Origin of the sequence: Pontibacillus salicampi, assembly GCF_042434395.1 — a bacterium.
GTDB classification, from domain to species: Bacteria; Bacillota; Bacilli; order Bacillales; family BH030062; genus Pontibacillus; species Pontibacillus salicampi.
Window position 1 is genome coordinate 57,672 of record NZ_JBHLTP010000002.1, and the last position, 56,603, is coordinate 114,274.

Annotated in this window: 64 protein-coding genes and 2 pseudogenes (2 of these 66 cut by a window edge); 41 read left to right on the forward strand and 25 right to left on the reverse strand. The window is 39.3% G+C overall.

Annotation, left to right across the window (positions count from 1 at the left end):
- Positions 1-619: the 3' portion of a DctP family TRAP transporter solute-binding subunit gene (locus ACFFGV_RS01065; protein ID WP_377344702.1), read on the forward strand. The gene continues 437 nt to the left of window position 1, outside the view; 619 of the gene's 1,056 nt are visible here — the last part of the coding sequence; its start codon lies off the left edge, out of view; its stop codon occupies positions 617-619.
- Between the two features lie 309 nt (positions 620-928).
- Here the strand turns inward: ACFFGV_RS01065 and ACFFGV_RS01070 are convergent, their stop codons facing one another.
- From ACFFGV_RS01070 to ACFFGV_RS01085, 4 genes are all read right to left on the reverse strand, one after another.
- Complete coding sequence (locus tag ACFFGV_RS01070) at positions 929-1,546, reverse strand: DedA family protein (RefSeq protein WP_377344704.1); 618 nt, start codon at positions 1,544-1,546, stop codon at positions 929-931.
- Positions 1,547-2,026: 480 nt separating this feature from the next.
- Positions 2,027-2,182 carry a hypothetical protein gene (locus tag ACFFGV_RS01075; protein ID WP_377344705.1) on the reverse strand — a complete coding sequence of 52 codons (156 nt, stop codon included), beginning with the start codon at positions 2,180-2,182 and terminating at the stop codon, positions 2,027-2,029.
- Positions 2,183-2,201: 19 nt separating this feature from the next.
- A complete protein-coding gene (locus ACFFGV_RS01080; protein WP_377344706.1) occupies positions 2,202-2,537 on the reverse strand; it encodes a hypothetical protein in 336 nt (111 codons plus the stop codon).
- A gap of 226 nt (positions 2,538-2,763) precedes the next feature.
- Positions 2,764-3,513 (reverse strand): SDR family NAD(P)-dependent oxidoreductase, encoded by a 750-nt coding sequence (locus tag ACFFGV_RS01085; RefSeq protein ID WP_377344707.1) that lies wholly within the window; start codon positions 3,511-3,513, stop codon positions 2,764-2,766.
- A gap of 168 nt (positions 3,514-3,681) precedes the next feature.
- Here ACFFGV_RS01085 and ACFFGV_RS01090 point away from each other — a divergent pair, with 168 nt between their 5' ends.
- The 9 genes from ACFFGV_RS01090 to ACFFGV_RS01130 all read left to right on the forward strand — a co-directional run bounded on the left by ACFFGV_RS01090 (position 3,682) and on the right by ACFFGV_RS01130 (position 12,439).
- Complete coding sequence (locus ACFFGV_RS01090; RefSeq protein WP_377344708.1) at positions 3,682-4,230, forward strand: HD domain-containing protein; 549 nt, start codon at positions 3,682-3,684, stop codon at positions 4,228-4,230.
- A 382-nt stretch (positions 4,231-4,612) separates the two neighbouring features.
- A complete protein-coding gene (locus ACFFGV_RS01095; protein ID WP_377344710.1) occupies positions 4,613-4,747 on the forward strand; it encodes a hypothetical protein in 135 nt (44 codons plus the stop codon).
- Positions 4,748-4,858: 111 nt separating this feature from the next.
- The gene (locus ACFFGV_RS01100) at positions 4,859-4,996 is read left to right on the forward strand and encodes a hypothetical protein (RefSeq protein WP_377344712.1); all 138 of its coding nucleotides are present in this window, start codon (positions 4,859-4,861) and stop codon (positions 4,994-4,996) included.
- A gap of 128 nt (positions 4,997-5,124) precedes the next feature.
- Positions 5,125-6,417 (forward strand): molybdopterin molybdotransferase MoeA, encoded by a 1,293-nt coding sequence (locus tag ACFFGV_RS01105; RefSeq protein WP_377344714.1) that lies wholly within the window; start codon positions 5,125-5,127, stop codon positions 6,415-6,417.
- Between the two features lie 2 nt (positions 6,418-6,419).
- Positions 6,420-7,445, forward strand: a complete 1,026-nt coding sequence (gene moaA / locus ACFFGV_RS01110) for a GTP 3',8-cyclase MoaA (protein ID WP_377344715.1) — start codon at positions 6,420-6,422, stop codon at positions 7,443-7,445.
- 83 nt (positions 7,446-7,528) lie between these two features.
- The gene (locus ACFFGV_RS01115; protein WP_377344716.1) at positions 7,529-7,954 is read left to right on the forward strand and encodes a YwpF family protein; all 426 of its coding nucleotides are present in this window, start codon (positions 7,529-7,531) and stop codon (positions 7,952-7,954) included.
- Between the two features lie 14 nt (positions 7,955-7,968).
- Entirely contained in the window at positions 7,969-8,754 is a 786-nt protein-coding gene (locus ACFFGV_RS01120) for an arylamine N-acetyltransferase family protein (RefSeq protein ID WP_377344717.1), read from the forward strand.
- Between the two features lie 305 nt (positions 8,755-9,059).
- Complete coding sequence (locus tag ACFFGV_RS01125) at positions 9,060-10,427, forward strand: TrkH family potassium uptake protein (RefSeq protein ID WP_377344718.1); 1,368 nt, start codon at positions 9,060-9,062, stop codon at positions 10,425-10,427.
- Between the two features lie 35 nt (positions 10,428-10,462).
- Positions 10,463-12,439: an EAL domain-containing protein gene (locus ACFFGV_RS01130; protein WP_377344719.1), complete on the forward strand. Its 1,977-nt coding sequence runs from the start codon at positions 10,463-10,465 to the stop codon at positions 12,437-12,439.
- A 136-nt stretch (positions 12,440-12,575) separates the two neighbouring features.
- Here ACFFGV_RS01130 and ACFFGV_RS01135 read toward each other — a convergent pair.
- A pseudogene (locus ACFFGV_RS01135) lies at positions 12,576-12,659 on the reverse strand (YjcZ family sporulation protein); the annotation flags it as partial.
- A gap of 292 nt (positions 12,660-12,951) precedes the next feature.
- Between ACFFGV_RS01135 and ACFFGV_RS01140 the strand changes: the two are divergent.
- From ACFFGV_RS01140 to ACFFGV_RS01150, 3 genes are read left to right on the forward strand one after another with little or no spacing between them, the layout of a single operon-like run.
- Positions 12,952-14,481 (forward strand): phytoene desaturase family protein, encoded by a 1,530-nt coding sequence (locus ACFFGV_RS01140; RefSeq protein WP_377344720.1) that lies wholly within the window; start codon positions 12,952-12,954, stop codon positions 14,479-14,481.
- A complete protein-coding gene (locus ACFFGV_RS01145) occupies positions 14,478-15,953 on the forward strand; it encodes a phytoene desaturase family protein (protein ID WP_377344721.1) in 1,476 nt (491 codons plus the stop codon). The genes ACFFGV_RS01140 and ACFFGV_RS01145 overlap by 4 nt, the downstream gene beginning before the upstream one ends.
- 11 nt (positions 15,954-15,964) lie before the next feature.
- Complete coding sequence (locus ACFFGV_RS01150) at positions 15,965-16,813, forward strand: phytoene/squalene synthase family protein (RefSeq protein WP_377344722.1); 849 nt, start codon at positions 15,965-15,967, stop codon at positions 16,811-16,813.
- A 63-nt stretch (positions 16,814-16,876) separates the two neighbouring features.
- Here ACFFGV_RS01150 and ACFFGV_RS01155 read toward each other — a convergent pair whose 3' ends face one another.
- The 4 genes from ACFFGV_RS01155 to ACFFGV_RS01170 are packed head-to-tail and all read right to left on the reverse strand — an operon-like array spanning position 16,877 to position 20,884.
- The gene (locus ACFFGV_RS01155; protein ID WP_377344723.1) at positions 16,877-18,346 is read right to left on the reverse strand and encodes a phytoene desaturase family protein; all 1,470 of its coding nucleotides are present in this window, start codon (positions 18,344-18,346) and stop codon (positions 16,877-16,879) included.
- Positions 18,343-19,458, reverse strand: coding sequence for a glycosyltransferase family 2 protein (locus tag ACFFGV_RS01160; RefSeq protein WP_377344724.1), 1,116 nt, complete (start codon positions 19,456-19,458; stop codon positions 18,343-18,345). Before ACFFGV_RS01160 ends, ACFFGV_RS01155 begins: the two co-directional genes overlap by 4 nt.
- A 12-nt stretch (positions 19,459-19,470) precedes the next feature.
- Positions 19,471-20,130: a lysophospholipid acyltransferase family protein gene (locus tag ACFFGV_RS01165; RefSeq protein ID WP_377344725.1), complete on the reverse strand. Its 660-nt coding sequence runs from the start codon at positions 20,128-20,130 to the stop codon at positions 19,471-19,473.
- Positions 20,087-20,884: a carotenoid biosynthesis protein gene (locus tag ACFFGV_RS01170; RefSeq protein WP_377344726.1), complete on the reverse strand. Its 798-nt coding sequence runs from the start codon at positions 20,882-20,884 to the stop codon at positions 20,087-20,089. Before ACFFGV_RS01170 ends, ACFFGV_RS01165 begins: the two co-directional genes overlap by 44 nt.
- 119 nt (positions 20,885-21,003) lie before the next feature.
- Between ACFFGV_RS01170 and ACFFGV_RS01175 the strand changes: the two genes are divergently transcribed.
- Positions 21,004-21,528 (forward strand): hypothetical protein, encoded by a 525-nt coding sequence (locus tag ACFFGV_RS01175; RefSeq protein ID WP_377344728.1) that lies wholly within the window; start codon positions 21,004-21,006, stop codon positions 21,526-21,528.
- Here the strand turns inward: ACFFGV_RS01175 and ACFFGV_RS01180 are convergent.
- The 4 genes from ACFFGV_RS01180 to ACFFGV_RS01195 all read right to left on the reverse strand — a co-directional run bounded on the left by ACFFGV_RS01180 (position 21,521) and on the right by ACFFGV_RS01195 (position 25,595).
- Positions 21,521-22,270 carry a sulfite exporter TauE/SafE family protein gene (locus ACFFGV_RS01180; RefSeq protein ID WP_377344729.1) on the reverse strand — a complete coding sequence of 250 codons (750 nt, stop codon included), beginning with the start codon at positions 22,268-22,270 and terminating at the stop codon, positions 21,521-21,523. The genes ACFFGV_RS01175 and ACFFGV_RS01180 overlap by 8 nt on opposite strands.
- 163 nt (positions 22,271-22,433) lie before the next feature.
- Positions 22,434-22,955 (reverse strand): DoxX family protein, encoded by a 522-nt coding sequence (locus ACFFGV_RS01185; RefSeq protein WP_377344731.1) that lies wholly within the window; start codon positions 22,953-22,955, stop codon positions 22,434-22,436.
- A gap of 289 nt (positions 22,956-23,244) precedes the next feature.
- A complete protein-coding gene (locus tag ACFFGV_RS01190; RefSeq protein WP_377344732.1) occupies positions 23,245-24,420 on the reverse strand; it encodes a S1C family serine protease in 1,176 nt (391 codons plus the stop codon).
- 20 nt (positions 24,421-24,440) lie between these two features.
- The gene (locus tag ACFFGV_RS01195) at positions 24,441-25,595 is read right to left on the reverse strand and encodes a zinc ribbon domain-containing protein (RefSeq protein ID WP_377344733.1); all 1,155 of its coding nucleotides are present in this window, start codon (positions 25,593-25,595) and stop codon (positions 24,441-24,443) included.
- Between the two features lie 500 nt (positions 25,596-26,095).
- Between ACFFGV_RS01195 and ACFFGV_RS01200 the strand changes: the two genes are divergently transcribed.
- The 3 genes from ACFFGV_RS01200 to ACFFGV_RS01210 all read left to right on the forward strand — a co-directional run bounded on the left by ACFFGV_RS01200 (position 26,096) and on the right by ACFFGV_RS01210 (position 26,771).
- Entirely contained in the window at positions 26,096-26,314 is a 219-nt protein-coding gene (locus ACFFGV_RS01200; protein ID WP_377344734.1) for a DUF1659 domain-containing protein, read from the forward strand.
- Positions 26,315-26,347: 33 nt separating this feature from the next.
- Positions 26,348-26,563, forward strand: a complete 216-nt coding sequence (locus tag ACFFGV_RS01205; protein ID WP_377344736.1) for a DUF2922 domain-containing protein — start codon at positions 26,348-26,350, stop codon at positions 26,561-26,563.
- A gap of 61 nt (positions 26,564-26,624) precedes the next feature.
- Positions 26,625-26,771, forward strand: coding sequence for a YvrJ family protein (locus ACFFGV_RS01210; RefSeq protein WP_377344737.1), 147 nt, complete (start codon positions 26,625-26,627; stop codon positions 26,769-26,771).
- Positions 26,772-26,820: 49 nt separating this feature from the next.
- Here ACFFGV_RS01210 and lepB read toward each other — a convergent pair whose 3' ends face one another.
- The 3 genes from lepB to ACFFGV_RS01225 all read right to left on the reverse strand — a co-directional run bounded on the left by lepB (position 26,821) and on the right by ACFFGV_RS01225 (position 28,651).
- The gene (gene lepB, locus ACFFGV_RS01215; RefSeq protein WP_377344738.1) at positions 26,821-27,342 is read right to left on the reverse strand and encodes a signal peptidase I; all 522 of its coding nucleotides are present in this window, start codon (positions 27,340-27,342) and stop codon (positions 26,821-26,823) included.
- Between the two features lie 112 nt (positions 27,343-27,454).
- Complete coding sequence (locus ACFFGV_RS01220; protein WP_377344739.1) at positions 27,455-27,799, reverse strand: PilZ domain-containing protein; 345 nt, start codon at positions 27,797-27,799, stop codon at positions 27,455-27,457.
- Positions 27,800-27,841: 42 nt separating this feature from the next.
- Positions 27,842-28,651 (reverse strand): ATP-grasp domain-containing protein, encoded by an 810-nt coding sequence (locus tag ACFFGV_RS01225; protein WP_377344740.1) that lies wholly within the window; start codon positions 28,649-28,651, stop codon positions 27,842-27,844.
- A gap of 395 nt (positions 28,652-29,046) precedes the next feature.
- Between ACFFGV_RS01225 and ACFFGV_RS01230 the strand changes: the two genes are divergently transcribed.
- Both ACFFGV_RS01230 and ACFFGV_RS01235 read left to right on the forward strand, forming a co-directional pair.
- Entirely contained in the window at positions 29,047-29,235 is a 189-nt protein-coding gene (locus tag ACFFGV_RS01230; protein ID WP_377344741.1) for a Spo0E family sporulation regulatory protein-aspartic acid phosphatase, read from the forward strand.
- Positions 29,236-29,374: 139 nt separating this feature from the next.
- Positions 29,375-29,548 (forward strand): annotated as a pseudogene (locus tag ACFFGV_RS01235) (transposase); the annotation flags it as partial.
- 249 nt (positions 29,549-29,797) lie between these two features.
- Here the strand turns inward: ACFFGV_RS01235 and ACFFGV_RS01240 are convergent.
- On the reverse strand, positions 29,798-29,914 hold the full coding sequence (locus tag ACFFGV_RS01240; protein ID WP_377344742.1) for a DUF6254 family protein: 117 nt from the start codon (positions 29,912-29,914) through the stop codon (positions 29,798-29,800).
- A gap of 41 nt (positions 29,915-29,955) precedes the next feature.
- Complete coding sequence (locus ACFFGV_RS01245) at positions 29,956-31,119, reverse strand: aminotransferase A (protein WP_377344743.1); 1,164 nt, start codon at positions 31,117-31,119, stop codon at positions 29,956-29,958.
- Between the two features lie 102 nt (positions 31,120-31,221).
- On the opposite strand from ACFFGV_RS01245, the gene ACFFGV_RS01250 reads away from it, so the two are divergent.
- The 6 genes from ACFFGV_RS01250 (at position 31,222) to ACFFGV_RS01275 (ending at position 35,177) form a co-directional block, all read left to right on the forward strand.
- Positions 31,222-31,365 (forward strand): FbpB family small basic protein, encoded by a 144-nt coding sequence (locus ACFFGV_RS01250; RefSeq protein ID WP_377344744.1) that lies wholly within the window; start codon positions 31,222-31,224, stop codon positions 31,363-31,365.
- 351 nt (positions 31,366-31,716) lie between these two features.
- Positions 31,717-32,604, forward strand: a complete 888-nt coding sequence (locus ACFFGV_RS01255) for a patatin-like phospholipase family protein (RefSeq protein WP_377344745.1) — start codon at positions 31,717-31,719, stop codon at positions 32,602-32,604.
- 177 nt (positions 32,605-32,781) lie between these two features.
- The gene (locus ACFFGV_RS01260; protein ID WP_377344746.1) at positions 32,782-33,438 is read left to right on the forward strand and encodes a DNA alkylation repair protein; all 657 of its coding nucleotides are present in this window, start codon (positions 32,782-32,784) and stop codon (positions 33,436-33,438) included.
- Between the two features lie 69 nt (positions 33,439-33,507).
- On the forward strand, positions 33,508-33,900 hold the full coding sequence (locus ACFFGV_RS01265; protein ID WP_377344747.1) for a hypothetical protein: 393 nt from the start codon (positions 33,508-33,510) through the stop codon (positions 33,898-33,900).
- A gap of 41 nt (positions 33,901-33,941) precedes the next feature.
- A complete protein-coding gene (locus tag ACFFGV_RS01270; RefSeq protein WP_377344748.1) occupies positions 33,942-34,166 on the forward strand; it encodes a hypothetical protein in 225 nt (74 codons plus the stop codon).
- A 105-nt stretch (positions 34,167-34,271) separates the two neighbouring features.
- Positions 34,272-35,177, forward strand: a complete 906-nt coding sequence (locus tag ACFFGV_RS01275) for a chemotaxis protein (RefSeq protein ID WP_377344791.1) — start codon at positions 34,272-34,274, stop codon at positions 35,175-35,177.
- Between the two features lie 212 nt (positions 35,178-35,389).
- Here ACFFGV_RS01275 and ACFFGV_RS01280 read toward each other — a convergent pair whose 3' ends face one another.
- From ACFFGV_RS01280 to ACFFGV_RS01300, 5 genes are all read right to left on the reverse strand, one after another.
- Positions 35,390-35,590 (reverse strand): hypothetical protein, encoded by a 201-nt coding sequence (locus tag ACFFGV_RS01280; protein WP_377344749.1) that lies wholly within the window; start codon positions 35,588-35,590, stop codon positions 35,390-35,392.
- A gap of 68 nt (positions 35,591-35,658) precedes the next feature.
- Entirely contained in the window at positions 35,659-36,144 is a 486-nt protein-coding gene (locus ACFFGV_RS01285; RefSeq protein WP_377344751.1) for a YkyB family protein, read from the reverse strand.
- 117 nt (positions 36,145-36,261) lie between these two features.
- A complete protein-coding gene (locus ACFFGV_RS01290) occupies positions 36,262-36,870 on the reverse strand; it encodes an SCO family protein (RefSeq protein WP_377344752.1) in 609 nt (202 codons plus the stop codon).
- A 155-nt stretch (positions 36,871-37,025) separates the two neighbouring features.
- A complete protein-coding gene (locus ACFFGV_RS01295; protein WP_377344753.1) occupies positions 37,026-37,334 on the reverse strand; it encodes a hypothetical protein in 309 nt (102 codons plus the stop codon).
- Positions 37,335-37,421: 87 nt separating this feature from the next.
- Entirely contained in the window at positions 37,422-38,300 is an 879-nt protein-coding gene (locus ACFFGV_RS01300; protein WP_377344754.1) for a metallophosphoesterase, read from the reverse strand.
- 173 nt (positions 38,301-38,473) lie between these two features.
- Here ACFFGV_RS01300 and fadH point away from each other — a divergent pair, with 173 nt between their 5' ends.
- Positions 38,474-39,241 carry a 2,4-dienoyl-CoA reductase gene (fadH, locus tag ACFFGV_RS01305; RefSeq protein WP_377344755.1) on the forward strand — a complete coding sequence of 256 codons (768 nt, stop codon included), beginning with the start codon at positions 38,474-38,476 and terminating at the stop codon, positions 39,239-39,241.
- 76 nt (positions 39,242-39,317) lie between these two features.
- Here the strand turns inward: fadH and trhA are convergent, their stop codons facing one another.
- Positions 39,318-39,953, reverse strand: a complete 636-nt coding sequence (gene trhA / locus ACFFGV_RS01310; RefSeq protein WP_377344756.1) for a PAQR family membrane homeostasis protein TrhA — start codon at positions 39,951-39,953, stop codon at positions 39,318-39,320.
- 166 nt (positions 39,954-40,119) lie between these two features.
- Here trhA and ACFFGV_RS01315 point away from each other — a divergent pair, with 166 nt between their 5' ends.
- The 10 genes from ACFFGV_RS01315 (at position 40,120) to ACFFGV_RS01360 (ending at position 48,972) form a co-directional block, all read left to right on the forward strand.
- Positions 40,120-40,566, forward strand: a complete 447-nt coding sequence (locus tag ACFFGV_RS01315) for a hypothetical protein (RefSeq protein WP_377344758.1) — start codon at positions 40,120-40,122, stop codon at positions 40,564-40,566.
- Between the two features lie 176 nt (positions 40,567-40,742).
- Positions 40,743-41,459 (forward strand): response regulator transcription factor, encoded by a 717-nt coding sequence (locus ACFFGV_RS01320; RefSeq protein WP_377344759.1) that lies wholly within the window; start codon positions 40,743-40,745, stop codon positions 41,457-41,459.
- On the forward strand, positions 41,456-42,817 hold the full coding sequence (locus tag ACFFGV_RS01325; protein ID WP_377344760.1) for a sensor histidine kinase: 1,362 nt from the start codon (positions 41,456-41,458) through the stop codon (positions 42,815-42,817). Before ACFFGV_RS01320 ends, ACFFGV_RS01325 begins: the two co-directional genes overlap by 4 nt.
- Positions 42,818-42,832: 15 nt before the next feature.
- Positions 42,833-44,047, forward strand: a complete 1,215-nt coding sequence (locus ACFFGV_RS01330) for an EAL domain-containing protein (RefSeq protein WP_377344762.1) — start codon at positions 42,833-42,835, stop codon at positions 44,045-44,047.
- Between the two features lie 330 nt (positions 44,048-44,377).
- A complete protein-coding gene (locus tag ACFFGV_RS01335) occupies positions 44,378-44,509 on the forward strand; it encodes a hypothetical protein (RefSeq protein ID WP_377344763.1) in 132 nt (43 codons plus the stop codon).
- A gap of 210 nt (positions 44,510-44,719) precedes the next feature.
- Positions 44,720-45,166 carry a cyclic-di-AMP-binding protein CbpB gene (gene cbpB / locus ACFFGV_RS01340; protein WP_377344764.1) on the forward strand — a complete coding sequence of 149 codons (447 nt, stop codon included), beginning with the start codon at positions 44,720-44,722 and terminating at the stop codon, positions 45,164-45,166.
- 201 nt (positions 45,167-45,367) lie between these two features.
- Positions 45,368-46,087: a 2,3,4,5-tetrahydropyridine-2,6-dicarboxylate N-acetyltransferase gene (gene dapD / locus ACFFGV_RS01345; RefSeq protein ID WP_377344765.1), complete on the forward strand. Its 720-nt coding sequence runs from the start codon at positions 45,368-45,370 to the stop codon at positions 46,085-46,087.
- Between the two features lie 68 nt (positions 46,088-46,155).
- Positions 46,156-47,277 carry an N-acetyldiaminopimelate deacetylase gene (locus ACFFGV_RS01350; RefSeq protein ID WP_377344766.1) on the forward strand — a complete coding sequence of 374 codons (1,122 nt, stop codon included), beginning with the start codon at positions 46,156-46,158 and terminating at the stop codon, positions 47,275-47,277.
- An 80-nt stretch (positions 47,278-47,357) separates the two neighbouring features.
- Positions 47,358-47,606 carry a YkuS family protein gene (locus ACFFGV_RS01355; protein ID WP_377344767.1) on the forward strand — a complete coding sequence of 83 codons (249 nt, stop codon included), beginning with the start codon at positions 47,358-47,360 and terminating at the stop codon, positions 47,604-47,606.
- Positions 47,607-47,679: 73 nt separating this feature from the next.
- Positions 47,680-48,972, forward strand: a complete 1,293-nt coding sequence (locus ACFFGV_RS01360; protein ID WP_377344768.1) for a hemolysin family protein — start codon at positions 47,680-47,682, stop codon at positions 48,970-48,972.
- A 149-nt stretch (positions 48,973-49,121) separates the two neighbouring features.
- Here the strand turns inward: ACFFGV_RS01360 and ACFFGV_RS01365 are convergent, their stop codons facing one another.
- A complete protein-coding gene (locus tag ACFFGV_RS01365; protein ID WP_377344770.1) occupies positions 49,122-49,964 on the reverse strand; it encodes a mechanosensitive ion channel family protein in 843 nt (280 codons plus the stop codon).
- A gap of 724 nt (positions 49,965-50,688) precedes the next feature.
- Here ACFFGV_RS01365 and ACFFGV_RS01370 point away from each other — a divergent pair.
- The 5 genes from ACFFGV_RS01370 to qoxA form a co-directional block, all read left to right on the forward strand.
- On the forward strand, positions 50,689-51,231 hold the full coding sequence (locus ACFFGV_RS01370; protein WP_377344772.1) for a peroxiredoxin: 543 nt from the start codon (positions 50,689-50,691) through the stop codon (positions 51,229-51,231).
- Positions 51,232-51,323: 92 nt separating this feature from the next.
- Positions 51,324-51,773, forward strand: coding sequence for a TlpA family protein disulfide reductase (locus ACFFGV_RS01375; protein ID WP_377344774.1), 450 nt, complete (start codon positions 51,324-51,326; stop codon positions 51,771-51,773).
- 223 nt (positions 51,774-51,996) lie between these two features.
- Positions 51,997-53,754 (forward strand): ABC transporter ATP-binding protein, encoded by a 1,758-nt coding sequence (locus ACFFGV_RS01380; protein ID WP_377344776.1) that lies wholly within the window; start codon positions 51,997-51,999, stop codon positions 53,752-53,754.
- 13 nt (positions 53,755-53,767) lie between these two features.
- Positions 53,768-55,618, forward strand: a complete 1,851-nt coding sequence (locus tag ACFFGV_RS01385; RefSeq protein WP_377344777.1) for an ABC transporter ATP-binding protein — start codon at positions 53,768-53,770, stop codon at positions 55,616-55,618.
- A gap of 440 nt (positions 55,619-56,058) precedes the next feature.
- Positions 56,059-56,603: the 5' portion of a cytochrome aa3 quinol oxidase subunit II gene (gene qoxA / locus ACFFGV_RS01390; RefSeq protein ID WP_377344778.1), read on the forward strand. The gene runs 340 nt beyond the window's last position; the window shows 545 of its 885 coding nt (coding positions 1-545); its start codon is at positions 56,059-56,061; the stop codon falls past the right edge of the window.

A 56,603-nucleotide genomic window follows, 5' to 3' on the forward strand; every position in this document is an offset into this window, starting at 1 on the left:
AGGGATAAAGGTGCTCTCCTATTGGACGGAAGGCTTCATGCATTGGACTACCAATAGGAAAATAGAGCAGCCAAAGGATTTTCAGGATATTAAATTCAGGACGATGCCCTCCCCCTTAATTGTATCCTCTTACCAGGCTTATGGTGCCAACCCAACTCCAGTACCCTATGAACAAGTGTATAGCGGGCTGCAATTAAATATGATAGAAGGACAAACGAATCCAATTTTTGCTATAGAGCAAATGAAATTTTATGAAGTACAGGAGGTTCTTACCTTGTCTAGACACTCCTTATACACGACAACCACTTCAATAAATCCAGAGTTCTATCAGAGCTTGTCTACAGATCACAAACAGGTTGTAAACGAAACGATTGATGAAATGAAGGATAAATCATTTGAAATCCAGCGAAAGTTTAATAAGGAAGACCTTAATACTATCAAGGAGAACAGCTCTATTACCATTACGGAGCTCTCCGAACAGCAAAGAAAGAAATTCAGGGAAGCAAGTGAGATAGTAAAACAGCAATATGTTGACATGGTAGGAGGCAAAGCCAAAGAGATTTTAAAGCAATTAGAAGAGGATGTAAAAAAGGCTGAGCAGGGTGAACCTTTACGATAGAATAATCCATTTAAATTAAAGATTGAATTCCAAGCTTTCGGCAATGGAACAGGAAAAGAACTTAAAAAATGGCTCCCATTCTTTTGAAGGAATGGGAGCCATTTAGGTAATGCATTACTCTTTTTGTAATATACCCATACATAACAAGGTCATTTGCTTGTACGTTATCATATACGCCTATCGTGTTTACTTTCTGTTCTCCAAACAGTTATACAAGACTAAGAAATTATGTGAAGCTCTTATCAAAAGAGATTCCGTATCCTCTTCAAGCTGTGAACTAAGCTCCGTCCTGTTCCGCTGCTCTTATGGTTAAAGAGTCGGCTTTTCGGTGTTCGAATAGCTTTTAGGGGAAGGAGTTGTTTTTCTTCGTTTCTGAATTGCTTTAAACCCAATTATACAAAGTACAATAATCGCTATGCCGATGAATACATATTGTTGAAAACTAGAGAGCATCTGTTTCATCGATTGAAGGTTTCCCATTTTTCCTAATAGTAACATCGCATAAATCCACGGGAATATGCCGATAAATGTAATACTTCCAAAGCGAACGGGTTTCACATTACTTAATCCAGAGAAATATGAAATGTAGTTTCCTAGGCCAAGAGGCCGGGATAAAGCAATGGTCCACTCTCCACAACGTTTAAACCACCTTTCGGCCTTATCAATCTTATTTGTCTTAAACCAGTTCTTAACCTTATGATCAAGCTTACGTCCAATGTAATAAGGGATATAACTAAAGGCTGTGTACACTAGCCCTGCTAGAATAGCAATACCAAAGCTTGCCCAGGCGCTTGATTTTAAGACATATCCATATGCTAATACTACAATACCTCCTGGGAAAGGGAGGGAGGATGCTTCAATCGCAAGACTTATTAGTAATCCAAAGATTCCTAGTTCTTTTAAAAATGCAACGATGAAATCTAGCATGATTGCTCCTTTCCAAATTCCTTTCTTGAATTAGATTCTCTTACTGTTTTACCCTTCCCAACGATTTTGTAACAGTTAGATCCTTCCACTCACAATCTATCTTTGATTCCTTTTGCTGTTGATATCCATATAGCACTCTTACTTGCAGACACTTATAGGATAGGAAGGAGTAGTCTTTAGGACACTCGCTTTTTCTACTTGTTTACACCGGGGATTTGGAAGTGCTGCTAGATGTAGCGGGTTTAGCCAAGCCTTCTGCCTCCAGAATTGGAATTATTGGGAGAGCAGACCTGTATTTTTCTTGAGAATTCTTAAAGCAAATAAAACGAATGAAATACTTCTATATAATCTTTCATTCTATGTTGTCCTTATCATTACGAGCCTATTGTAGGAGGTTCTATAAGATACGGAAAAGAAGTATCTTATAGCTTTGCCCCCTTGGCTCAGGCTAAGGGGGCAATTTATATGAACATGATTCATTTAGAAGGATGGTAACACATACTGAATGAGGAACCACAGTATGCCAAAAAAGATAATCAGATAGGTAATATACTTTATGGCAGCTACCCCTACTTTACTTGTGTCCTGTTTCTTCTCTTTATGTTCAATTTCTACATCCTTGTCATCATAAGCCATTCTGATTACTCCTTTCTAATTAAGAAAATGAAGCGGAGGTGGGTATGGTTGCTTCCGCTTTTGTTACATGTGCCTCTTTCTTACTAGCTTGTATTTGTTTATCACAGAAGGATTGAATCTTCTGGTATGCATATTCCACGTTTTCGCCATTGATAATCATAAGAATAGGGAGATCTTGTTTATAATGAAAAAAGAAGCTGATTAAATGGGGTAATTGATGCCCCTCAACCATACGTTGATTCTGATAGAAATATACTTCGTAACTAGAGTGGATGATAAATCGATATATGTTCATCACTTCTTTAATAGATATCCTTTGGTGTAGTTGCAAATCATAGGACATGATGTGTTTCACTTGAGTTCACCTCGTACATAATTACTGCCTGATATAGTATGTATAATCAGTGCATCCGAGATAGGTATTCCCTTATACGAAGAGGGGGAAACATTATTTTTATAATGCTTTTTCTTAAGTGTGGTGTTCTGTGCAGAGGATAGAATGACCCTGTTGTTACAGGGATACATAAAAAAAGAACAAAACAAAGAAATTAGCCTTTTGTTTTGTTCTCCAAATAAAAATACTAGTGCTCGTATATCATTTTTCGGGTCATTCCGCCATCTACCGTAATATTTTCGCCAGTTAAGAACGAATTTTCCTTGTCTGTCAAATAAAAACAAGCCCTTACAACATCATCCGGGTGTCCTACTCGTTTGGAGGGATGCTGGTTATGGTCAATGTCACGTAATTTGTCATAGTCAACTGTTTGAATCCATCCTGGACTAATCGAGTTAACCCTGATTTGGTATTCACTCAATGAAATAGCTAATGAATGTGTTAAAGATAGCAGTCCACCCTTAGAGGCCGCATAAGCTTCTGATTCTGGTTCTGACATAACTGCTCTTGTGGATGCCATATTTACAATTCTCCCGTGGATACCTTCATTCTTCCATCGAATGGATAGTTGTTGAGAAAATAGAAAGGCACTTCTTAAATTAGTATGCAGGACATTGTCCCAGTACGAGGAAGTAACTTCGAAAATATTTTTGAAATGACTAACCCCGGCATTATTAATAAGAATAGTAGGTAAAATATGTTGTTCATCTAATGTGTAGAAAAGGCTATGTATATCATCAACATTACGTACGTCGCAATAAATAAATTGTACATTTTCCTCTGTTTCCATTAAATCTTGGACGAGCTTTTCACCATTACCGCTGTCATGGTCGGCAAGAATCACATGTGAACCTTTATCTGCATATGCTTGTGCTAAGGCTTTGCCAATTCCATTACTAGCACCTGTTATGAGGACAATGTCCTTTGAGAAATCCATGTTTCCCACTCCTTGTTCTAGTCTTATAGCTATACTACCTTACCATAGTACCTTATATAAAGTATTTATAAACCATTGCATTAAGAGGAAAGGTATATTGGCTGAAATAGAGGTTTGTACAAATTGGTCGGTTGTGATATTATTTTGAAAAACATCGGAGGGATGATCATGAGAAAAGTAACGCTAGTTGACTTATTTAAACATCATATAACTAGAAAGTATCTACATCGTTCTGGGATTCATCATGCCGTTACAGCAGCGTATTATGCCTTCGATTTGGCTCTGCAACGTAATGTTTCTGTTGATTTTGCTACCAAAGCAGCATTATTACATGATATTGGGCATTATGAATGGTATAACAATAATGGTGAATGGGATTACGATGAATATCGAGAAAACGATATTCATGCAATTAAAGGAGCGGAACGAGCTCACAAGCTGCTCATAAGGCTTGGTGAAAACCGTTCAGCTGCTAAGCATATAGCAGTCGCTGTGCTGCTTCATACAGATTCTTATCTTCCATTTCCCCTGAATGGAAAGCAAACAGCGTTACAGGAAGTAATTACACTGGCGGATAATAAAGATGAACAGCCTAAAGGAATGCATCATTATAAGCAGATGGAAATCAGTGAGGCTATTAAGCACTTGCATCAATTGGACCTTAAAGTAGATGCCGTGTTGGCAAAGCAAGAAAGCCCAAATGAGATGCCTGGCTAATTATTTTCAAAGAATTTTCACATTTATTGTTTACAATCAGGAATAAATTGCATATACTTTCCATGTACGAAAAAAATCTTAACGAGAAAGGAAGGTCAAACCATGTTGTATCTATCTACTGCTAAAACTCATCAATTTCATAAAGATGACCATTTGACCTTGCTTTATTGTCGTTGATTTTTGTAAGTGAAATAATGACAATAGTTGCTCCGCAGGCTCATGGTCTACGGTAGCATTGCTATGTCTACATACAATTTGTCTTGCATATGCACCGTAGGTTTATTCTTTAACCCTACGGTTTCCTTATGCATATGGCAGAGTAGAGTCACAGTAATGTACTGTGGCTTTTTTTGTATGTGAAAAACATAAGGAGGTGATACGAATGACATTTCAGTTATTTACTTTTACCGTTACGGTATCTAAGGACAAAAAGCATTGGCACACAACAGAAGTCAATCCGAATTCCCTGCAGGAACAACTGACAGACAGAAAAGCAACATTGCCATACGGCGGATAATACTAAAAAAGGAGGTTACTTAATATGTTGTTACACTTGATTTTCATGGATTGGCTCAATATGGAGAAAGATAGCGCGTAGCTGTAATCAAAAGAAGCGGAGGAATACTTTATGCAATTTCAATTATTAATGTTTACCATTCATATACGTAAAAGGACTAGTCGAGAAAGAGTGCATGCTAAGCTCCGACACCATTCCATTCAACAGAAGATGGAAGCAATGAAGGATCGTCGCAGTAGAATATGGTAAGAGGAAAGGGGCATTCCTGATCACAGGAAGCCCCATTTCCTTATAAAGGTGGAGTTACTGGCAATTATTTGATAGGGTTAATCTATCAGAATTTAGCGACGATTAGTTAGAAAGGGTAGAGATGATAAATGGAACCAAGACAACCAATTGCAATAGACAAAGCGATAGAGTTAGTAATGCAGCATGGAAAAGAACAGGGAAGGGAATTGGTTAGTTTACAAGAGTGTGATGATCGATACATAGCGGAAGATATTTATGCTAATCATCCTATTCCTCCTTTTCCTAAATCACCCTATGATGGGTTTGCGTTTCGCTCGGAGGATACAGCATCAGCCAATAGAGACAACCCAGTACGATTTACCGTTGTGGAGCATGTGCCTGCTGGGGCGACTGCTTCACGACCGATTGGAAAAGGTGAAGCAGTCAGAATAATGACTGGGGCTGCAATCCCTGAAGGAGCTGATTGTGTAGCGATGTTTGAAGTGTGCCATACGTATAACGAGGGTGACTTGGAATGGGTGGAATTGAAACGCCCGATACGGTCTATGGAAAATGTGATGGATAAGGGTTCAGAAACTGAAGAGGGGGCGCTGGTCATACGTAAAGGCACATACATGAACCCGGGTGTCAAGGCAGTTCTTGCTACGTTCGGATTCACTAAAGTACCAGTTACTAAAAAGCCTAAAATAGGCTTAATCACAACAGGTACAGAGCTGTTAGATGTAGAAGAAGATATGGTATATGGGAAAATCCGAAACTCCAATGGGCCTATGATTGCTGCTCAATGTAAAAGAGCAGGAGCGGACTTCATTCATTTTGGGAAGCTAATGGATGAATTAGAACCTAGCTATGAACGCATTCAACAAGCTCTTAAAGATGTAGATATACTAATTACTACAGGGGGCGTCTCTGTAGGTGATTTTGATTTAATGCCTGCGATTTATGAAAAGCTTGAGGCGAAGGTGCTATTTAACAAGGTAGCCATGCGCCCGGGCAGTGTTACCACAGTAGCAGTGTATGAAAACAAAATGTTATTTGGTCTATCAGGGAATCCGTCTGCTTGTTATGTTGGATTCGAGCTATTTGCCAGGCCAATTATTAGACAGGCTCTCGGAACTCCTGCTGTTTACCCTAAGAAAATCGAAGCCTATTTAGGTGAGGATTTCGAAAAACCCAATCCATTCACCAGATTTGTAAGAGGGAAGATGCGAATGAAGAATGGTTTTGTTTACGTTGAGCCAGTAGGTATGGATAAATCAGCTGTCGTTACCTCACTAAGTAAAGCAGATGTCTTTATTGTACTAAGAGGGGGGACAAGGGGGTATAAAAAGGGAGATATGGTAGAGGCATTATGGGTGGATACGCAAGAAGGCCAACGGAATACGTGGAACCATCATCTCAGCTCAGAAGAAGGAGGTTGAAGATGGAAGAGGAGAAAAAAACGGCTATTTATGATCAATTAGGGAGACCGCTAAGAGACCTGCGCATTTCTGTTATTGATAAATGTAATTTCAGATGTACTTATTGCATGCCTAAGGAAATTTTCGGTAAGGATTATCCCTTTTTAACAAGGGAGGAGCTTCTGAGCTTCAATGAAATTTATACTGTTGCAAAAGTTTTTGCCTCTCTTGGAGTGGAGAAGGTAAGGCTAACCGGAGGAGAACCATTGTTGCGTAATCATCTGGAAAGCCTGATTGCCTCTTTATTCAGTATTAATGGCATAAATGATATTGCTTTAACTACGAACGGTGTGCTACTGCCTAAATATGCGAGAGCGTTAAAAGAGGCCGGTCTAGATAGAATTAACCTAAGTTTAGACGCAATAGAGGACGAAGTGTTCCAATCCATCAATGATCGCGGTGTAACCGTATCACCGGTATTGAAAGGGATAGAAGCTGCTACGGAAGCAGGTCTTCAGATTAAGGTGAATATGGTTGTGAAACGAGGGATGAATGAGGATCAAATCATTCCTATGGCTCAATACTTCAAGCATAAGGGTCACGTTCTTCGATTTATAGAATTCATGGATGTTGGTAATGTGAACGGCTGGAATAGTAGTGCTGTTGTACCGAAAAGCGAAATAGTTGATATACTAAACGAACATGTGCCCCTAGAACCAATTGAACCGAATTATTATGGAGAAGTAGCTTCTCGCTTCCGCTATATGGACGGGGAAGGAGAGATAGGAATTATTTCGTCTGTAACTGATCATTTTTGTGATTCCTGTACCCGGGCTCGTCTTTCCGCTGATGGCTCTCTCTATCATTGTTTATTTGCATCACAAGGATATGATTTGAAATCTATGCTGCGCATGGGGATGGGGGAGGAAGAGCTCCGGATGGAAATAACAAGGCGTTGGAACCTTAGAGAAGATCAGTATTCAGCGGATCGTTCAACTGGCAAGGCTTTAAATCATTCAAAAGTTGAAATGTCATATATCGGCGGATAGGGTAAAGCTGCACCTATTGCATGCGAGCTTTTTTTTGTATCTAAAGAGTTATATACTTATGGTAGAAGGGATGTGGTTATAGGATGAAAACATTCAAGCTTATAAAGTTAAATGTATTAGAAGGACAAGATGATGAGTTTCAGAGGAAATCTATTCCCTTAATCGATGGTCTTATCATTAATCGGGAAGATGAAGAAAATAAATGGCTAATAGAAGCATATTTAGAAAGTCGATTTAAGGACTATTTTCAACCATACTTTGAAAGTGAACAAGACATTGTTCTACAGGCTAAAATCACAAAATCATCGAATAAACCGGCTATGTTCTTAGTGAAGGCTATAGACATTAATGATATAGGTGATGATTGTAATGTATTATTTATTGGAACTATTCTCGATTATCAGAAAGACCAAGCTGAGAGATTATTAAAGTCTTTATTAGATAAAGGTCTAGAAGGGGAAGAACTGCTTGCAGCCTTTAAAGATACAGTAGAAACGACTTCTACTTAAGGAGACTTGATAGATTGGACATTCCATTGTACCTGCAACGAATTGGGATAGACAGCATACCAACAGTATCCAGTAAAGCACTTTCCCAATTAACGAAAGCCCATTTATACAATATACCGTTTGAGAATATTGATGTGATGACAGGGAATTACATCGATTTAAGCGTGGCACGTTTTTATGACAAGATTGTAATCAGAAAAAGAGGAGGCTTTTGCTATGAGCTGAATGGTCTCTTTCATGAACTATTACGTCAGTTAGGCTATGAAATAATGCTGATTGCAGCTACTGTCTTGCAGAAGGATGGCAGTTGGGCGTATCCTAATAGTCATGCTGCAAATATTGTATATGTAGAGGGTGAAGCATATTTGGTAGATGTTGGTTTTGGGGATTCCTGCATAGAACCAGTACCTCTTAATGGAAAGATACTTCGTGATCAAAGCGGTACGTATCGTATCAAAGAGCAGGAGGGTCTATACTATTTAGAGAGGTATGAGAAGCGGTGGAGAACTCAATATTGTTTTTCACTGGTTCCAAGGCAGCTGGTGGAAATGAAGGAGGCAGCCCATTATAACCAAACTTCTCCTTCTTCCATTTTTACACAGGGATATATTCTCACCATTCGTACAATGAATGGCAGAATAACAATCACCGATACATCCATTACAATAACAAATCATCGTTCAAGAACGAAAAAAACCATCCACCATACGTCCGAATGGGTGGATTTTATTCAATATTATATGGGCATTCCTAATCAGGAGATGGCAGTCATTCAGCCTCACTTAATGGACGGGTCTTAGTTCCATTGTGAGGTTTTTTTCCGTAAGAATATACGCTCTTCTCTAAGGGCAGCACACTTTCATTATCTATTAATGGAAATTACTTTCTAAATAAGATTTACATAAGTAACAAGGCACTTTATAATACTTTGGGTATAGTAATTCTTAAAATATGTACATTTTGTTAATCATAATAAAGTATGACCCTAAATCCTTCAGAAAATCTCTACGTTTACCGATAGTAACAAAAACGAGTACAAATCGTGCAGTGCTGGTAGAGAATGATAGTTTAGAGAAGGGTATAAGTCATAAAAAGGAGAAGTTCTATGTGGATTAGACACCGCAGTTTTAGATGGCTCAATGACTTATCTCCAGTTCAACTGATTGTAATTTTTTATGGTTTTGCCATGCTGCTAGCTTGCATTTTGTTAGGACTGCCAGTTGCCCATAAAGAAGGGGTAGAGTTACCATTTATTGATTTATTGTTTACCGCAGTCAGTGCTGTTAGTGTAACGGGACTTACGGTAGTAAACGTAACGGAAACATTTAGTGTAACAGGTACTTTTCTTATCGCCTTTTTATTGCAATTTGGTGGGATTGGAATTATGACCCTGGGCACCTTTATATGGATTGTAATGGGTAAGAAAATAGGACTAAGGGAACGAAGGCTTATCATGACCGATCAGAACCAAACTCATTTCCAAGGTATGGTTCGAATGATGAAGCAGATTTTGTTAATGATCTTTACGATTGAAATATTAGGCTTTCTCATATTAGGCACCTATTACATGCAATATTTTGAAACTTGGCAAGAAGCTTATTATCAAGGTTTTTTTGCCTCCGTTAGTGCAACCACAAATGGCGGCTTTGATATTACAGGTCAGTCGTTAATTCCTTTTCAGAGGGACTACTTTGTACAGTTCATTCATATTGTGCTAATTATACTCGGAGCCATTGGGTTTCCAGTTCTGATAGAGGTAAGAGATTATTTGTTCTCCACAACAGAACAACGGAAATTCATGAGGTTCTCCCTGTTTACAAAATTAACCACGACAACATTCGTCCTTCTCATTGTGGGGGGAATGATCTTAATTATTTTATTGGAATTTAATCACTTTTTCGCAGGAAAGGCATGGCATGAAATACTTTTCTATTCCTTATTCCAATCTATTACAACCAGAAGTGCGGGACTGTCAACAATGGATGTTAGTGAGTTTACGGAACAGACAGAATTGCTAATGACGGCACTTATGTTTATTGGTGCTTCACCAAGTAGTGTGGGGGGAGGAATTCGTACCACTTCCTTTGCTCTTGTCATTATCTTTCTGTTAACGTACGCGAGAGGACAAAGGACGATTCGAATCTTTAAACGGGAAGTGCATGATGAAGACTTAATCAAGGCTGTCGTTGTATCCATCATGGGGGTAGTCACATACTTTACTGCCGTGACCGTAGTGGTGGCTGTAGAACCATTTGATGTTCTAGAGATAATGTTTGAAGTTGCCTCTGCCTTCGGTACTACTGGGTTATCGTTGGGTATCACACCGCATTTAACAACGTTCAGTAAAATTGTTCTCATTTTATTAATGTTTATTGGTCGGGTAGGCATCCTTTCCTTCCTGTTTACATTTAACAAAGAAAAGAAAAAAGGGAAAAATTATCATTACCCAACAGAAAGAATTATCATCGGCTAAAGAAAGATCTAGAGGATATGTAGGGGGAATACACAATGTCGCAACCAGCAAGTGGATTGACTCCTCTTCGTCACTATTGGTTATTAAAACACGTAAGTGATGCAGTTTTTTTCGTAGACGAGGACGGTAGGATAGTAGATAGAAATGTATCTGCTATCCGTTTGGCAGAAAAAAGCTTTACCAATTTTGAATATATTCATTCTTTCCTATCATATAACTCTTTCAACCAACTGAAAGCACATAACCAGAAGAAAAAATCATTAGATCTTCGAAATGGTAGGATGTTTCTTTACATCCAATGCTTGAAGCTAACGAACTCTAATATGGGAGCAGCCTATTGTGTGCTGCTCCAACAAGTCTCTAAATTAGAAAGAAGTCATGACGACATACATAATCTCTCAACTGTGAGTCAAGAAGCTGTCGTGCTTCATAATTATAGTCATATAGTAGAATGTGATGAAACCTTTGCCAGAATGTTTGGCTATTCTTTCGAAGAATTAAGACATATATCTTTATATGATTTAGTTTCCCCGAGACAGAAGCATTATTTAATGAAGAAATTATCAGAGACCCCTGATGCGCCGTATGAATTAGAAGGCGTCAAAAAGGATGGTTCTCCTCTATATGTGGAGATCATGGCTCAACCTTTTTCCTCTGAAACGGAAGCGATTAGGGCGGCTATTCTGAGAGATGTAACAGAAACTGTTCAACACAGAAAGCAAGTAGAGTTCTTAGCCTATTATGATAAGTTAACGGATCTGCCAAACCGAGCATATTTTATGCAAACTTTACAGCAGGCTATTATGGAAGCTTCTCATAACTGTCAACAATTAGCAGTCTATTTTATGGATATTGATTATTTTAAGCAAATTAATGACACTATGGGGTACGAATTTGGTGATAAACTTTTAGCTCTTTGCGCTGAACGTCTCCGATTTCTATTAGATGAATATACGTTTATTGCTAGAATGGGCGGAGATGAATTTCTTATTCTCCAAAGAAATATCCAATCTAAGCAAGAGGCTGAACGGTTTGCTAGAAAAATTATTGGCACGTTCAAAGATCCTGTATATATTGGAGATACCGAATTGTACACGACAGTAAGTATCGGGATAAGTTACTTTCCAGAGGATGGAAGAGATGAACAGGAACTTATTCAACATGCAGATTCTGCCATGAATGTTATTAAGAAAAATAACCGTAATAACTACAAAGTATTTGAGTCATCCATTTCGAAGGATTTTAAAGCTATGCTCAAGATGGAAACGGATCTGCGAAAAGCGCTGCAAGATAATCAGTTCGAGTTACATTATCAGCCGCAGAAGGACTTAATGTCCGGTAATTGTGTTGGGCTGGAAGCATTACTTCGCTGGAACCACCCTGATATGGGTTATGTTTCACCAGCAACCTTTATTCCCATCGCAGAAAAAACAAGCCTCATACTAGAAATAGGTCAATGGGTACTTAAGGAAGCGTGTCGTCAGAATAAAGAATGGCAATATCAGGGATACAGCCCTGTCGTTGTAGCTGTCAATTTATCTGCAAAGCAATTCCATCAACCAGATTTGGTGGAGCAAGTAGAAGCCATACTGGAAAAAACCAGGTTATCCCCGCGGTATCTGGAACTTGAAATTACGGAGAGTATGGCAATGTCTCATGAAGAAGACATTTTACAAACGTTATATGAGCTTCGAAACCTTGGTGTACATGTGTCAATTGATGATTTTGGAACAGGGTATTCCTCGCTCAAATATTTAAGTCGTTTTCCGGTAAGTAAATTAAAAATAGACAAAGCGTTTATTCATGATGCTCACAAACATAACGAGGCAATCGTGAAGTCAATTATAAACATGTCCCATTCCCTTAATATGAAGGTTATTGCTGAGGGAGTGGAAACAAGAGAGCAGTTTACCTTCTTAAAGCAGGAATTATGTGACGAAATGCAAGGTTTTTATTATCATAAGCCATTACCTGCTACCCATCTTGAACAGGTTCTTTCCAAATTGCATTGAAGGACTATGATGAAGAAAGTAACGTCCAGGATAAGGTAGTCTGGACGTTTTTTGTACAGTATTACTATTCCTCTTATGTAAGCCAGCTAATTAAGGGCTATAATTAGGAAGCCCTGCAGCTGGCTTTAAGCTTGCTTTAGCAATAAAAAGCTGCTCCTACAATGATGAGAAGAATGAATAGTACGACGATTAGTGCGAATCCCCCGTAGTATCCGCCAGTAGGGTAACAACAGCCGTAGCTGTAACCACCATATCCATAGCCCATTCCTTTCACCTCCTGATTCGTTTACACGATTACTATATGAAAGCATGACAAATGCGTATGGGTATTCACCTATTTTTCTAAAAAAAATCAGCTAAAGAACAATTGAAATAGTCTAAGGTATGGCTCAGTAAGAAAGAAGGCATTGCTGAGTCATACCTTTTTTGTTGAAAGTTAGTAAGAGGAGTAACAATGAGATATTTTACTAATGTATTTTTATTGAACTTATAGATGGGTGCGTGTATAATTAATGTATAACAAATGTACAACTACATGTACGGAGGTGAACGGTTTGAAGAAAGTAATAGTTATTGGTGCAGGACCAGGCGGTTTAGCTTCTGCCATGCTCCTTGCTGCAAAAGGATTTGAAGTCCACGTTTATGAGAAACAAGGAGCGGTGGGTGGCCGAAATGCCATGCTAGAGCTAGGGGATTATCGGTTTGACGTAGGACCGACATTTTTTAGTATGCCGCACATTTTAGAGGAGCTCTTTGAAGCCTCAAACCGTAACATGCACGATTATCTAAACCTGCAGGAATTAGATCCGATGTATGATCTTTTCTTTGAAGATAAACAGCTAACCATGTACCGTGACCCAGAAAAAATGACGTCCCAAATTTCAACACATTTTCCTGGCAATGAACAAGGCTATACACGTTTTATGAACGAGACTCGTAAACGAATGAACGCATTAATGCCTATGCTTCAAAACCGCCACCATCGACTGATAGATTATGTAAGACCACGAACGTTAAAGGCGTTACCTCATTTAGCATTAGGAAAATCATTATATGATGTGTTGTCAGATTATTTTGATGAAGAACAACTAAAGCTTGCCTTCACTTTTCAAGCAAAATATTTAGGAATGTCTCCTTGGGAGTGCCCTGGAGCGTTTTCTATTCTTTCCTTTATGGAACATGAGTATGGCGTTTTCCACCCTATCGGCGGTGTTAATCAAATTTCAAAAGCTATGGCTAAGGTAATAAAGGAGCATGGTGGCAGTATCCATTTAAACAGCCCCGTGAAGAAGCTGATTTTATCTGACCGCAAGGTAAATGGAATTGAACTGGAGAATGGGGATGAAGTAGTTGCAGATGATGTAGTCATCAATGCAGACTTTGCTCACGCTATGGAGCATCTCGTGGAAGAGCCAGTTTTAAAGAAATACTCTAAAGAGAAGATGGCAGAGAAGAAATATTCCTGTTCAACATTTATGATGTATCTCGGTGTTAATCAGAATATCAATCTGCCACATCACTCTATTATTTTCTCAAAGGATTATAAAGAGAATGTGGAGGAGATTACACAATCTTTTACTCTATCATCTGATCCATCGATATACATTCATAATGCTTCTGTTACTGATAAGTCTTTGGCTCCAGAAGGGAAATCCGCTCTCTATATATTGGCACCAGTACCTAATAATTTCTCTGAGGTGGATTGGGAAATAGAGAAGCTGGCATTTCGCGAATTAATTCTTCAGCAAATAAAAGAAAAAACAGGTATTAACCTGTCGGAAGATATCATTGAAGAAGAAAAAATATTGACACCTCGCGGATGGGAAGAGGATTATAATGTCTATAAAGGGGCTACCTTTAATCTCGGACATCAGCTCTCCCAAATGATGTACTTTAGACCACATAATCGCTTTAACGAATTAGATAACTGCTGGATTGTAGGTGGAGGAACCCATCCAGGAAGCGGACTGCCGACTATTTTAGAATCTGCACGAATAACTGCAGCGTGGCTTGCAGAAGGAGAGAAGGTGAAGGAAGCATGACATCAACCAAACACGTCGGGATGGTAGGTGGTGGAATTGGATCTTTAGTTTCCGCACTGTTACTATCAAAGGATTCCAATTACAAGATTACTATATTTGATAAGGGAGAAAGGATGGGTGGCCGGTTATCATTTGTTGAAAATGATGGTGATCGAATAGATCAGGGACCAACGATTATTTTATTGCCTGACATGCTCCTTTCTATATTAGAGGAAGGCGGTATTACAAAGGATAAGCTTCCAATAATCCAATGTGATCCTCTTTATACTGTAGATTATATGAATGGAAAACAGCTGACTAAATATCGTGATATGCAGAAGCAGCGTGAAGAAATTGAGCGGCTATTTCCTGGAGAAGGGGAAGGGTTTGACCGTTTTATTGCAGATATGAAATGGAGATATACATTAGGAGAAAAACAATTCCTCCAACAACATTTCGTCAATAAGAAGGATTTCTTCACTAGAAAAAATATGAAGGCGTTATTGAAGCTGAAAGCGTATCAACATGTGAAACGGTTAATGAAACAGTACTTTAAAAGCGAAGCATTGCAAAATATTTATGCCTTGCAAACGTTATATATTGGTGGGCACCCAGAAGCGTCTCCAGCATTATATTCTCTTGTTTCCTATAGTGAGCATGAGCACGGAATATGGTATTTAAAAGGTGGGTATGCAAGCCTAGTAGAAATTCTTACAGAAGAGCTGCAACAAAGAGGAGTAACGATTGTACCGCAGGCGAATGTAGAACGATTGACCATCCAAGATGGCAGCTGTGATGGGGTGATCGTAAACGGGAAGAAGGTGCCGTTCGACGACATAGTGTTAAATGGAGATTTTCCAATGATGGATCGTCTTGTTGCGGATGAATATAAATTGAATCGCTCCTACACTCCTTCCTCTGGATGCTTCTTATTATATATGGGATTAGATACAATTTATGAGCAGCCATCCATTCACCGCTTCTTTATGGGAGAAGATTTTGATGGGCATATGAAGGATGTGTTCCAGCACAAGCGTGTACCAGCATACCCATCCTTCTATACATTCCATCCATCTATAATAGACGATTCCCTGGCAGGAACGAGCGAAGGAGTTCTTTACACTCTCGTCCCAGTGCCTTCTGGGGAGGAGATAGATTGGTCTAACAAGGAAGACTATGCACAGTGGATTATCCAGCTCATGGAAGAAAGAGGATACCCTAATTTGCGTAACCATATTAACTGGATGAAAATTAAGACACCTAAAGAAGCACAGCAGGAGGGTCTTTTCGGTGGTGGTAGCTTTGGCATTGCCCCTACTTTATTTCAATCTGGTGTATTTAGACCACAGCTGAAACCTTATCAGATTGACCATGTATATGCGGTAGGTGCGTCAATCCACCCAGGTGGAGGAGTACCGATTGTCATGCAGGGAGCGAAGCTGCTAGCAGATTATCTTATGGAGCCATCTTATGCTATACTACAACATAAGTGAGGTGCTAAACGTTGAATAAAACCCAGTCTGCTTACTATTACTGTAAACAAATCATTGAAGCTCATTCCAAGACTTTTTCTAAAGCATTTGCCCTCTTGCCAAAGAAGCAAAAGCAAGCGGTCTGGGCTGTTTATGCCTTTTGCCGCGAAGTGGATGATATTGTAGATGAAGGAGAGAATCCTACTGTAGAATTAGCTCAGTTCGAAGAGAATTTCCGTATATTCTTAACAGGAACTATACCCTCTGAAAATCCGATGTGGATAGCCCTTAAAGATGTATTTGACCGATTTGATATGGATTCCGCTCCCTTTCAGGAAATGATTGAAGGACAACGACTGGATATAGATGCACATTATGTGAAGACAGAAAAGGAATTGTTAACGTATTGTTATTTGGTTGCCTCTACTGTAGGGCTCATGTTACTTCCGATTATTGCTCCAGGTAAGGAGAAGCAGTTGCAGGAAGGAGCTATCCATTTAGGTAAAGGCATGCAGCTAACTAATATTCTTAGAGATATTGGGGAAGACATAGAGCGAGAAAGAGTATATATCCCTGAAGAGATGATGGAACGTTATGGATATTCCTATACTGATTTGGTAAATCGGGAAATAAATAATGCTTTTATACGCTTGTGGGAAGATTTGGCTCAGCAAGCAGAATGGCATTATGAACAAGCCCTCGAAACGATTCATGAGTACCCACTATATTCAAGAACCCCAGTTCAAGGGGCAGCATACCTCTATCAAGCTATCCTAGAAGCTATTCGTGAAAATCAGTATCAAGTATTCCATGAAAGAAACTTTGTGAGCGATGAGCAAAAGAAAGTCATCTTAGGTAACATGAATGTTCTAAAAGCATAATAATCAACAAAACCCGTCTAGATTTTCTTGCTAGACGGGTTTTGTTATGGGGGATAGATTAGATTACTTATCTTTCTCAATGATGGAATGAGCTACATTTTTCCCGCTTAACACCACCATAGGGGATCCTCCGCCAGGGTGAGTGCTTGCTCCGACAAAATATAGGTTTTCTAGATCCTGTGATTTATTATAGGGTCTCCGAAAAGCGTCTACCTTACGATTAGAGGCCGGTCCATAAATGGAGCCTTTATAGGAACCAAATTGTTCTTCTATGTCTTCAGGAGTATATACCTGCTCTTCTACAACGTGTGGCTGAATATCCTGCCCGAATGCTTTTAACCGATCATAAACTCGCTGCTTGTATGCTTCCTTATCTAGTGTTATGCCATTGTCGGTAAGTGCAGGCGCATTTACTAGAATAAAGCAATTGTCCCCATCAGGTGATACAGGTGGATCTGTCTTAGAGGACGTACATACATAGATGGTTGGGGAGGATGGGTAATAACCATCAGAGAGCTGTTTAAACTCCTTTTCATAGTTCTTAGTAAAAAATACATGGTGATGATGTAAACCATCCATTTGCTTATTTAGCCCTGCCAGAATTACGAAGGCAGATATGGAAGGCTCATAGCTGTCTGCCCGTTTATTAGTGAAGTGGGGCCTTGCACTTTCCTCCACTAGTTCAGGGTATTGCTTCAGTAAATCACCATTCATGATGACTTCTTCCGCTTCAAGGGTAGTATTATTATGAAGTGTAACACCAGTGACTCGTTTATCCTTTATGACTAGCTTTGAAACAGGAGTATTAGGATACAGGTTAACGCCAAGCTTCTCAGCAGCAGCAGTTAATCCTTTAGCAATGTTCGTGTTACCACCTTTCACATAATACACGCCATCCACTAATTCTAAATAAGCAATCATAGCAAAGGTTGCTGGGGCCACATAAGGGTTTGAGCCAATATAAGTTGCATATCTGTCCAGAGCTTGAATGATTTTTGGGTTTTCAAAATACTGCTTCATAAAATCGTGCATGGAAATATTGGGCTTAACCTTCATAAGAGCGGAGGCGAGCTTTGGAGATAAATAATCCTGCCAAGACTCAAAGGTTCGATGTAGAAAGTGTTGCTCAGAATAGCTATAAAGCCTTGTAATCTGTTGAATAAATTGCTTGTAACTGTTCGCTCCTTTTGGATCTAATCGCTTAAGCTGCTCCAGCATATAGCGATGAGAAGAGGACAAATCAAATGAAAACCCATCTCCGAAGCTATTACGAGTATGTGTTTCTAATTGTTGGAACGAGAAATAATCTTCTGAATTTAACCCTGCTTCCTCCATAACCTGTTGAAATACATGAGGCATGGTGATGGTATTAGGGCCAAAATCAAAATGATAGCTTCCTACATTTACATCCATCATTTTTCCACCGAAGTGGCTGTTTTTCTCTAATATAGTAACGTTATAACCTGCTGATGCAAGATAGATGGAGGACGTTAGTCCAGCTAACCCCCCTCCAACAATAATGATGTCTTTCATGAATAGAATCTTCCTTTCCAAGTGTAAGCTTTGCCAGTAATGGCTTTATACATAGAGGACCATAAAACACCCATCAACATTACAGCAGATAGGGAAATCCCAAGAGAAAAGAGTGGGTTTGTCCTACTCCTTAGGTCCACCACTAATTTATGTAATACGATAATTAAAAAAGGTATCGCATAATAAAAATCGGTCCCTAAAGAATATAGGAACAGCATGAAAGGCATAACATAGAATAGACAGTAAAATAGAGAAAGAGTAAGCGCTCCTGCTTTTGATTTTCCAATACCCACAAAAATGTTCTTCGTAAACCCTTCCCACGCAGATTGTAAGGATGGATACATATAACATTCTACATTGTCGCTTATATTAGCAAGAATCATACGACCGCTATGCTTTTTTACGAGTCGTGCTAACTCTACATCCTCCAATAATGAAGCATAAACGGCTTTATGTCCTCCAATATAGTCATAAATAGAACGCTTGAAGGCGATAAATTGACCACATGCTGCAGTAGTGGAGGTACGCCCGGTTTTATTAGCGAGGAATAGCGGAAGGTGAAGCTGTATAATAAAGTGCTGCATCGTTACGAGTAATTGCACTAGTGGCTTAGTAATATAGCGAGGGAATCCACTAATCATATCTGCTTTATTATTATTCATAAACGCAAGAGTTTGTTCAACAATGGTAGCTGATACCCTTACATCTGCATCAATAAAAAAAAGATGGGCACCCCTTGCTTGCTTACTTAAACGGTGACAAGCATGAACTTTTCCATTCCAACCATCTGGTAAAGGGACTCCAGGGATAATGGTGAATCTGCTGTCACCCTGTATATGCTCCTCTAGTAGTGCCTTGGTGGCGTCTGTAGATTGATCATCAAGTAAGAGGATTTCAATGTTTGGATAGGTTATGCTCTTCAGGTTTACTATTAAGTCAGGAACATGAGCTTCTTCATTTCTAAGTGGTATAAGGATAGAGACAAGCTCTGAGGTGGTAGTCTTTCGTTCCTCGCTTGGTAATTTTGGTAAAAAGAAGGTATTACACATGAGCCATACGAGCAAGATGCCTTCCAGTACACTGAACACAGCTAATACTGTATACATATGCATTCTCCGCTCCTTCTACAGTAAAGGGTAGTAATCCTTTGTATTGTGATGGATGATATTTGATTTCACATTATCTAAAAGCGCAGTGGATATTACCTCTAAATGCGCATTCCATTCAGATTTATTTAAGGAAGAGTCCATTGGATGAATGGCATTTCCTAATGACACATATACGTTAGCCTTTCTACTTGATTGAAACGTATAATACAGGGCCACTGGTACTATTTGTATTTCTTCTACTTTCTTAGCTAGATAGGCTGCGCCTGATTGAAAAGCGAGAGGTCGCTGTTCCAGGTGATGCTCATCTCCTTGAGGAAACATCCACACTGATTTTCCTTCTTCTAAGCGTTCTTTTGCATATTGTAGGGAAGCAAGAATATCTCTTCTGCTCTCTTTATTTACAGAAAATGCACCAATTTTCTGGAAAATAGGAACATCTTTTAATCCACTCTCATGCATCATAGCATAACTGTCCGCTTGAAGAACATGACGGTTAAGTAAAAAGATAATAACTGGGTCCCACCAAGTACTATGATTTGGAAGAAATAATGTTCGTTGTGTCGATATCGGCGGGGAGCCTTGAATATATATATTATTAAAGTAATGCTTAACGAGTCTTGTAACAAACAGGTTAAACCCTTTTTCCCAAAATATGCTCTTCTTTGCTGGAATCATTAGTACCCCTCTTTTGTAAGTATAGTAGTATCCATAAACTAGTAAGTGAAGTGACTAACATCACAGCTCCATATAAGCCTTCTAACAAAGCAAGCCAGGTAAACATGATAGTTATGCTGAAAAATACAAATACAGCTCTTGTTTGCCATACAGGCTGTGATGGCTTTTGTTTTTGAAACATAACTAAAGCTAAGATTTGAAAGAAAATGGCAAGATAGAACCAGTCTGTGAAGTTAGAAAGGGGAATATTGTAATAGGGCCCATCCTCCTGCCATACCCAATATTCTTTTATTTGATAGGCGACTGGGTCAAGGATAAGGTCAATGCTGATTGCCAGAAATCCTCCGATGATGACAAAGGAGACAGCGTACCATCCAAAAGAAAGACGCCTCACTAGCGTGGAAGATATTTCGTGAGCACCCGCCATTACCATTAACCATGCGAAGCCAATTGTAATAGGAACGCCGCCAATCATTGGACCAAAATCATTATTGTAATAGTAATTTCCAAAGAACCCTTGGAATTGGACACCCAAATATTCTACGAGAATGGAAATAACGAATACAGCTCCACTGTACAATAGACCTTTAAGTGCACCATATTGTTTATAAAAATATATTCCTCCTAATAAACCTGCTGCCATAAGGAATACAGCGTTAGCCCATTCCAGAGCAGGAGGGAGAATATCGAAGGTTAATAATAGAAATCCGCAGCAAAACCAAATCACATAAAAACGAAATATCCCAGTACTCACGAAAGTTGCCTCCCTTTAAAGCCAAACTAAGATTATTGTAAACTATTTGCTTCCGTTTTGGCAGTTTTAATGTTTTCCAGAAAATAATAATAGAGAAAGAAGAAGGAGGTATTACCATAGTGCAGTGTCATACATTATCTTCTTCTGTGGGAATGGAGGATAGTATCATTGTAAATCTCTGTTCTGCCATCCCGATTTATTGTAATAACCAGCTGCTATTGTTTCAACAGATTTATAAGGGAGGGAAGAATGTAATAGTAAAGAGTGGTAATGGGTTAGATAATCGAATGGGGAAAGCTGGTTTATACTTGCTGTATTCCAAAACTAATATCCCAGAGGTCATTTTTGTACCATTAAAAAGACCTCCTGCAGGGGAAGCTTATTTACAAATAGCTAATCTGCAAGAGAAAGAATATGTAACTAGTAGAGCACTCTATGGAGATGTACTTCATAGTGGGCTTGCTCCAGGTACTATCAGCTCTCCGTTACTATTGTTTGCCCCAATGGATCTACCAATAGAAATGAAGACCAACGTGACAACTGATCCATGTAGAGGCTGGTGTACGAAGCCTGATACATGGAATATTCTTTGTAGTACAAATAACCCTGATTCGCGGCTATGTGTTGTGGAATTATTTATGTGAACCATAAACGAATACTCATTCCGATAACAGCTATTATCATGACAACTCTAACAAAGCCTTCCCCTTGTTTTACAGCAACCTTACTAGCAATAATGGCTCCAATGCTGTTTCCTACAGCTAATGTGACACCGTAACCCCAATGGACTTGTCCACTGACAATAAATATGATGAGGGAGGATAAGATGTAAATGGCCACAATAAATACTTTTAAACTATTCATGTGTACTAGATTTAATGTAGTTGTTAGAGTAAGCATCATTATTATAACAAAGCCAACACCAGCTTGAATAAACCCTCCATAAAAGCCGACAAGTAAAAAGACGATAAAAAGTATACTTAATTTTCCTTTTGTTAATTGGGAGGAAGTCTGTTTAAACCATCTTTGTGGCCTTATCACAATCGTTATTAGGACCAGTATCATTACTATTGATAATATGCGATTAAATAACTCGTCTGAAAGCTCCACAGCTAGCTTGGAGCCTGCAATGGAGCCAATGACAGCAGGGAATGCTAAATACAACCCTAATTTCCAATGGAATATACCATTATTTCGGAAGGAACTGATGGCTGTGATGTTTTGAGCTAAAATAGCTATACGGTTCGTTCCATTTGCAGTAGCAGAGGGAAGTCCTAAAAATATGAGGGCAGGTAATGTAATTAGGGAACCACCGCCTGCTAGCACGTTAATAAAGCCAGCTAAAACCCCTACAGTTAAAATGATGAGTATATGAGTTAAAACCATAAAGCATTCTCCCTTGATGTACTGTTATATACCGTTAACTATATCAAACCAATACCATCCTAGGAAAATAAATCCTCTTATGAACTGTCATTAAATCCTATTTATAGGATGTAGGAATCAATAAGAAAACCCGCAAATGAATTTGCGGGTTGAAAGGTATTGGTTAGTGAAGCGTTGCTTCCTTGTTTAGGTTCTTATCAGTTGGAGTAGTATGATGAACCCTTTTCTGCACGTACGGTATTACCCATCGATCTAATCCATATCTTCCTGCATTAAATCCTGCCACCAGTAATATCATTCCTATTAAAACCATTTGAGGGTTTGTACTAGTTGTCCCGCTAAATAAAAAGGCGAAGTTCATCGTAACTCCCATAAGAGTAGAGAAGGTGGTGAATATACCTAAAATAAGTGCAATTCCTACAAGCAACTCACCCCAAGCCACCAGAAAGCTGAAAATATCACTATTTGGAAGTGCTACATGGGTTAGAAAAGAAGCCCACCAACCTTGAACAGCAGGGTGTTCTCCGGTCGCTTTAGCAATGGCACCTTCCATAAATCCACTAGCATCAAAGGAACCAGTAACCTTGCCAAATCCGGATGTAATCCAGTGATATCCTAACCATACTCTAAGGAAGGTTAACAGAACGGCTATTGTTTTATTTTCTCTTACGAATGTGGTAAACATAACCAATCACTCCTTATCATTCATTATGATGAAATCCTTTCTACAGGTAAAGTGTAGCATGATAAGAAGAGAAAAAGCGGAAATTGTGAAATATTTCACATATTGTTCAAGAATTTCTGTCTTTTTTGTGTCTGAGTTGGTGTACCATCATTGCAGCAGTATGAGAAGGAAACGAGATTCATGCTTGGAAGGAGGGGGAGGCGTTCCAACAGTTTCTTAACTCCATACATAATACTTTTTTTGTATGGAGAGTTGAGGGAACCCCTTCCTTCTCATTCTTTTATTTTCTTTATGGTTGACTCTCTACCTTTTGAGTAGAAGATGGAGATATATTTTCTTCCTTCATCTCCAATATTTTTAATTGTTCATTCTCATAACCGATAGAGTACACGACATTATATACGATGGTTTGTTTATCTTCATTTGGCTGTCGCACAATATGCTCCGTTTTAGCAGTAATTGTAGCTCTATTGTCCTCATCAACCGTTACCTCAAGATTAGAAACACTTATACCTATAGTATGAACATACGCTTCCCGAAAAGACGTGTAGTCTTGTTCTTTTTGGAGTTCACTGCCAAGTAGGGAGTATGCTGTTATATAGTCCCTAATCCGTACGCTTTCGTTGAAATAGCCAAATAAATACCGGGCGTCTTCTTTCATCTGCTGCTTACTGATGTTCGTGGAAGGACCAATGCTGCCGTAATGTAAATCTTTATTTTCTGCTGCCTTTGACCATTGCTCCACTTGCGGCATAATATCGGCCAGAGGGATGCTAAATCCTATAGCTCCTTTTTCCGTGCCAGCTGAATTAATAGCAATCACTTTGCCAGTTGGACGGTGGATAAGGGGGCCTCCGCTATTACCATTAGTAATGGGTGCTGATATCTGATAAGCGTTAACATATCGATAATCATCAATTTCAAATACCCTATTTTTACCGGAAATTATACCAATCGTAACAGAGTTTTGTAGTCCTAATGGACTTCCTACTGCAACGATGTCATCGCCGATTTCTGCTTGTACATCTTGCCCTGTTTCCACTGGTGTTCTATTGGATAAGGAAGGTACGCGCAGTAGGGCAATGTCTGTTTCTTTGCCAATCTCCACAATGGCAGCAGGATAAGTTCTAGCATCTGCTGTTTTTACTAGAATACTTTCCGATCCTTTGACAACATGAGCGTTTGTAACAATATCCCCTTTATCGTTAATAAGGAATCCGGAGCCAATATTCTCCCAATCGCCTCCAGTGGCTTCAATTTGCACCACATTCTTTTCTGCTTTATGAATTACTGTTTTTAAATCGTTTCCATTAGAGCTCTCCTGTTGTATTTCGTGGGCTAGAGTACTAGTAGCTTTGATTGCATCTTGATTTACAAGGTCATTCATCCAATAGGCACCTATACAGGTTAATCCAATAATAAGTACTGTTACAATTAATGGGATTATCATTCGTTGTTTCTTCATGTAAAACACTCCGCGTTCACTTATTGTAAAAACCATGATACTTGATCTACTGAAATTTCCATCCCATCCTCTGCTTCATAATGAGTATATTCAAATTTCCCCTTTTCCCCGGGGAAGAGAGTATCAGGATAGGCATAAACCTTATTGGTATGCACCGTTTCACCATTTTCATCGCGTAATGTATAGGTAACTGAAATAGAAGTAAGCGGAACGGTTGCACTGCTTTTCAATTCTCCTTTGACAATGAAATCTCCATATTGATTTTTCTTGCCGTCAATTGCAGTAACCTCAATAGCATCGTTTTTATTCATTTCTTGTTCTTTCTTTGCTGCATTCGTAGCTTGTTCAATGCGCTGCTTCTGTGCTGTTTCAAAAGCGGTTTTTTCTTTTTCAATCGTTGTTTTCAGACTCTGAAGCTTGTCGCTCTCAGGAGCGAATCGTAAGCCATCCTCTACATAATCTCGTGCTTTTGAAAATTGCTTCTGCTTTAATTTATTATTCGCATGTGAAGCAGCGTAGGAAATAATTTGCTCTTTTATTTGAGCTGTTAATGCTTTACCTTCATCCGTTTGGATATCTTCCGCTTGCCATATAATTGATTGAAGCTTTTCGATATTAGGTTCATTGTTCATTATTTGTTGTAATTGCTCTACTTTTGTATCATTTCTTGCATTCGCAATAGATTGCACTAATTCAGTAACCACTTCTCCATTTAAGTTTCTAAGCTCATTTTCAGCATCGGCTAAGGTTTGCAGAGCCAGTTGATACTGTTTGTTTCCTTTTTCTTTCTTTGCTTGATCCATTTGCTTCTCTACATGTAATGCCAAGTTCATGAGATGCTGGTTTTCTGTTGCGGCTGTAAAAGAGCCCGCTAAATCTGCTGCCTCCTCAAAATAGGAGTGGGCTTTTTCATATTTTCCATCTAGAGCCAGTGTTTCTCCTTTTTTAAATTTCTCTTGGGCGGATGTAATGCTCATTTCGGACATAAAATAGGAAGCACCTAATGCTATGATAGACAATGCACATACAGCTAAAGGAAGAAACCACCAACGGTTAAACCCTCGTTCATTTTGTTTCATTCGTGCTTCTAAATCAATTGGAAGATGTTTGCCGCACTTTATACAGTATTCTTCATCTGAATAGGTGGGAGTACCGCAATAAGGGCAATAAGCCATCTAATCACCTGCTTTGTCTGTAAATTATAACTAAGATGCAAAAGGCTGCCATGTCTAACAGTACCCAATCTGTGTTACATGTTGGAATTTATATTCATAGAAGGGCTTTACATGTGCTAAAATAAGGATGTAACCGTTAAAGTATAATGTATCCTACTGGTACAGTACATAGGAACCAAATGCAGGAGGTGGAGCACATGTATGAAGCTATATTCGGCACAATATGTGTCATTGTGTTGCTAGTTAACATTGGTTACTGCATGTTTGACAATGGTTAATAAATGAGAAGGTCTACCCAACAGGGTAGGCTTTTTTTTATGTAATCCTCGAAACCTATTCCATACGCCCTTCCATTACTAAATTAAGGTTATTCTATAGTGATAGTCTATCAAAAAAATTCCAATATGTATGACGATTTGAATTGTAAAAAAGTTTCAACAAGATAGGCACCTTTTTTCTAGGTCATGACGATTATTAAGGTGAAAGGAGGTGATGAACAAATGGCAACTTCAACAGTAATGAACTCACAGCTACAGCTTGTGCTGGAAAACGGAACCGATGAAAAAGGTAATCCGATCCTGAAAAACAAAAACTTTAATAACGTAAAAACAGATGCTACCCCAGATCAGCTTTGGGCAGTGGCTAATGCTCTAGTAGCATTGCAGCAGCATCCATTGTATGCAGTAGAGCGAAACGATTCAAAAGAATTACAGAACTAAATAATGGACTAACTGAAAAAAAGGAGAGATTCGATGTCTAAGAAGCTTGAATTGAAATTCCTGAATGAGGATAATAAAACCGTTACTTTTTCTCTTGATACGCCAATTGAACCTGTGGATCCAGCTGCCGTTCAATTTGCGATGGATGAAATAATTAACCAAGGATGCTTCTTCTCCAGTGGAGGAGAATTGGTATCTAAAAAAGAAGCAAGAATTGTGGAAAGAACTGTGACAGAAATCACCTTATAATGGTATGAAAGGGGAGCGGGAGCGCTTCCCTTTTTCTATAATGGATGAAAGGAGTTATACTATGGGGGAGCAATGGATTGCGGTCTTATCGGAATTTGGATTTCCTGTTGTGGTTACATTTTATTTAATGCATCGCATTGAGGGAAAGCTAGACATGTTAAATTCCAGTATCCACTCGCTTGCAGAGCAACTGAAAGCAAAGTCTTAATAGGAATAAAGAAAGAGGCTCCATCCTAATCGATGCAGCCTTTTTGTCTTTATCTGGTCATATGCCAATCCTCAAAAGGATAGATTACTAATTCAGATCTTCCAATCATTTCTTCCCTTTTAACGAGCCCTAAGCCATTACGGCTATCCTTAGAAATGTCTCGATTATCTCCCATAACGAAATAATGCCCCTCTGGAATAGACCGAGGTGGGAAATCACTTGTTTGTTGAATAGCATGCTGATTTAAGTAATCTTCCTTCACTCGCTGACCATTTACATATAATTGATGTTCCTTTACCTGAATGGTATCTCCTGGGAGTCCGACCACTCTTTTTACATAATTTTTACTCGGTCGTTGTATGATGACTATATCTCCACGTTCAGGTTCACCTACCATGTAAATCATCTTATTATACATAACCCTCTCACCGTCTTCTAGTGTAGGATCCATACTAGTACCCTCTACAATAGATGTTGCAAAGACAAAGTTACGGATAACGAAGGCTAAAATGAAAGCTATAGCAATGGCTTTTAACCATTCCCACGCTTCCTTTCTTACATGCTGGCTCATGGAGAATCTCTTCCTTTCCTTACTATCTCAAGAATCAGGTACTTTTATAGTACCACATATGGAAAGAGGAAAAAGTACTTGATTTAAAATTGTGCATTCGATGGTTCACGGACTACAATTGTTGCCTGGCTATTGATTTCAAAGCATTTATTAATGATTTTCTCCAGTCCTCACTAGTATCTAAATCGATACCGTACTGCTTTGTACTGCCGTAGGATTTGAGCCATTTAATCGTACCCTCCGCTGCATATTCTTCGTCTAAAAGAGAGAATCGGACCTGTACTGTTGTTTCTTTCGACCATTCACTATTTTGTTGTAATTCTATTTTCAATCCATGTTGGCTAAGGTCCAAAATTTTCATTTCAAAAGGATTCCCTTTGGGATGTAAAGGTTGTATTCTCCCAAGTAAGGGTGTTCCAAATGTGTACCGAAAAGGTTCATTACGCTTGTAGTACATAGTGCTTCCCCTCCTTATTGACAGTCTATATGCCATATTTTATCAGGAAATTCTTTTTCCTGTAAAAGGGGAAGTAGGCTCTGGGGTAGAGAAGGTGGTTTTCACATATTCATAGATTACTTGTTCAAGCCGCTGTCCGTTTTTTATTAAACCTTGGTTGCCAAATAATACATTGAATTCTAATATATACGGTGTTCCATCGATTATTAGTACATCAAATCCAGCATGATTAATGTACAATGTTTCCGCAACCCTTCTAACCAAATCTAAACACTCTTTAGGAACAGCATCAAAGGATAAGGATCCACCTTTGGCTATATTATGATGGAATTGACCACCTTCTCCTATTTTCCAATAGCTACTTACAATGTCATTTCCTACATAGCATATTCTAGCTTCTTTCATTGAAGGAAGGTATTCCTGTATATAAAGGGTATCTGTACACTTACGGTATGCCTCGAATTCCTGGTGGCTTCGTATTAGAAAAACACCATTACCCATTGAACTTCGTGCAAGCTTTGCTACAAAGGGAAATGGGAATAAGCTTAGTATGACCTCTGCCTGGCTATCTGTATTACCACGAATTTCAGTATAAGGAACATGGTCAGGTATGATAGCCTGTAGCGCTCTTGTCATGTCGATTTTGTTATGTCCAAGGTTTATAGAGGAATAGCTAGGGAATATAGGCTTGTGAAGCCCATCCACTAAAATGGGTAATTGCCATTTTTCGGGGAATAACAATACATCTGCCTCTTGTATAACAGTCAATTGCTGTAACGTGTCTTCTGGTTTAATATAGGTTACTTGAGGAATACTGATGGTTCTTAGCGGTTGAAAAGTAACAAATTTCACTGCATATCTCACTTCCATTTTATCTCAAATTTTATTAAATCATAAAAATTATAGATAGAAACTGACGAAAAAGCAATCAATTTTTTTGTCGAATTAATGGGGAGAGAAGAGGGAGAAAAGTATGTAAATATAATTATTTGTCTAATTTTGCGGTTTCCTTTACATATCACAAGAAGGGTGCGATAATGAATAACGGTTCATTATACAAGAATTGGCAAGTTGTTGAACGAGCCAGAGCAAACGTTTGCCTTTAAGGTCTATGTCTATAGGGAAGTACATAAATAAGAAAATAGTGGAAAGCGATGTTTGCATGTGCAATAACTGTACAGGTCATGTAAAATGAAAGATATATGAAGTGTAAAAAGGTTATCATATGATTGAGAGGAGGCCCTGCTGTGGCAAACACAATTATGACAAGTCATCAATTGGCTGAGCGAATAGAATCGTTGCGTAATCGTATGATCAAAGTCGCTACAGTTAAAGGGTTTACCAGTGAAGAGTCATTGGCGATTAGTCGAGAGCTAGATTATTTACTCAATAAGTATGATTTACAACAAAGAGAACAGAAACTACATAAATTGTGAAAAGAAAAAGTAAGCAGGAGCACTGCTTACTCAGGCTGTCGAGAAAGTTTGGACAGCCTTATTTATTTCTTTTTACTTTCATTATTCACCGCGTTAATTTGTTATAATAGTTATATATTCTCTAACGAAAGGTGATTCGATGTTTCAATCCAAAAAAGAGCGTCAAAATGAAATCGAAATGGTCACGATTGAAGAGCTTGTTCCTGAAGACCATCTCCTCCGTAAAATCGATCGGTACATAGACTTCTCCTTCATTCCAGAAAAAGTGCGATCTTACTATTCTGAAGACAATGGTCGTCCCTCACTTGATCCTCAAGAAGATTGCCCTTCACCTATCAAGGGTGTGTTAGGTGAAGGAGAGTCTTTTTCGGTGAAGGGCTGGCAAATACCAGGAGACTCCTGCGGAAAAACGGGCGATCCGAGACCCCCGAGTGTGGGTTTCACGAGGAGGCTCGGGCGTTCGTCCGCGGAAAGCGAGTGGTATTTGCCAGCCCGCATACATGAAAAAAGCTTGTAGGAAACAAGGGGGTTTCTCTACAAGCTGAGTAAGCAGGAGCACTGCTTACTTTTTCTTTTCTTCCTCCACTAATTCCTCAAATGATTTTACTTTACCATGAGGATTTTGCTTTTCTTTGCGTTGACGAAGGGCTCTTTCTTTTCGTCGTTTTTGAACACTCATGTCATCACCCCTTCTCCTATTAGTGTGTGAGGGAAGAGAACTTATATAAGTGGATGTTTTTTCAAGTAGCTTTCTAATCGGTCCATTCCTTCTTTTAAGGTATCCATATCATAAGCGTATGATATGCGCATATATCCTTGTCCATAATCCGAGAAGGCATCTCCAGGCACTAATGCAAGCCCTGCTTGTTCTACAAGGTCTAACCCGAGGTCAAATGAAGTTATATCATTAATAGGGAATTTAGGGAATAAATAAAAGGCTCCTCCAGGCTTATCTAGCTCTAGTCCCATTTGTTGCAGACGGTCATAAACATAGTCAAGACGCTGCTGATATGCTTCTTTCATTTCCAGCGTATCCTTCCGGCCATATGCAATAGCTTCTAAAGCTGCATGCTGACTTACAGAAGAGGGACAAGAAACATTGTATTGATGTACTTTTAGCAATTGTTGCGCAAACCATCTCGGTGCTAATACATACCCAATTCTCCAGCCCGTCATGGAATGGGATTTGGAAACGCCATTGATAACAATCGCTTTGTCTCGTAAATCCTCAAATGAGGCTAAAGACGTATGATCTTCTTCATAGGTGAGTTCGCTGTAAATTTCATCTGACAAAAGAAATAGTTGCTTGTCGTTTAGGTAAGCTGCTAAATGTTCCATTTCCTGTTGAGACAAGGTTGCACCTGTTGGATTGGATGGGTAGGGAAATACTATACATTTGGTTTTGTCCGTAATATGCTCATCCAATAGCTCAGGTGTCCATTTAAACTGATGATTCGTTGTATCGACAAATACAGGAGTGGCCCCAGCTAGTCTTATAAGCGGTTCATACCCTGGATATACTGGAGCTGGAAGCAGCACTTCATCACCTGGAGTTAAGATAGTTCTAAAGGTTATGTCAATTGCCTGAGATGCTCCTACTGTTACAATAATTTCATCCCTTGGTTCATAGGAGAGATTGTATTTCTGTTCGACAAACGAAGAAATCGCTTCTCTTAGTGGAAGCATTCCCGCATTATGAGTATAGGTAGTATGATTTTCAGTGATAGCTCGTTTGCCTGCTTCCTTAATATGGTCAGGTGTGGGGAAATCGGGCTGTCCAATAGTTAAAGATATCATGTCCTCTTTGCCAGACACCATGTTAAAGAATTTTCGGATTCCTGATATTTCAATTTCTTGTAATCGTGGATTGATTAAATGTTTCATAAATGTACCTCCAAAATTAACAGAATGTTTATATAATTTTCACATAATTTTTTGTCGCATTTTGTTACAATGTAGTTGAATTTACTGGAAAGGAGCATTAGGATGCGATCTAAAACACTTTCATTTGAGGCATTAGTTCAACAAAATAAAAAAGCAATTCAAGCAGATAAACGCGCAATGAGTGCAGTGGAAAAAAGATTAGATCAGCGGCACATGACTATGCAAAAGACTACACCATCCAGTTAGCTGCGACACATGACATAGATAGAAAGGAAAAGTACAGCTGCCTTTTAGTTGTACTTTTCCATTGTGCCTTCATCTCTTCATATAATCCATATGAAACAGTGTAAAGTGTTTCTTCCTAAAGGAAAAGAGAAAAATGAAACAATCCTTACTGATAGTGAGTAAAATTGGATCAAAGCAACACTCCTTATCCGGAACCACTACTGATTATTTATGAATTTCTAGTACAGTATTCTCTTCATTTTCCTTTCAATGTCACAGTAATCCCCTACCCAATGCAACATTGTACTTGAGCATGTCCATTATAATAAACGGAAATTATTGTTATACTAAGTAATAAAGGGAGGATACATAATGGACAAAACTGGATTAGTGTTAGAAGGTGGAGGTATGCGTGGTGCTTATACTGCTGGAGTACTGGATTTCTTCCTTGATGAAGATATTCATTTTCCGTTTGTCGTAGGTGCATCAGCAGGTGCGTGTAATGGTAGCTCCTACGTTGCTAAACAAAGAGGGCGTAATTATGACGTCATTGTTGGCTATGGAGATCATCCTGAATACATATCGTATCGAAATGTGCTGCGAAGAAAAGGTTTGTTTGGAATGGACTTTATTTTTGATACATTACCAAACAAACTAGTGCCCTTTGATTATGACACCTTCTTTCATAGTGTTCAGAAAGGACAAACGTTTGCAGTTGGTACGACTGATGTTATAACAGGTGAGCCAATGTATTATCAAGCGTTTGACAGTGGGGACACATTACTAAAGTTAATTAGAGCCTCTAGTTCTTTGCCTCTTATCGCACCTATAATCCCTCATGAAGAGCGACATTTATTAGATGGAGGGATAGCTGATCCAATTCCGATACAGCCTTCTCTGGATGCTTTAAACCAAAAGCATGTAATTGTACTAACAAGAAACGAAGGTTACGAAAAGCAAAGAATGAAATTTCCATGGTTCTTTCGTAAAAAATATAAGGAATTTCCTATGCTGATTAAAGCATTGGAGAATCGCCATATTCACTATAATAAAAGTACAAAGGAAATAGAAGCAATGGAGCAGAGGGGAGAAGCATATATTATCCGCCCAACCGAGCCACTTCATGTAAGTCGAGTGGAGCGGAATAAAGAAAAATTGCACGCTCTCTATGAACAAGGATATGAAGATGCTGCCCGTCATAAGGAAGCATTGGAGGAGTTTCTTCATAAGGATACCTCACAGGAGCTAGCGGAAGTATAGCATTTTGATTGCCAGGCTTCTAAAAGAGCTTAACGATTATTTGTTAGTAACGGCTTGTAGTATGCTTCTACGAGCTTTTTTCATCTTGTCAGCCAATAGGTCATTGCAATCTAGAAATTAGTTATAGCAGGAGGGATTGTTCTGAGTGAGTCGATAGTAGCCCAAATAGAAGAAGGTTTGAAAAAGGCAGCTTCAGAAGAGAATAGACCAGCTATGGAAGCTTATATGAAACACCATTTCCCTTTTTATGGCATCAAAAGCCCTCAGCGGAAAGAGGTTTTATCACCATATTTACGAACTGCAGGAAAGTTACCATATGAGCAATCAATTCATTTAGTATATTCTTTATGGAAAAGACGTGAAAGAGAATTTCAGTATGCTGCTCTTGCGATTTTCGAAAAGCAAAAGAAAAACCTTCCTATCACAGCCAAAGAGGATATACTCTATTTCGTTACACATAAATCGTGGTGGGATACAGTAGATCATCTTGCAAGTCATATGTCAGGTGCATACTTCCAACATTACCCTGAACTGCTATCCTCTACTCTACAACAATGGATTACGGATGAAAATATGTGGGTAAGACGAACAGCACTACTCACGCAATTAAAATACAAAGATAAGACGAATAAAGATTTATTATTTTACCTAATAGAGGAATGCATGGATGAGAATGAGTTTTTTATTGAAAAGGCTATTGGCTGGGCATTACGGGAATACTCCAAAACAGATAGCGAAGCAGTTGAATCATTTGTTGCCCGTCAATCCTTAGCCAAGTTAAGCGAAAGAGAAGCTTTAAAATGGCTGCAAAATCAAAGACGCAAACAAAAATAGTAACGAAGCATAATTCAGAGGATGACCGTCTACACTGGTAACATATTTAATTACAATGGAGGTTGTTGTGTGGTCATTCTCTATAGTTCAGTTAGTAACCCTAGCAATGGAGGGTGGAGGGATGTAATCGTTATGGGATATGAAAAACTCTCTGTTCCTTTCCTTCTAGCGTGTGTTTCCCTCATTCTGGTTTATTGTATTATACGCCCAATTATATATGTAGCCATGAAATGGGAGTGGGATCGTTTCCTTGCCTATTTTCTAACATCTATGATTATTCTCTCTGTCTCGGTTAGTTTAGGAGTAGTATTTTCCATGCATCAGGCAGTATTTGCAATTGTGTTGTTTGGGCTTGTTCTTCTATGTAAGCATATCTTTGAAAAATGGGTAAGCTATAAACAAAATGCATCTGCTTCCTTGCCCTCTTCATTAAATCGAAAAAAATCGATTATACAAAAATAAATCGGAAAGGATAAGGGCATTCTTCCTTTAGGAGGGATATTTTGATACTGTCTGCGGTTATGTTTGGATCGATTGGACTTGTCCTGGGCATAGTGATATTTGTAAGTATCATTGTTATTTTAGTAAACATAGTTACCAGTATATGGGCATACAGAGATGCGCAGCGTAAAGGGAAAAGTAAAGAATTTGCCCTAATTGTATTAATAGGTACGCTGTTGTTTCCGATATTAGGATTAATAGTGTATGTCATCATTCGAAACGACTGAAATCGATGGGCAGCCATCGATTTTTTATGTTTGGAAAACGATTATCAGTAATTATTTAAAAAGTGGAGTATAGGTATATATACATAAGGGGAGAGCAGCTCAATGATTACGAATGATAAAGGAATACTGTTAGAAAGCGGAACAAATGAATTAGAGGTGGTTGAATTTGGCATTGGGTCTAATCGATTTGGCATAAATGTTATTAAAGTGAAAGAAATTCTCGTTCCAACACCTATTACGAATGTTCCACATTCTCATCCCTCGGTGGAAGGGATTATTGAGATTAGGGGAGAGGTAGTACCAGTAATTGATGTTGCACATTTACTTGGCTATGATCCATCAGAGCAACCGAAGCTAGATAAATTTATTCTAGCAGAATTTAATCAATTAAAGGTAGTATTTCATGTTCATACCGTAACCCAAATTCATCGCATCTCTTGGGGGGACATTGAAAAACCAGATAAAATGTATCAGGGGCTCGACTCCTATATTACGGGTGTAATTAAAATAGAAGAAGAAATGATGCTTTTGTTGGATTATGAAAAGATGATAGCGTTAATTAATCCAAAATCCTCTATAGATAAAGAGAGCATTCAGGTTCTTGGCAACAGAGAACGATCGAATAAACATATTATGCTGGCGGAGGATTCAGAGTTATTACGGACAATGCTAAAGGAAACGCTTCAGGAGGCAGGCTATTCTCATCTTACTTTGTTTGAAGATGGGAAGGATGCGATAGAGTATTTAGAGAATCTCAAAAATCAAAACCAGCCTATTGAAGAACAGGTACAGCTCGTTATTACTGACATTGAAATGCCTCAGATGGATGGTCACCATTTTACGAAGCGGTTGAAGGAAGACAGCTCCCTCTCGGTTCTACCTGTCATTATTTTTTCATCCTTAATTACCGATGATTTGCGTCACAAAGGGGAAATAGTAGGAGCCAATGCTCAAATATCTAAGCCTGAAATTGTCTCATTAGTAGAAACTATCGATCGACTTGTATTATAGAAAACGAGTTAGATTTTCTGGTGGGTGAGAGAATGTATGCCTAGAACAATGGAGAGCAGGTAGTGCTTAGCCTGACAAAGCAGAAAAAGACTCTTCTTCATAGGTGGATGAAGGAGAGTCCTTTTTTAGCCGACATGAAAGGGCTGTTTTAGTTCGTATATTTTTAGTGGACTCCTCTACAAACTGAGAATTTGTACTTTGAAGCAGGACAATTAATACGTAACATCTTCATGTAGGGATTGATACCATTTTGTAATTTCCTTATTTAGTCCAGCTGGTGTTTCTGAAAATGGGGCGTATTTGTTTACTATAATTTTTTCTTCTTCTGAGAGACGGTCATACTTGTCTTTAACCTCTTCTGACCACTTCATCATTTGAAACAGCTCATACATAAAATCTTTCATCTCTGACATACACTATCCCTCCTTATCACGTTTATTCACGTTTGCTAAGAGGGATAAACATTGCGATGTGTTATAGACTACCTTTTCCTAGTGTGGTTCTTATTCCAAGTGGTGAGTTGCCCCCATGGAGAGAAAGGAGAAATAGTTTGAGGTTGTTTCTTCTTCTGTTTAGTGCTTGGTGTTTCTTCCTTGTCCCATTGTAAGTACTGATACAAAACTTTCTTAGCTTTAGATAGGGAAAGAGAAGGTTTTGGATTACGGTACGTCTGATCTACATTACCAAGGTGCTTCATGGTTTGGAAATCTTCTTTTTTGGGAGGGATATGAAAATAATAATCGGCAACTTGAACGAGTAGCGTTGAATGTTGATGGCTATATTTAGGGTGGTCAGAAAAGTGGAGTCCAACTTTTTTGGCCAAATTTTGCTCTATCAGTTGTTCGATTGCTTTTTTCTTTAACGTATAGAGCTGTTTAGGCTCTGGTGCTGTTTTAGCGTGTCGATTTACTACGAATATGGCCTGGGCCAATTCGTTTGTGGAAACCTCAGGTTGCTGTTTTTTCACTAGTTATCCTCCTTACATATAACATGGTGATTTGTCTATATCGTACAGAAGCTTTGCTTGAAAATCAAATGAACAGCCAAAAAGCTATTAAAAAACGCTTTTTGGCCTAGGATGTTTCTATTGAACATATTCTTTTAGCTGGTTTACAAGCGCATCTACATTTTCAAACTGTGTCCCTTCAAACCTTTTAATGGCATTTCCCTCTGGTGTTACGATAAAAAGACTAGAAGAATGAAGAAAATCGTAACTGGATTCATCTTCTTTTGCGTTTTGCCGTGGTATTTTGTCCACTAAGGATTTGAATGATGTTTGGGAGAATTCTTTAATGCGTTCAGGTGTATAGCCAGTAAGCGCATCCCAATTAGAGAAATCTCCTCCTTGTTTTTGTATGTAATCTTTTAGTACTTGCTTTGTATCATATTCCGGGTCAATGGTGAAAGATACAAAACGTACTTTGTCCTCTAGCCCGGCTTCTTTTATTTTCTCCTGAGCTTTTGCCATATTAGCAGTCATAGGAGGGCATGCGGTAGTGCAATTGGTAAAGATAAAGTCGGCTACCCAAAAGGTCCCTTTTAAATCTTCATTGGAAACTGTTTCGCCGTCCTGGTTCTCGAATTCAAAGTCTTCAATTTCATATGAGAAATCGCCCTCATAATTTTTAGAACAAGCACTTAATAGCATAGTACCTGCTAAAATAATAAACATAAGCCAAGTATTCTTTTTCAATATGTATAACCTCCAAATGTTATTCTGGAAATAGTTTATCATGGAGAATAGCTAAAAAGCTATGGAGAAAACGTGACACTTCTGACATACATATGGCAGCAAAGAAGAAATCCCAGCACACACAGTGCAAGGATTTCGATGACATATACACGTCCTTAATATCCAGGTCCGTATGGTGCTCCATATCCTGGTCCACCATAACCTCCACCAGGTCCTCCGTATGGCCCGGGTCCCGGTCCATATCCCGGCCCGCATGGATATCCATAACAGGGGTATGGATAAGGAGGGCGAAAGAAAAATGGACTAACTGCCAATCCAGCTAAACCCCCAAGCACAAATGGGAAGAACGGCCCTGGGAAAAAGCGTTCATCTTTTCCTGGATATGGTGCTCGATACGGTGTTGGAAGAGGTCGAGCATTTCTCGGATAAAGAGGGGCGTGGTACATATATTGTTGTGGCTGCATCCTATTCTCTCCCTTCTATAGGCTTTCATAACATCATATGAAAGAGGAAGAGTTGTGCGCCTGTCCTGTCTTTTATATTCCCTAAAGTCATCCATCCTGTTTTTGTGCGGTAAGTGTATGCACTGTGAATTCTGGTTTACATAAAAATCGATAAGGAAGTCTGGTGGTGCCTAACCCTCTGCTCACATACAAGGATTGATTGGAACGAATAGTATGCCAGCCCTCCACATATTGCTTAGCGTAGGGGGGAGTTACCATATGACCTAGAAATGGTATTTGTATTTGCCCACCATGGCTATGCCCGGACAACTGAATATCAAAAGGCTCTCCCTTGATATGCTCTACATAATCTGGTTCGTGACATAACAGCATCGTAAACGTATGCGCAGCCTGTGGTGGAAGTGCTCTTGAAATGTCTGGTTTCCCGAGCATCACATCATCAAGGCCGGAAACAATAAATTCCTCCCCATTGTAGGTTAGCGTTTTATGTTGATTCTGTAATAGGGTAAAGCCTCCTTTTTCCATATAGGTAGCAATAAGGTCTGTGCCGTATCCTCCATGATCATGGTTTCCGTATATCCAAAATTTACCTAATGGCGCTGTGATCGAATCTAATAGACTAGCTGCTTGCTCTAGCATTTCAAAAGAAGCTTCATTTGGTGCATCGAATAAATCTCCTGTAAATAACAGCAGATCACACTGCTGTTTGTTTATGTGGTGGACTAGCCTTTCAAATTGTGTAATATCATAATGGAACCCGAGATGGGTGTCGCTGAATTGAAGCACTCGTAAGCCTTCGAGCTGCGGAGGTATGTTTGAGGATATTATCTTTTCCTCCTGCACACTAAGCATGGACGGTTCCATGTATTTTGCGTAATAGTAAGAGCCTCCACTTAGACCTAACAAACTGATAGCTCCACCAAGCATCCGTTTCAAAAAGCTTCGGCGATTCATTTTATTATTCATTATATTCACGCTTTCTAGTAGAAAATCATCTCTGTTAGTCTATGAAATAGATAGAAGCATTATAGCATATTTCCCTTTGTAACCTGAACGACTAGGTGAGAGATATTCATTTTTATATTTTGAAAGGGTTTTCAATAGGTGGTGAAGAATTCAATGAAGAAGGAGGGATACATATGCAAAATGAAGTTGTTATCGTTACCGGTGGATCTAACGGTATGGGATTGTATATGGCGCAAAAATTTGTTGAAGAAGGTGCTAAGGTAGCTATCACTGGCAGAAACAAGGAAAAATTAGAAGCTGCTAAAAACGAGATTGCTGCTGGTAGTGTAGATCGAGTTCATACTATTGAAATGGACGTACGTAAGCCTGAGGATGTACAAAGAATGGTAGAGGAGACAGTGGACCATTTTGGAGCCATCCATCACTTAGTCAATAATGCTGCAGGTAACTTTATTGTACCAGCAGAGGAAATGTCCATTAATGGCTGGAATTCGGTTATTGATATTGTTCTAAACGGAACATTTTATTGCAGTAAGGCCGTTGGTGACTATTGGATTGAAAATAAAATTGAAGGAAACATATTAAATATTGTGGCTACCTACGCATGGAACGCTGGGCCTGGTGTGATGCATTCAGCCTGTGCCAAGTCTGGTGTATTAACGATGACTAGAACGTTAGCTGTCGAGTGGGGATATAAATACAATATCCGTACCAATGCTATTGCCCCTGGACCAATAGAAAGAACGGGAGGAGCAGATAAGTTATTCCAGTCAGAAGAAGCAGCAAAACGAACACTAAATTCCGTGCCCCTTGGAAGATTAGGGAAACCGGAAGAAATTGCCGACCTAGCACACTTTATACTTTCTGAGAAAGCTTCCTATATGAATGGGGAGGTAGTTACATTAGATGGCGGTCAGTGGTTAAATTCATACCCTTTTTAATAGGTTAATCCGTTTCGACAACAAGAACTAACAAAGCCTATATCAAAAAAATAAACCCTGGCAAATAAGCCGGGGTTTAAATGATATAGAAGAAAATCGCAAAAAAGTGAGCTACCGTGCCAGCGATAACAAACAAGTGCCAAACAGCATGATGAAAGGTAAAGCCTCTCCATACATAGAAAATAGTGCCAATGGAGTACAGAATACCACCAATTACGAGGAGGACCAATCCTCCAAATGCAAGCTTAGCCATAAGTGGGTTCCATGCAAAAACAATAATCCATCCCATCATGATGTAAAACAGGGTGGACAAAACGACGAACTTCTTCACAAAGAACATTTTAAACACTACACCTGCAACGGCAATGCCCCAAACGATACCAAACATTGTCCATCCCAGTGTTCCTCCTAATAAAACGAGCAGTATAGGAGTGTAGGTACCAGCAATAAATAAATATATAGAAGCATGGTCGAGTATTTCAAAACGATCCTTCCATTTACCAGACGGCATAGCATGGACAAGGGTGGAGGCTGCATACAGAGTTATCATCGTTGCTCCATAAATAGCTACCGAAACTATGTCAACTGGGCTTCCATTAAGACTTGCAAATACTACAAGCAATACAAGCGCTGCAATACTCAGAATCACTCCGACACCATGAGTTATTGCGTTAGCAACCTCTTCTTTTTTGGAAAATACGTGTGTCTCCACTCAAAAACCTCTTCCTTTTATCGAATTATTTCCATTATATCTCTTCTTGGGTCCTACCTCCAAACGAATCGTTTAACCTTAACAAAATCTAAAGATAATCTAAAGCATTTGTGAAAGATAAATGGTTAAGATAAACAGGAATTATAATAAAAAGGAGGAATTATCCTTGAAGAGAAAATCTTTCATGATACCGTTCGTTCTTCTGCTTTTGACTACTCCGCTGTCAACCCAGGCATCAGCAATGACTATTATTGATGCTACAGGTGTGGCGAAGGCAGCAACGGAATCTGCTCCTAAGCATCGTCATCAAAAATGGAAAGCTGCTCACATGATGAAATCTATAGTAACAGAATTGGATCTGACAAAAGAAGAGGTGCAAGAGTTTTATGCTAAAGGTTCGACGTTAAAGGAAGTGATTACGGCTAAGGGAAGGCAACCAGACGAGGTGAAGCAAGCCATTTTGAGTAAAAAAGAGGAGCGCATGAATGCCAAAGTAAAGGAAGACTGGATGACCGAGAAGAAAAAAGAAGCCATTCTAGAGCATTGCAGCTCGTGGTTTGATGAGCATCTTAACCAACCTTTACCTAACAGGAAACAACATAAAGAGGAATGACGAAGCCCAGGTTTCCTGGGCATTTTACGTGTGATAATAGAATAGCTGTGCTATGAAATAATTAAAACAGCAATGTCCTGCAGCAAAAAGTGGAAACAGGGTCATGATAATAAATACTACCCTAAGCTTAATTGTTGTTTTACAATAGGAATAACCTATAAGGAGGGGCAATAGAAATGATGGAACAAACCAAAATTTTATTTGTAGATGACGATCAGGCCATAAGAGAGTCCGTCACTTCTTATTTATCGAATGAACAATTTGAGCTGCTAGAAGCTAGTGAAGGGAAAGAGGCAATTGATATCATCTCGGCTACTGCTGTTGACCTCGTTTTATTAGATATGATGATGCCGGGGATGGATGGTATGACTTGCCTTCGAGAAATTAGGTATAACTTCCCTGCTCTTCCTGTCATTATTCTAACAGCCAAGACTGATGAAATAGATACGCTTCTTGCACTGGAAATGGGGGCAGATGATTACATAACTAAACCGTTCAGCATTAGAGAGGTAACAGCGCGTGTCAAAACGCTGCTGCGCCGTAAAGAGGTGTACAAAGGGACGGAAGTGGAGAGCAGTAGAGGAGTAGAGTGGATTGAGCGTGGCCCCGTTTCAATCGATCCTGCAGCGTTTGAAGTGAAAGTAAACGGGGAGTCATTAAAGTTGACCCCAACAGAGTTTACGTTACTGCATACCCTTGCCGAGAAACCAGAGCGAGTGTTTTCAAGAATGCAGCTGTTATCTAGAGCGATGGGAGATGCATATTTACAATATGATCGTTCCATTGATACACATATGAGCAACCTGCGTAAGAAACTCTCTGATGCATTGGGAGAAAAAGCTCCCATCGTGACCGTTCATGGTGTTGGCTATAAATATGGAGCATCTTCATGAATTTGAAGGGGAAAATTGCTTTGTCCTTTCTGACAGTGATTTTATTATATGCAGGGGTTCAAGCTTACTTTATGAACCAGCAAACTAAAGAAGCGTTTCGGTCTTATTTAACACAGGAGGATAAACAAAAGCTGACAGGGTATTATCGTTTCTTTCAGGATAAGGTTAAGAATGCCGGGATGGATAGTATAGAGGGAAAAACAATTCAAATTAGGCCGCCATTCCTAGAGAAGAATGGATCTTTGTTTGTTGAAAAGCAGTTAGATCATGTGCATGTTGCAAATGTTGACAAAGTCATTATCGCCTCTGACCAAGAAGAAAGAATCGGGGATACGATTCCAGATTCGCCTACCTTTCAAAAGGAACTAACCTTGAATGAGGAGACGGTTGGGTACGTTTGGCTTGAAACAAAAACGAGCGGCATATTTTCCAAAATAGAAGAATCCTTTATTGATGGACTGCAGCGTGCTTCCCTCTTATCGTTCATCGTAGGTCTTGGTATTGCCTTTTTAGTCAGCTTGTTCTTAGTGAGAAAGATAACTTCTCCTCTGAAAAAGCTCACACAGGATGTGCGTCATTTTTCGGAGGATTTTTCAAACAAGCCTGCTCCACTTCAAACAAATGATGAGTTTGCTGTTCTGTCTAAGGCTTTTCTAGCGTTGTGGAACAAGATTGAAGAGAATGAAACGATAAGAAAGCAATTAGTAGCAGATGTTGCCCACGAGTTACGTACACCATTAACTGTCCTCATGAATCGCTTTGAAGCGATACAAGATGGAATTGTAGAGCCAAATCAGAATGAAATGGCAAAGATGTATGATGAGGTGTATCGTTTAACTCGCCTCGTGAATGATTTACAGGAGTTAAGTTTGGCGGATGCTGGCCGGTTAACATTAAACCCTGCTTCCACCAGTATTAATTCCTTAGTTCTAAAAGTGATAGAAGCAATGAATCCACTTGCAGAACAGAAAGAAGTAGCCATTATCCCTCATTTACCTGATGAACAGGTTATCGCAGATATTGATGAAGACCGCATTCGCCAAATAATTATTAATGTGATTGGAAACGGAATTCGACATAGCCCTTCCGGAGGAGTGTTAACCATAGCATTAGAACAAAATGAAGACTGGATTAAAGTACATATAAAGGATGAGGGAGAGGGGATCGCAAGAGATGAGCTCCCATATGTATTTGAGCGTTTTTATCGTAAAGAGAGATCGCGTACGAGAACGAACGGAGGAGCAGGCTTAGGGCTTGCTATTGCGAGGGGCTACGCGGAAGCTCATAAAGGTACGCTTACCGTCACCTCAACAATAGGAGAAGGGAGCTGCTTTACGTTATCCCTGCCAGTTGATTAGTAAGGAGGAAACAGGATGGATCCGATGGATGTTATGGAGCAGCTGGACCAAATCAAACCAGCTTATCAGCCTATATTTTCTGCAATAAAGCATGATGTAATGGGGTATGAAGTGTTAGGGAGAATAAAGGAGAATGAGGAATGGGTTAGTCTTGGGTCTTTCTTTCATGATTCTCAAGTACCTGATGAATTTAAGGTGGAAATTGATAATAACCTGCTAACTCAAGCGGTACAGGATTTAATGGATAAGGGAGATACGAAAAGTTGCTTGTTTGTTAATAGGACAGCAAAGCAGTTAATGTGGGATGGAGAACATCTCATTGAAACGTTAGCACCCTTCCACGAACAGGGGTTTGCATATCACAGAATTGTATTGGAAATAACAGAACATGATTTCGATGAGGATTTCAAAAGCCTTTCGCATCTCCTTTTATATTATAAAACGTTTGGTATTCAGATAGCCATCGATCGAGTTGGAGAGAAAAGCTCTAACCTAGACCGGTTGCGACAGCTTGAGCCCCACATTATTAAAATCGATAGTAAAATACTTCGAAACAATGATTCTAGTAATCATCAGGACATACTGTATTCCTTATCTTTCCTGGCTAGAAGGATTGGGGCTGCTATGTTGTTTGAGAACATTGAAGATTCCTTCCAGCTGTATTACGCTTGGAAACATGGAGGGAGATTTTACCAAGGGTATTATTTGGAAAGACCATCCTTTTCTTTTTTAGATGCCTTTGCGAGAGAGAAGCTTATTAAGGAGCAGGTAGATTCATTTATCCGGAGGGAAAAGAGTCTCATCGAGGATCGAATAGCATTTGTTTTGAAATGGGACCAGCGGATGCGAGGACTTCTTGACTATTGGAGCGGTAACAGGAAGGTAGACTCCTTTATAGAAAGAGTGGCTCGTTATTTCGATGAAGAAAGTTTTCGTATATATGTGTGCGATAGCAATGGACAACAAATATCCTCTAACTATCGTAAGTATGGGGAAGAATGGGAAAAGGAAGCGGACATAGTGGGGACCAACTGGGCGTTTCGGCCGTATTTCTTAGAGAATATGGTACAAATGAGAACGTGGAATAAAGGGAGGCTCTCTGACCTCTATTCAGATATTGATACAAGGGAGATGGTTCGCACATTTAGCTTTCCGCTCTCAGCTCATTTTTATATCTTTATTGATATCCGGTATTCTTACATTTATGAGCATGAATGTTTATTGATTTAATTTAGGATCTCCAGGGGGAGGTCCTTTTTTATTGGAAAGTGTGGTTGTGTAGAAAGGAACTATTATTGCTTTTCCTGCCTTAATCTTCTTGTAGATAACGATTCCTGAACAACTCCATGTGACTATTAAGAAATATAACGATGCCAAGCGTCAACATAACTAGACAATAGACAGCTTTTTTCGTCAAATAGTTGAGCAAGTAGTTTGGGAGAAGCGGTAAATACAGTCAGGGCTTGTCATATCATGAAAGTAATTTACGAACGAATAATCAGCTTTTGCATATCATATATTGGTAGAATACTAGATACAATGAGAAAGAAGGGATTGCCCATGCAATATCATTGTCCTCATTGCTGTACGTTGTACACAGAGTCAGCTATGTATTGTGCTAGGTGCGGCCATCAGCAATTAGTACCTATTAAGATTGAGGTTCAAAAGCAGGATGATAGCAAGAAACAATAGGAGGAGATTCCTCTCCTCCATAACTACCTTACATACAAAAAAGCGCCTAGCATATCGAGGTTCTAAAACGAGCGGCTTCATTTCAGGAGGGAAGGGAGACTGGTCGTAATTTATAGGAAAATATGCTACACTGTAAAATGGGAATCGAAGAAATGGAAGTACTCATATGCTTGGCTCCTCCATGTGTGAAACTAGAAGGAGTGTAACACAGTGATTAGTGTTCAAAAAGAAGGATTAGAAAAATATTCCATGCAGGAGATGATGATACCTTCAGAAAAAGTAGCTCATGTCCAAGGCGGAAACCCAATGGAACATGCGCTGTTAGTTCTGGTAAAGTCTGGTTATTCGGCAGTCCCTGTATTAGATGCTGAATACAAGCTGAAAGGTATTATTAGTAAAACCAATATCATTGAAAATATGCTTGGTGTAGAGCAATTTGAGTTAGATTGCCTTTCTGAGATGACGGTAGAGGAGGTCATGAATACAGATATTCCATACCTGAAACCAGAGGCTACTTTCTCAGATGGACTGCATTCAGTCATTGATCATCCATTTGTGTGTGTAATTGATGAAAAGGGCTATTTTGAAGGAATTCTAACAAGAAGAGCTATTTTAAAACGAATTAATCAACATATTCACACGAATCATGAATCATAACAAATTGTTGGATCCTCTTTACTGGATCCAACAATTTTTATATTCATAGAGAGTAGTTAATACAACACACGTTCTGTTATTTTTGACTTGTGTGCCTTCTTACACTCTTAGCTATAGGAAGTTAGGCTTGTCACTGCTAGCTTTTATTTGATAAAGTAAAGGAATAAGTGAGATTTTTCTACATAACAAGGAGGACTAGACATGGAACAAATGGATGCAAATGAAATTATTTCGTTTATTTCAAACAGTACAAAATCAACACCTGTCAAAGTATATATAAAAGGTGATAATCTTAAAACATTACATTTCGGAGAACACGTAAGAGCGTTCGTGGACAACGAAACGGGTGTTTTATTCGGGGAATGGAAAGACGTTGAACCTAAATTAAAGGAGCATGAGGCTGCTATTGAAGATTACGTCGTGGAAAATGATCGACGCAACTCGGCAATCCCTACTCTTGACTTGAAGAACATCAATGCTCGAATTGAACCAGGTGCTATTATTCGCGACCAGGTAGAGATTGGAGATGGTGCAGTTATTATGCTTGGTGCAGCAATCAATATTGGTTCTGTAGTAGGCGAAGGTACAATGATTGACATGAACGCAGTACTTGGCGGACGTGCGACAGTTGGTAAAAATTGTCACATTGGTGCTGGTGCAGTATTAGCTGGTGTAATTGAACCACCATCTGCCAAGCCCGTTGTAGTAGAAGATGGGGTTGTAGTAGGCGCTAATGCGGTAATCCTCGAAGGAGTTACTGTTGGCGAAGGATCTGTAGTAGCATCTGGTGCCATTGTAACGAAAGATGTTCCACCTAACACCGTCGTAGCTGGAACCCCTGCGAAGGTTATAAAAGAAATCGACGAACAGACAAAAGGAAAAACAGAAATTAAACAAGAACTACGTAAATTAGACAATTAAGCAATGCAAAAGCAGGAGAGGGTTCTCCTGCTTTTTTTATCATTCTTATACATTCGGAGGTGAAGGACATGAAGCCAGAACAGCTCATATCCATTAGAAGAGATTTGCACCAAATACCTGAACTAGGGTTCCAAGAACATAAAACACAGCAGTATTTATTAGAATACATTTCAACGCTCCCTAAGGACCATCTTGAAGTTCAAACGTGGAAAACGGGCATTTTAGTTAGAGTAGCAGGAACACATGCTAGTAAAACGATTGCTTACCGTGCTGATATGGATGCTCTTCCTATCCAGGAAGATACAGACTATGCGTTTCAATCTATCCATGAAGGGTATATGCATGCATGTGGTCACGATTTTCATATGACTATTGCTTTAGGTGCCTTAACAAGATTAGCTCACGAGCCTGCAGAGCAGACAGCCTTATTCTTGTTTCAGCCAGCCGAAGAAGGGCCTGGTGGTGCATTGCCAATGCTTGAGAGTGAGGAAATGAAACAGTGGTGGCCAGACATGGTATTTGCCTTACATATTGCACCCGATTTACCTGTAGGTACCATTTCTTCAAGAGAAGGTCTATTATTTGCCAATACGAGTGAGCTTTTCATTGACTTCCATGGAAAAGGCGGTCATGCTGCATACCCACACTTCACCAAGGACATGGTATTAGCAGCAAGTCAATTCACTGTACAGGCACAGCAAATCGTCGCCCGTAATGTTGATCCGCTTGATTCAGCCGTCGTTACGATTGGGAAAATTACGGGCGGTTTCGTTCAAAATGTTATTGCTGAACATGCTAGACTAGAGGGGACATTGAGATCCTTTCAAGCCAACACAATGGATTTATTGAAGGAAAGAATAGAAGCGTTGGCAAACGGCATTGAAATAAGCCAAGGCTGCTCCATCTCTATTGATTACGGCTCCAATTACTATCAGGTAAAAAACAGTAAAGCATATATCCAACCACTACAGGATATAGTGGAAACGGCTGGATATACTTTTAAGGAAGCTAAGCCAGCAATGACTGGTGAAGATTTTGGGTATATGCTTCGTGATATCCCCGGATTTATGTTCTGGCTTGGAGTGCATTCACCATACGGACTCCATCATAGCCGTTTACAGCCGGAAGAAGAGGCGCTGCAGGTTGGGGTGGATGTAGTAACCAATACAATCCGCAACATGACAGTGTAATCAGCGCATACCTTCAAGTAATAAGGACAAACTACTTGCCGAAGGACGTTGTCCATCAAACTACTTAGGAGGTATGGGAAATGGCTAAGATCGGCATTGAAGGAACACTGTCGGATGTGCGTGAAGCACTTCAATCAAAAGGATATGAAACAGTAGATTTAAGAAGTGACAAAGACGCTGAAACCTGTGATTGCTGTGTTATATCGGGACAGGACAAAGATGTGATGGGCATGACAAACGCTGTAACACAAGGCTCTGTCATCAATGCACACGGTTTAACTGCAGATGAGGTATGTCAGGCAGTCGAAGAGAGAAGTGCAAAAGCATAAAAGTACGGGCTGACTGTTTGATAGTCAGCCCTTTCATCCATTATTTGGCTTTATATTATAGGGAGAGGTCGTCATGATTGCATTTAATCTTTCATTAGTAGTTTTACTTATCATTCTTACTGCATTTTTTGTTGCGAGTGAATTCTCCATCGTAAAGGTTCGAAAATCAAGGCTAGAAGCGTTATCCCAAAAAGGAGATAAGCGTGCCGATCTAGCCTTAAAGCTAGTAAGGAATCTCGACGATTACCTATCTGCTTGCCAGTTAGGCATCACAATAACCTCCTTAGGACTTGGCTGGCTTGGGGAGCCTACCATCCAGAAGCTGTTGGATCCATTGTTTGAACCCTTCGCTATTCCGAGCGCACTAAGTCATACGATATCTTTCATTATTGCTTTCTTCATCATTACATTTTTACATGTAGTGCTTGGTGAGTTAGCCCCAAAGACTTTGGCCATTCAAAAGGCAGAGGCTATTACTCTTATTATTGCAAGACCGCTTGCCGTATTTCACAAAATCATGTTTCCTCTCATTTGGCTGTTAAACGGTTCATCTAACGTACTTATTCGGATGTTTGGATATCAAACCGCCAAAGAGCAAGAAGAGGTCCACTCGGAAGATGAATTACGGTATATTTTAACGCAAAGCTATCACCAAGGTGAAATTAGCCAAGCAGAGTATAAATATGTAGACAGGGTGTTTGAATTTGACAACCGTACAGCTAAAGAAATCATGACACCGAGAACAGATATGATAGTAGTCGATATCAACGATAGTATGTCAGAAATAATGGAAATCATGAGACAGGAGCGCTATACAAGGTATCCCGTCATTAAGGAAGATAAGGATGATGTTGTCGGGGTTGTTCACATGAAAGAATTGTTTTACGACAGCTGTGATGATACGAATGATATTATGGAATACGTCCGACCAGTTAAGAAAGTATTTGAGAACCTGCCTCTAAGAGATGTCCTCGTAATGATGCAGAAAAATCAAACACATATGACCGTCCTTGTAGACGAATACGGCGGAACCTCAGGAATTGTAACTGTCGAGGATATTCTAGAGGAAATAGTTGGAGAAATAAGAGATGAGTTTGACCAAGAGGAAGAATTGCCAATGGAAACTCTTCCTAACGGAAACAAGCTTATTGATGGAAAAATGTCCATACAAGACGTAAACGATTTCTTTAACCTTGATTTGGAGCACGATGAAGTGGACACCATTTCCGGATGGATTATGATGCAGGATATGAATGTTATTATTGGCAAAGAATTTACCGTAGGGTCGTACCTTTTTAAAGTAAAGGATAAAGAGGACTCCCATATTACAAAAGTAGAAATCAGCGAAAAGCCTGAGCAGAAATAATGCTCAGGTTTTTATAGTTCAATAGAGAGAGGAACACATAGGGAGAAGTGAAGAAAAGCGAAATGTTGTTATAAATCCTATGACAAGAAACAGGAAAAGCCGCTCCCCTTGAAAAAGGGAAACGGCTTTTCTTGTTTAGACGCTGCTGCTTATTCGTCTTCTTTCTTATAAATATTAACCTGATGAGGAAATGGTATTTCGATTCCTGCATCATCAAATGCTTCTTTAATTCGTTTACGCAAGTCACGTTCTACTGCCCATTGCTGCATGTTTTCCGTATGACCTAGTACACGTAAGACGATGTCAGAGGAGCCAAAGCTTTGTACCCCTAGTACATTCGGTCCGTCTGTAACACGTTCATCTTGCTGAAATTCATCGCACACTTTTTGTAGAACGGCCATGGCTTCATCGATATTTTCGCCATATGCTATACCAATATCAACAAGAGCACGCATGTTTCCGCGTGTGTGGTTGCTGATAGTTGAAATATGGCGGTTTGGGACAAAGTTCAAGGTCCCGTCAAAGCTGCGAATTTTAGTCGTTCGAAGTCCCACTTCTTCCACTACTCCGTTCATTCCTCCAGCAGTAACATATTCATCTACCTCTACTTGTTTTTCAAGTAGAATAAAGAACCCTGTTACCACGTCACTTACTAACCCTTGTGCACCAAATCCAATAGCAAGGCCGATGATACCAGCGCCTGCAATTAATGGTGCAAGGTTAATATCAAATAGACCGAGGAGGGTAGCAATTAAAATAAATCCTAGAACGTAAGAATAAATATTCAAGATGAGGCGTTCTAACGTTTTCGAACGGCCTTCTGATAATTTTTGTTTGTTACCAGCTCCGTTGATAATTCTGGAAATAAGTCGTTTACCTATCGGGGAAATGATTACATATACAAGTAATACAAGTCCGATTTTAAGTCCAGCAGATATAACAGAATCGAGAAATGCTGTCCAACTGAAGTCTCCATCTACAAATAAGTTCATAAAATTCCCCTTTCTATATTCAATTATGTAGTGACTTATGATAAATACTATACCTTACATGCCTTGCCTTTTTCAAACATACACCTACAAAACGACAACACACCTGTATCGATTTCTATTAATAAATTCACTATTTGCCATTGCTCTAAACCTTAAAGTAAATATTCGTACACAGAAGGATGCTATTAGAGGATAATCAGGTTTTATTCTAAAGTCACTGTTAAAGGTCCAAGCTGACGTTAGGGTGATCCATACTTCATTTCAAGATCGTGAAGGTACGTTTAATGATTTTTCGAGGGAAGTATCATCTGGAGAACAATCCTTTTCCGGTGGTCCTATTCGTTTAGGACCACCTCATTGCAGCCTGATTAACTAGGCTACATAAGTTATCACATACACGTAGCGCCCACCATTATATTGTAATGAAAAAATCAACCACAAGCATTAACAATGCCATGTACTACCATCTCTAGCTGTATAGGAAGCATATTATTTCCATTGTTGGGGAATTTGTTGTTTAATGAGAAAGGAAGTGGGAAAAATGATTACGGTTGGTGGCTTTATGAGCAGAGTGGCTTCCAGATTAAATTAATTTTAATCTGATATTGACTAAAAAAAATGGCTTCGTTATAATAGCTATTGTGGTTGAAACAACAAAGCCTTATAGCCATCATGGGTGTTTTCACTCAACCTTAATACTTACAATTTAACGGAGGGATTACTCATGGCAGAACGTATGGTAGCAAAACAAGCGCCACGATTTGAAATGGACGCAGTTATGGCTAACAAAGAATTCGGTAAAGTAAGCCTTGAAGAAAATATGAAAAACGATAAGTGGACAGTTCTATTCTTCTATCCAATGGACTTCACTTTCGTATGCCCAACTGAAATTACAGCAATCTCTGATCGTTATGATGAGTTTGAAGATTTAGATGCAGTTGTTATTGGTGCATCTACTGACACCGTTCACACTCACTTAGCATGGATTAACACAGGACGTGATGAGAACGGTCTAGATGATGTTGCTTATCCACTAGCTGCTGATACAAATCATCAGGTTTCTAAAGACTATGGTGTACTAATTGAAGAAGAGGGTATCGCACTTCGCGGCCTATTCATTATTAGCCCTGAAGGTGAATTGAAGCATGCTACGATTAACCCGGATGAGGTTGGTCGTGACGTTGATGAGACGCTTCGCGTACTTCAAGCACTACAAACTGGCAGCCTTTGCCCTGCAAACTGGAAGCCAGGTCAAGATACTCTATAATAGTCAATAAGGGAATGACAGGGTCTAACTAACGAGTTAGACCTTTTTCCTATCATCATATCGAGAGATTTCTTGATAAAGGAGGATATCTAATGAAACTAAGAACACCAATGCCAGAATTAACAGGAGCAACAGAATGGATTAATGGGGAAGTGAGCAAGGAAGATTTGCTTGGTGGCAAACCGACACTTATTCATTTCTGGTCTGTAAGTTGTGGAACTTGTAAAGAAGCAATGCCGAACGTGAACGATTTCCGTGATCGTCATAGTGATGAATTGAATGTAGTAGCTGTGCATATGCCTCGTTCTGAAAAAGATCTAGATATAGATCAAATTAAAGAAGTAGCACAAGAGCATGGGATTACACAGCCTATTTTCGTGGATAATAAACATGCTCTGACGGATGCTTTTGAGAACCAATATGTACCTGCCTATTATGTATTCGACTCTGAGGGCAACCTTCGTCACTTCCAAGCTGGCGGTGGCGGAATGAAAATGCTCGAAAAGCGAGTTAACCGTGTACTTGGCAATAACGAAAAATAAGTAATATGATTTCCTGGTTCCAGTGAGGGGCCAGGATTTTTTATGTTGAATGTCCCATTTCTTTTGGACACTTCTCCGTCTAAAGCAGTAGCAACAGTCCCTTCTTGAGGATGAATTTTTTAAAATGTGAAAAAATTAAGTCAAAACGGTGGAAATTTATTTCGGAACTCGATATATTTAGTAGTACGTTACTTTATTATTCGTAGCCAGAAGGAGGGGGAATATGGATACGTTTAAGAAATTGAAAGAGTATTATTTACCTTTTAAGCATTACTTCTTCATTTCACTTGTTTTTATCCTACTTGTGACAGGGATTACGGTTGTCTATCCTGTAGTTCTGCAAAAAACAATTGATGATGTAGTAACGCCGGGACAGTTTGAGCTGATTCCGTATATATCAGCAGTGTTTATCGGTCTTATGATTATTAAAGGAATATCCACTTACCTGCAACAATATCTCGGCGACTTATTTGGTATTAAATCTGTTTATACATTAAGGGACGGATTGTATAAGAAGCTGCAGCGTCTGCCATTTCGATACTATGACAACGCAAGAACCGGGGATTTAATGTCCCGTTTAACTGCAGATGTAGAGGCATTTCGATTTTTTCTATCCTTTGGATTTGCTGAACTGATTCGAATTACTTTGCTAATTGTTATCAGTTTAAGTGTAATGTTTTACTATTCTATCCCACTAGCGCTTGTAACCATGGCAGCCATGCCATTTCTGGGAGTAGTGGTCTATCAATTTGATAAACGGGTTCATCCGGCATTCCGTGGTATTCGTAAAGCGTTTGGTCGAATGAATACTCGGGTGCAGGAAAATATTAGCGGGATGAACACTGTAAAATCTTTATCTCGAGAAGACTTTGAGATTGGGCGGTTTGTCGATCGTAATGATGAATACCGTTCAAATTATATAGGCACAGCGAATATTTGGGCTAAATATTTTCCGTTAATGGAGTTTATCGGTAATGTTTGTGTAGTAGCGCTGCTTGCTTACGGTGGCTATCTAGTGATGGGTGGAGAATTAAAATATGGTGAATTAGTCGCTTTCTTCAGCCTGGTTTGGTACATTTTAGGACCATTAATGAATTTAGGCTTTGTTATTAACCTATTCTCACAGGCGAAAGCATCAGGTGAGCGCTTGCTAGAAATATTAGAAGCTTCAGAGGATATACAAGAAATAAATGCACCTGTAAAGAAGACTAGATTAGATGGTCATGTGCAATTTAATCATGTCACTCTAAAATATGAAGAAGGGGACGATCAAGCACTGAAAGATATAACGTTTGATGCCCCTCCTGGTAAAACAATAGGATTAATCGGTGCAACAGGTTCAGGCAAAACGAGTATTACGCAGTTAATAACTCGATTTTATGAGCCAGGTGAGGGAGAAGTCCTTATCGATGGTAAGCCAGTTCACGAATACGCATTAAAGGAATTGCGAAGTAATATTGGTTTTGTCTTACAAGAATCCTTCTTGTTTTCCACCACTATCAAAGAGAACATCGCTTATGGTAATCCGAAAGCAGAAATGGAAGACATTATGGATGCTGCTAAACGTGCTCAGGCACACGACTTTATTATGGAGATGCCTGAGGGATACGACACGTTGTTAGGAGAACGGGGGATGGGCTTATCTGGTGGACAGAAGCAACGTATTGCAATTGCCAGAGCTATCTTGATTAACCCTAGTATTTTAGTACTTGATGATGCTACATCAGCAGTGGATATGGAGACTGAATTCCAAATTCAACGAGCATTACGAGAGGTGATGGAGGGGAGAACAACCTTTATTATCGCCCACCGTATTTCTTCCATTAAGCATGCAGATGAAATTCTTGTATTAGAGGACGGTAATATTGTAGAAAGAGGGGTCCATGAAACGCTATTAGAAAACGGGGGTCCCTATCAAAGAATCTATGATATTCAGTATCAGGATAAAGAAGCTATTATGGATGCTGCAAAAAGCTCATGAAAGGAGGATTGTCATGGCTGGAAGAAGAACTAAAGGCTCTGACAAATACGTCAGTCCCCATTTAAAACGATTTAAATACACTCAGGACCAGGCTATTGATAAGCCGTTCAACTGGAGCCAGATGAGAAGGCTTTTAGAATACGTTAAACCATATTCCAAAAACCTTCTCCCGTTAGGCATTCTTGCTATGCTTGTCTCTACTCTCGTACGTCTGCTTGTACCAGTGCTTATTGGTAAAGTGGTCATAGATGTAGCGATAAAAGAACAAGATACGAACCTCCTCATACAATTAGTTGTTGGAATTGGAATAATGTATCTTCTCAGCTACGTTGCCAATGCACTAAGAATAAGGTGGGTCAACATACTTGGACAAAATGTAATTTATGACCTTCGAAAGCACCTATTTTCGCATGTGCAGCGCTTATCGCATCGTTTTTTTGATTCTCGAAGCGCTGGGTCCATTTTAGTTCGTATCATGAATGACATTAACTCCTTGCAAGAGCTATTTACGAACGGAATTATCAATTTGTTAATGGATATAGTTACATTATTCGGTATTTTCATTATATTGTTTGTACTAAGCCCTAAGCTTGCTCTTGCTATTATGGTTATTCTGCCTATTATGTTTTTCATTTCTACCAAAATGCGAAAACGAATCAGACGGTCCTGGCAGGATGTACGCATTCAACAGTCACGCTTGAATTCTCATTTGAATGAGAGCATTCAAGGAATTCGTATAACACAATCTTTCTCTCAGGAGCAAGAGAATACAGAATACTTCGATGGTGTTAATACGGATAATTTTGAAAGCTGGCGTAACGCAACGAAAAAAAGTGCGATGTTCAGACCGTTTGTAGAAATGAGTAATGCAATTGGTACTGTTATTCTTATATCTTTTGGAGCCTATCTCATCATACAAGGACCGGAAAATGGCGGGATAACGATTGGTACCTTTGTATCCTTTGCGTTCTTCTTAGGAATGTTCTGGGAGCCTATTTCAAGATTAGGTCAAATGTATAATCAGTTATTAATGGCTATGGCAGCATCTGAACGAATTTTTGAATTCCTTGATGAGGAGCCAAACGTGGAAGAAAAATCTGATGCTGTATCCCTAGAGAATATGAAAGGGCATATTACATTTGATCATGTACAGTTTGCCTATGATGAAGATCGCATTGCACTTCATGATATAAATTTGGAAATGAAACAAGGAGAGACGGTTGCTTTAGTGGGACATACCGGAAGCGGAAAGTCCACTATAGCTAATTTAATCAGTAGGTTTTATGATCCGACAAAGGGCAGTGTAAAAATCGACGGTCATGATTTACAAGATGTGCAAATCCACTCCGTACGTCAGCAAATTAGCGTTGTGCTGCAAGATACATTTATTTTTTCCGGAACGATTATGGAAAATATTCGGTTTGGACGTCCGGATGCAACCGACGAAGAAGTCGTAGAAGCTGCTAAAGTGGTAGGAGCGGATGATTTTATTCAACGCCTCGGAAATGGATATGAAACAGAAGTAGAAGAACGAGGAAATGTATTATCTGCCGGGGAACGCCAGCTGCTCTCCTTTGCTCGAGCATTGCTAGCTAATCCTCGAATTTTAATTTTAGATGAAGCTACAGCAAGCATAGATACGGAAACTGAAAAGAAAATCCAGCAAGCCCTGCAAAAACTGTTAAAGGGACGCACAGCAATCATTATTGCCCACCGTTTATCAACTATACGGGAAGCAGATACTATCTTTGTTCTAGAGCACGGAAAGATTTTAGAACAAGGTTCTCACCAAGAGCTGATGGCGTTACAAGGAGAGTATTTTGACCTTGTAAAAACTCAATTTCAAATGTTGGATGCTATGTAAGGTAATCACCATTCCTGCGGGGGATGGTGATTTTTTTATGTAAGGGTACATGTTAAGCAATGTTATGGTTACCGTTAACCCTTATCTAACCAAACTCCTATTAGTAGCTGCCATCTCTAAGTGGGATGCTACACCCCCTTTCCCCCGTTATCCCTTTCGTAATTATCGACACCTCCTTTTACAACCTTTACTGATAAATCCTTTCAAAAAACTGTCACATTTTATTAATATTTTGAGATATTAAGGAGTTTAATCCCGTATTTCCCACTTACTTCTAATTTAGTGACGAAATTATGACATATTTAAATGCAACCGGTAACAGGTCTGGATGTTCTGGTATTATGGCATGAGGGGATTTTGGCTAATGAAATCCTCTTTAAATATAAGACACATTCTTGATGAATTAATACTTATTAGAATTTTAAGGTAGGTGACAATACATGAAGTTGTTAAAGCACTCTTTTTTGCTTAGCTCACTGGTACTGTTTCTAAGTGGATGTAGCTCACTGCCCGTACTAGATCCAAAAGGGCCAGTAGGGGAAGCGCAAAAAGATCTTATCTTTTGGTCTATCTTCTTGATGCTTGTCATCGTAGCAGTTGTATTTGCATTGTTTGCATTTATGATTGTGCGATACAGGGAGCGTCCTGGGTATGAGGATCACGAGCCTGAAGAGATAGAGGGGAACACATGGCTTGAGATTTTTTGGACTGGCATTCCGGTCATTATTGTAATTCTTTTAGCAGTGCCAACTGTTAGGACGATATATCAATTGGAGGAACCTCCAGAAAGCTCCAAAGACAAGGAACCGCTCGTTATCCATGCTACTTCTGCAGATTGGAAATGGTTCTTTACTTATCCGGAGCAAGGGATTGAAACGGTAAATTACCTTCATATACCAGAGGATCGCCCTATTTTATTTAAATTAACCTCTGCAGACTCTATGGCTGCACTATGGATTCCGCGTCTTGGAGGACAGGAATATAA

Excerpts from the sequence above, each read along its gene's own strand:
- ACFFGV_RS01195 (WP_377344733.1), bottom strand. The coding sequence starts at position 25,595 with ATGGCTTATTGCCCTTATTGCGGTACTCCCACCTATTCAGATGAAGAA.
- ACFFGV_RS01095 (WP_377344710.1), top strand. The coding sequence starts at position 4,613 with ATGACATTTCAGTTATTTACTTTTACCGTTACGGTATCTAAGGACAAA.
- ACFFGV_RS01330 (WP_377344762.1), top strand. The coding sequence starts at position 42,833 with ATGGATCCGATGGATGTTATGGAGCAGCTGGACCAAATCAAACCAGCT.
- ACFFGV_RS01380 (WP_377344776.1), top strand. The coding sequence starts at position 51,997 with ATGGATACGTTTAAGAAATTGAAAGAGTATTATTTACCTTTTAAGCAT.
- ACFFGV_RS01255 (WP_377344745.1), top strand. The coding sequence starts at position 31,717 with ATGGACAAAACTGGATTAGTGTTAGAAGGTGGAGGTATGCGTGGTGCT.
- ACFFGV_RS01070 (WP_377344704.1), bottom strand. The coding sequence starts at position 1,546 with ATGCTAGATTTCATCGTTGCATTTTTAAAAGAACTAGGAATCTTTGGA.
- ACFFGV_RS01145 (WP_377344721.1), top strand. The coding sequence starts at position 14,478 with ATGACATCAACCAAACACGTCGGGATGGTAGGTGGTGGAATTGGATCT.
- ACFFGV_RS01155 (WP_377344723.1), bottom strand. The coding sequence starts at position 18,346 with ATGAAAGACATCATTATTGTTGGAGGGGGGTTAGCTGGACTAACGTCC.
- ACFFGV_RS01100 (WP_377344712.1), top strand. The coding sequence starts at position 4,859 with ATGCAATTTCAATTATTAATGTTTACCATTCATATACGTAAAAGGACT.
- ACFFGV_RS01385 (WP_377344777.1), top strand. The coding sequence starts at position 53,768 with ATGGCTGGAAGAAGAACTAAAGGCTCTGACAAATACGTCAGTCCCCAT.
- ACFFGV_RS01165 (WP_377344725.1), bottom strand. The coding sequence starts at position 20,130 with ATGATTCCAGCAAAGAAGAGCATATTTTGGGAAAAAGGGTTTAACCTG.
- ACFFGV_RS01350 (WP_377344766.1), top strand. The coding sequence starts at position 46,156 with ATGAAGCCAGAACAGCTCATATCCATTAGAAGAGATTTGCACCAAATA.
- ACFFGV_RS01085 (WP_377344707.1), bottom strand. The coding sequence starts at position 3,513 with ATGGATTTCTCAAAGGACATTGTCCTCATAACAGGTGCTAGTAATGGA.
- ACFFGV_RS01190 (WP_377344732.1), bottom strand. The coding sequence starts at position 24,420 with ATGAAGAAACAACGAATGATAATCCCATTAATTGTAACAGTACTTATT.
- moaA (WP_377344715.1), top strand. The coding sequence starts at position 6,420 with ATGGAAGAGGAGAAAAAAACGGCTATTTATGATCAATTAGGGAGACCG.
- ACFFGV_RS01130 (WP_377344719.1), top strand. The coding sequence starts at position 10,463 with ATGTCGCAACCAGCAAGTGGATTGACTCCTCTTCGTCACTATTGGTTA.
- fadH (WP_377344755.1), top strand. The coding sequence starts at position 38,474 with ATGCAAAATGAAGTTGTTATCGTTACCGGTGGATCTAACGGTATGGGA.
- dapD (WP_377344765.1), top strand. The coding sequence starts at position 45,368 with ATGGAACAAATGGATGCAAATGAAATTATTTCGTTTATTTCAAACAGT.
- ACFFGV_RS01280 (WP_377344749.1), bottom strand. The coding sequence starts at position 35,590 with ATGTCAGAGATGAAAGATTTTATGTATGAGCTGTTTCAAATGATGAAG.
- ACFFGV_RS01075 (WP_377344705.1), bottom strand. The coding sequence starts at position 2,182 with ATGGCTTATGATGACAAGGATGTAGAAATTGAACATAAAGAGAAGAAA.
- ACFFGV_RS01090 (WP_377344708.1), top strand. The coding sequence starts at position 3,682 with ATGAGAAAAGTAACGCTAGTTGACTTATTTAAACATCATATAACTAGA.
- ACFFGV_RS01355 (WP_377344767.1), top strand. The coding sequence starts at position 47,358 with ATGGCTAAGATCGGCATTGAAGGAACACTGTCGGATGTGCGTGAAGCA.
- ACFFGV_RS01125 (WP_377344718.1), top strand. The coding sequence starts at position 9,060 with ATGTGGATTAGACACCGCAGTTTTAGATGGCTCAATGACTTATCTCCA.
- ACFFGV_RS01365 (WP_377344770.1), bottom strand. The coding sequence starts at position 49,964 with ATGAACTTATTTGTAGATGGAGACTTCAGTTGGACAGCATTTCTCGAT.
- ACFFGV_RS01160 (WP_377344724.1), bottom strand. The coding sequence starts at position 19,458 with ATGCATATGTATACAGTATTAGCTGTGTTCAGTGTACTGGAAGGCATC.
- ACFFGV_RS01210 (WP_377344737.1), top strand. The coding sequence starts at position 26,625 with ATGGGGGAGCAATGGATTGCGGTCTTATCGGAATTTGGATTTCCTGTT.
- ACFFGV_RS01105 (WP_377344714.1), top strand. The coding sequence starts at position 5,125 with ATGGAACCAAGACAACCAATTGCAATAGACAAAGCGATAGAGTTAGTA.
- ACFFGV_RS01370 (WP_377344772.1), top strand. The coding sequence starts at position 50,689 with ATGGCAGAACGTATGGTAGCAAAACAAGCGCCACGATTTGAAATGGAC.
- ACFFGV_RS01300 (WP_377344754.1), bottom strand. The coding sequence starts at position 38,300 with ATGAATAATAAAATGAATCGCCGAAGCTTTTTGAAACGGATGCTTGGT.
- ACFFGV_RS01240 (WP_377344742.1), bottom strand. The coding sequence starts at position 29,914 with ATGAGTGTTCAAAAACGACGAAAAGAAAGAGCCCTTCGTCAACGCAAA.
- lepB (WP_377344738.1), bottom strand. The coding sequence starts at position 27,342 with ATGAGCCAGCATGTAAGAAAGGAAGCGTGGGAATGGTTAAAAGCCATT.
- ACFFGV_RS01180 (WP_377344729.1), bottom strand. The coding sequence starts at position 22,270 with ATGGTTTTAACTCATATACTCATCATTTTAACTGTAGGGGTTTTAGCT.
- ACFFGV_RS01205 (WP_377344736.1), top strand. The coding sequence starts at position 26,348 with ATGTCTAAGAAGCTTGAATTGAAATTCCTGAATGAGGATAATAAAACC.
- ACFFGV_RS01250 (WP_377344744.1), top strand. The coding sequence starts at position 31,222 with ATGCGATCTAAAACACTTTCATTTGAGGCATTAGTTCAACAAAATAAA.
- ACFFGV_RS01325 (WP_377344760.1), top strand. The coding sequence starts at position 41,456 with ATGAATTTGAAGGGGAAAATTGCTTTGTCCTTTCTGACAGTGATTTTA.
- ACFFGV_RS01295 (WP_377344753.1), bottom strand. The coding sequence starts at position 37,334 with ATGCAGCCACAACAATATATGTACCACGCCCCTCTTTATCCGAGAAAT.
- ACFFGV_RS01375 (WP_377344774.1), top strand. The coding sequence starts at position 51,324 with ATGAAACTAAGAACACCAATGCCAGAATTAACAGGAGCAACAGAATGG.
- ACFFGV_RS01245 (WP_377344743.1), bottom strand. The coding sequence starts at position 31,119 with ATGAAACATTTAATCAATCCACGATTACAAGAAATTGAAATATCAGGA.
- ACFFGV_RS01220 (WP_377344739.1), bottom strand. The coding sequence starts at position 27,799 with ATGTACTACAAGCGTAATGAACCTTTTCGGTACACATTTGGAACACCC.
- ACFFGV_RS01200 (WP_377344734.1), top strand. The coding sequence starts at position 26,096 with ATGGCAACTTCAACAGTAATGAACTCACAGCTACAGCTTGTGCTGGAA.
- ACFFGV_RS01360 (WP_377344768.1), top strand. The coding sequence starts at position 47,680 with ATGATTGCATTTAATCTTTCATTAGTAGTTTTACTTATCATTCTTACT.
- ACFFGV_RS01115 (WP_377344716.1), top strand. The coding sequence starts at position 7,529 with ATGAAAACATTCAAGCTTATAAAGTTAAATGTATTAGAAGGACAAGAT.
- ACFFGV_RS01335 (WP_377344763.1), top strand. The coding sequence starts at position 44,378 with ATGCAATATCATTGTCCTCATTGCTGTACGTTGTACACAGAGTCAGCT.
- ACFFGV_RS01320 (WP_377344759.1), top strand. The coding sequence starts at position 40,743 with ATGATGGAACAAACCAAAATTTTATTTGTAGATGACGATCAGGCCATA.
- ACFFGV_RS01185 (WP_377344731.1), bottom strand. The coding sequence starts at position 22,955 with ATGTTTACCACATTCGTAAGAGAAAATAAAACAATAGCCGTTCTGTTA.
- ACFFGV_RS01140 (WP_377344720.1), top strand. The coding sequence starts at position 12,952 with ATGTATAACAAATGTACAACTACATGTACGGAGGTGAACGGTTTGAAG.